The 57,671-nt window shown below is 41.9% G+C and carries 56 protein-coding genes and 1 other annotated feature (1 of these 57 only partly in view); of the genes, 15 read left to right on the top strand and 41 right to left on the bottom strand.

Annotation, left to right across the window (positions count from 1 at the left end):
• Nucleotides 1-37: 37 nt before the first annotated feature.
• Nucleotides 38-127: a putative holin-like toxin gene (locus tag ACOSV2_RS20415; protein WP_219927342.1), complete on the bottom strand. Its 90-nt coding sequence runs from the start codon at nt 125-127 to the stop codon at nt 38-40.
• A gap of 328 nt (nt 128-455) precedes the next feature.
• Between ACOSV2_RS20415 and ACOSV2_RS20410 the strand changes: the two genes are divergently transcribed.
• Both ACOSV2_RS20410 and ACOSV2_RS20405 read left to right on the top strand, forming a co-directional pair.
• The gene (locus ACOSV2_RS20410; RefSeq protein ID WP_324744991.1) at nt 456-608 is read left to right on the top strand and encodes a hypothetical protein; all 153 of its coding nucleotides are present in this window, start codon (nt 456-458) and stop codon (nt 606-608) included.
• Nucleotides 609-750: 142 nt separating this feature from the next.
• On the top strand, nt 751-993 hold the full coding sequence (locus ACOSV2_RS20405; protein WP_428976663.1) for a DMT family transporter: 243 nt from the start codon (nt 751-753) through the stop codon (nt 991-993).
• Nucleotides 994-1,017: 24 nt separating this feature from the next.
• Here ACOSV2_RS20405 and ACOSV2_RS20400 read toward each other — a convergent pair whose 3' ends face one another.
• The gene (locus ACOSV2_RS20400; RefSeq protein ID WP_148970901.1) at nt 1,018-1,494 is read right to left on the bottom strand and encodes an Lrp/AsnC family transcriptional regulator; all 477 of its coding nucleotides are present in this window, start codon (nt 1,492-1,494) and stop codon (nt 1,018-1,020) included.
• A gap of 211 nt (nt 1,495-1,705) precedes the next feature.
• On the opposite strand from ACOSV2_RS20400, the gene ACOSV2_RS20395 reads away from it, so the two are divergent.
• Nucleotides 1,706-2,647 (top strand): DMT family transporter, encoded by a 942-nt coding sequence (locus ACOSV2_RS20395; protein WP_428976662.1) that lies wholly within the window; start codon nt 1,706-1,708, stop codon nt 2,645-2,647.
• 202 nt (nt 2,648-2,849) lie between these two features.
• On the opposite strand, the gene ACOSV2_RS20390 is transcribed toward ACOSV2_RS20395, so the two are convergent.
• From ACOSV2_RS20390 to ACOSV2_RS20365, 6 genes are all read right to left on the bottom strand, one after another.
• Nucleotides 2,850-3,581, bottom strand: a complete 732-nt coding sequence (locus tag ACOSV2_RS20390) for a class I SAM-dependent methyltransferase (RefSeq protein ID WP_428976661.1) — start codon at nt 3,579-3,581, stop codon at nt 2,850-2,852.
• 206 nt (nt 3,582-3,787) lie between these two features.
• A complete protein-coding gene (locus tag ACOSV2_RS20385) occupies nt 3,788-4,042 on the bottom strand; it encodes a zinc ribbon domain-containing protein (protein WP_427600470.1) in 255 nt (84 codons plus the stop codon).
• Nucleotides 4,043-4,067: 25 nt separating this feature from the next.
• The gene (locus tag ACOSV2_RS20380; RefSeq protein WP_428976660.1) at nt 4,068-4,694 is read right to left on the bottom strand and encodes a hypothetical protein; all 627 of its coding nucleotides are present in this window, start codon (nt 4,692-4,694) and stop codon (nt 4,068-4,070) included.
• Between the two features lie 79 nt (nt 4,695-4,773).
• Nucleotides 4,774-5,013, bottom strand: a complete 240-nt coding sequence (locus ACOSV2_RS20375; RefSeq protein WP_445509856.1) for a helix-turn-helix transcriptional regulator — start codon at nt 5,011-5,013, stop codon at nt 4,774-4,776.
• Nucleotides 4,995-5,681, bottom strand: a complete 687-nt coding sequence (locus ACOSV2_RS20370; protein ID WP_445509855.1) for a helix-turn-helix transcriptional regulator — start codon at nt 5,679-5,681, stop codon at nt 4,995-4,997. The genes ACOSV2_RS20375 and ACOSV2_RS20370 overlap by 19 nt, the downstream gene beginning before the upstream one ends.
• A 71-nt stretch (nt 5,682-5,752) precedes the next feature.
• Complete coding sequence (locus ACOSV2_RS20365; protein ID WP_428976659.1) at nt 5,753-6,583, bottom strand: sugar nucleotide-binding protein; 831 nt, start codon at nt 6,581-6,583, stop codon at nt 5,753-5,755.
• A 242-nt stretch (nt 6,584-6,825) separates the two neighbouring features.
• Between ACOSV2_RS20365 and ACOSV2_RS20360 the strand changes: the two genes are divergently transcribed.
• A complete protein-coding gene (locus ACOSV2_RS20360) occupies nt 6,826-7,428 on the top strand; it encodes a hypothetical protein (protein ID WP_428976658.1) in 603 nt (200 codons plus the stop codon).
• Nucleotides 7,429-7,915: 487 nt separating this feature from the next.
• On the opposite strand, the gene ACOSV2_RS20355 is transcribed toward ACOSV2_RS20360, so the two are convergent.
• From ACOSV2_RS20355 to ACOSV2_RS20330, 6 genes are all read right to left on the bottom strand, one after another.
• On the bottom strand, nt 7,916-8,506 hold the full coding sequence (locus tag ACOSV2_RS20355; RefSeq protein WP_428976657.1) for a YdeI/OmpD-associated family protein: 591 nt from the start codon (nt 8,504-8,506) through the stop codon (nt 7,916-7,918).
• Nucleotides 8,507-8,544: 38 nt separating this feature from the next.
• The gene (locus tag ACOSV2_RS20350) at nt 8,545-8,916 is read right to left on the bottom strand and encodes an iron chaperone (protein WP_428976656.1); all 372 of its coding nucleotides are present in this window, start codon (nt 8,914-8,916) and stop codon (nt 8,545-8,547) included.
• Nucleotides 8,917-9,016: 100 nt separating this feature from the next.
• The gene (locus ACOSV2_RS20345; RefSeq protein ID WP_428976655.1) at nt 9,017-9,556 is read right to left on the bottom strand and encodes a GNAT family N-acetyltransferase; all 540 of its coding nucleotides are present in this window, start codon (nt 9,554-9,556) and stop codon (nt 9,017-9,019) included.
• A 95-nt stretch (nt 9,557-9,651) separates the two neighbouring features.
• Complete coding sequence (locus ACOSV2_RS20340; RefSeq protein WP_428976654.1) at nt 9,652-10,305, bottom strand: hypothetical protein; 654 nt, start codon at nt 10,303-10,305, stop codon at nt 9,652-9,654.
• Between the two features lie 162 nt (nt 10,306-10,467).
• Nucleotides 10,468-12,258 (bottom strand): YhgE/Pip domain-containing protein, encoded by a 1,791-nt coding sequence (locus tag ACOSV2_RS20335; protein WP_428976653.1) that lies wholly within the window; start codon nt 12,256-12,258, stop codon nt 10,468-10,470.
• Nucleotides 12,259-12,260: 2 nt separating this feature from the next.
• A complete protein-coding gene (locus ACOSV2_RS20330; RefSeq protein ID WP_428976652.1) occupies nt 12,261-14,318 on the bottom strand; it encodes an efflux RND transporter permease subunit in 2,058 nt (685 codons plus the stop codon).
• 159 nt (nt 14,319-14,477) lie between these two features.
• Between ACOSV2_RS20330 and ACOSV2_RS20325 the strand changes: the two genes are divergently transcribed.
• Nucleotides 14,478-15,044 (top strand): TetR/AcrR family transcriptional regulator, encoded by a 567-nt coding sequence (locus tag ACOSV2_RS20325; RefSeq protein WP_428976651.1) that lies wholly within the window; start codon nt 14,478-14,480, stop codon nt 15,042-15,044.
• Nucleotides 15,045-15,169: 125 nt separating this feature from the next.
• On the opposite strand, the gene ACOSV2_RS20320 is transcribed toward ACOSV2_RS20325, so the two are convergent.
• From ACOSV2_RS20320 to ACOSV2_RS20310, 3 genes are all read right to left on the bottom strand, one after another.
• The gene (locus ACOSV2_RS20320) at nt 15,170-15,823 is read right to left on the bottom strand and encodes a DUF4937 domain-containing protein (protein ID WP_428976650.1); all 654 of its coding nucleotides are present in this window, start codon (nt 15,821-15,823) and stop codon (nt 15,170-15,172) included.
• A 75-nt stretch (nt 15,824-15,898) separates the two neighbouring features.
• Entirely contained in the window at nt 15,899-16,864 is a 966-nt protein-coding gene (locus ACOSV2_RS20315; RefSeq protein WP_428976649.1) for a quinone oxidoreductase family protein, read from the bottom strand.
• A 272-nt stretch (nt 16,865-17,136) separates the two neighbouring features.
• On the bottom strand, nt 17,137-17,289 hold the full coding sequence (locus tag ACOSV2_RS20310; RefSeq protein WP_428976648.1) for a hypothetical protein: 153 nt from the start codon (nt 17,287-17,289) through the stop codon (nt 17,137-17,139).
• 109 nt (nt 17,290-17,398) lie between these two features.
• Here ACOSV2_RS20310 and ACOSV2_RS20305 point away from each other — a divergent pair, with 109 nt between their 5' ends.
• Nucleotides 17,399-17,851 carry a universal stress protein gene (locus ACOSV2_RS20305; RefSeq protein ID WP_428976647.1) on the top strand — a complete coding sequence of 151 codons (453 nt, stop codon included), beginning with the start codon at nt 17,399-17,401 and terminating at the stop codon, nt 17,849-17,851.
• Between the two features lie 368 nt (nt 17,852-18,219).
• Here ACOSV2_RS20305 and argH read toward each other — a convergent pair whose 3' ends face one another.
• A complete protein-coding gene (gene argH, locus ACOSV2_RS20300) occupies nt 18,220-19,608 on the bottom strand; it encodes an argininosuccinate lyase (RefSeq protein ID WP_428976646.1) in 1,389 nt (462 codons plus the stop codon).
• Nucleotides 19,605-20,816 (bottom strand): argininosuccinate synthase, encoded by a 1,212-nt coding sequence (locus ACOSV2_RS20295; RefSeq protein ID WP_428976645.1) that lies wholly within the window; start codon nt 20,814-20,816, stop codon nt 19,605-19,607. The genes argH and ACOSV2_RS20295 overlap by 4 nt, the downstream gene beginning before the upstream one ends.
• A 210-nt stretch (nt 20,817-21,026) precedes the next feature.
• On the opposite strand from ACOSV2_RS20295, the gene ACOSV2_RS20290 reads away from it, so the two are divergent.
• On the top strand, nt 21,027-21,344 hold the full coding sequence (locus tag ACOSV2_RS20290) for a hypothetical protein (protein ID WP_428976644.1): 318 nt from the start codon (nt 21,027-21,029) through the stop codon (nt 21,342-21,344).
• 19 nt (nt 21,345-21,363) lie between these two features.
• On the opposite strand, the gene ACOSV2_RS20285 is transcribed toward ACOSV2_RS20290, so the two are convergent.
• From ACOSV2_RS20285 to sppA, 8 genes are all read right to left on the bottom strand, one after another.
• Nucleotides 21,364-22,203 carry an EcsC family protein gene (locus tag ACOSV2_RS20285; protein ID WP_428976643.1) on the bottom strand — a complete coding sequence of 280 codons (840 nt, stop codon included), beginning with the start codon at nt 22,201-22,203 and terminating at the stop codon, nt 21,364-21,366.
• A 644-nt stretch (nt 22,204-22,847) separates the two neighbouring features.
• Complete coding sequence (locus tag ACOSV2_RS20280) at nt 22,848-24,041, bottom strand: acetate kinase (protein WP_428976642.1); 1,194 nt, start codon at nt 24,039-24,041, stop codon at nt 22,848-22,850.
• Between the two features lie 456 nt (nt 24,042-24,497).
• On the bottom strand, nt 24,498-25,484 hold the full coding sequence (locus tag ACOSV2_RS20275) for a class I SAM-dependent methyltransferase (protein ID WP_428976684.1): 987 nt from the start codon (nt 25,482-25,484) through the stop codon (nt 24,498-24,500).
• Between the two features lie 132 nt (nt 25,485-25,616).
• The gene (gene tpx, locus ACOSV2_RS20270; protein ID WP_113969752.1) at nt 25,617-26,117 is read right to left on the bottom strand and encodes a thiol peroxidase; all 501 of its coding nucleotides are present in this window, start codon (nt 26,115-26,117) and stop codon (nt 25,617-25,619) included.
• Nucleotides 26,118-26,247: 130 nt separating this feature from the next.
• Entirely contained in the window at nt 26,248-26,730 is a 483-nt protein-coding gene (gene ytfJ / locus ACOSV2_RS20265; protein ID WP_428976641.1) for a GerW family sporulation protein, read from the bottom strand.
• Nucleotides 26,731-26,745: 15 nt separating this feature from the next.
• A complete protein-coding gene (locus tag ACOSV2_RS20260; protein WP_428976640.1) occupies nt 26,746-27,456 on the bottom strand; it encodes a DUF2953 domain-containing protein in 711 nt (236 codons plus the stop codon).
• A gap of 377 nt (nt 27,457-27,833) precedes the next feature.
• On the bottom strand, nt 27,834-28,286 hold the full coding sequence (locus tag ACOSV2_RS20255) for an RDD family protein (RefSeq protein ID WP_428976683.1): 453 nt from the start codon (nt 28,284-28,286) through the stop codon (nt 27,834-27,836).
• A 104-nt stretch (nt 28,287-28,390) separates the two neighbouring features.
• Entirely contained in the window at nt 28,391-29,401 is a 1,011-nt protein-coding gene (gene sppA / locus ACOSV2_RS20250) for a signal peptide peptidase SppA (protein WP_428976639.1), read from the bottom strand.
• A gap of 159 nt (nt 29,402-29,560) precedes the next feature.
• On the opposite strand from sppA, the gene ACOSV2_RS20245 reads away from it, so the two are divergent.
• Entirely contained in the window at nt 29,561-30,361 is an 801-nt protein-coding gene (locus ACOSV2_RS20245) for an NAD kinase (RefSeq protein ID WP_428976638.1), read from the top strand.
• A 188-nt stretch (nt 30,362-30,549) separates the two neighbouring features.
• On the opposite strand, the gene rarD is transcribed toward ACOSV2_RS20245, so the two are convergent.
• The 6 genes from rarD to ACOSV2_RS20215 form a co-directional block, all read right to left on the bottom strand.
• Complete coding sequence (rarD, locus tag ACOSV2_RS20240; protein WP_428976637.1) at nt 30,550-31,464, bottom strand: EamA family transporter RarD; 915 nt, start codon at nt 31,462-31,464, stop codon at nt 30,550-30,552.
• Between the two features lie 78 nt (nt 31,465-31,542).
• The gene (locus ACOSV2_RS20235; RefSeq protein ID WP_428976636.1) at nt 31,543-33,141 is read right to left on the bottom strand and encodes an amidohydrolase; all 1,599 of its coding nucleotides are present in this window, start codon (nt 33,139-33,141) and stop codon (nt 31,543-31,545) included.
• Between the two features lie 120 nt (nt 33,142-33,261).
• Entirely contained in the window at nt 33,262-34,845 is a 1,584-nt protein-coding gene (gene mbcS, locus ACOSV2_RS20230) for an acyl-CoA synthetase MbcS (protein ID WP_428976635.1), read from the bottom strand.
• A 415-nt stretch (nt 34,846-35,260) separates the two neighbouring features.
• On the bottom strand, nt 35,261-35,464 hold the full coding sequence (locus ACOSV2_RS20225) for an alpha/beta-type small acid-soluble spore protein (protein ID WP_044339433.1): 204 nt from the start codon (nt 35,462-35,464) through the stop codon (nt 35,261-35,263).
• A gap of 85 nt (nt 35,465-35,549) precedes the next feature.
• Complete coding sequence (thiI, locus tag ACOSV2_RS20220) at nt 35,550-36,761, bottom strand: tRNA uracil 4-sulfurtransferase ThiI (RefSeq protein WP_428976634.1); 1,212 nt, start codon at nt 36,759-36,761, stop codon at nt 35,550-35,552.
• A complete protein-coding gene (locus tag ACOSV2_RS20215; RefSeq protein ID WP_428976633.1) occupies nt 36,758-37,909 on the bottom strand; it encodes a cysteine desulfurase family protein in 1,152 nt (383 codons plus the stop codon). The genes thiI and ACOSV2_RS20215 overlap by 4 nt, the downstream gene beginning before the upstream one ends.
• 342 nt (nt 37,910-38,251) lie before the next feature.
• On the opposite strand from ACOSV2_RS20215, the gene brnQ reads away from it, so the two are divergent.
• Nucleotides 38,252-39,592 (top strand): branched-chain amino acid transport system II carrier protein, encoded by a 1,341-nt coding sequence (gene brnQ / locus ACOSV2_RS20210; RefSeq protein ID WP_428976632.1) that lies wholly within the window; start codon nt 38,252-38,254, stop codon nt 39,590-39,592.
• 120 nt (nt 39,593-39,712) lie between these two features.
• On the opposite strand, the gene ezrA is transcribed toward brnQ, so the two are convergent.
• A complete protein-coding gene (gene ezrA / locus ACOSV2_RS20205; protein ID WP_428976631.1) occupies nt 39,713-41,407 on the bottom strand; it encodes a septation ring formation regulator EzrA in 1,695 nt (564 codons plus the stop codon).
• 356 nt (nt 41,408-41,763) lie between these two features.
• On the opposite strand from ezrA, the gene hisJ reads away from it, so the two are divergent.
• Nucleotides 41,764-42,555 (top strand): histidinol-phosphatase HisJ, encoded by a 792-nt coding sequence (gene hisJ / locus ACOSV2_RS20200; RefSeq protein ID WP_428976682.1) that lies wholly within the window; start codon nt 41,764-41,766, stop codon nt 42,553-42,555.
• Nucleotides 42,556-42,609: 54 nt separating this feature from the next.
• Here the strand turns inward: hisJ and refZ are convergent, their stop codons facing one another.
• Nucleotides 42,610-43,263 (bottom strand): forespore capture DNA-binding protein RefZ, encoded by a 654-nt coding sequence (refZ, locus tag ACOSV2_RS20195; protein WP_428976630.1) that lies wholly within the window; start codon nt 43,261-43,263, stop codon nt 42,610-42,612.
• A gap of 283 nt (nt 43,264-43,546) precedes the next feature.
• Here refZ and ACOSV2_RS20190 point away from each other — a divergent pair, with 283 nt between their 5' ends.
• Nucleotides 43,547-44,032 (top strand): GAF domain-containing protein, encoded by a 486-nt coding sequence (locus ACOSV2_RS20190; protein ID WP_428976629.1) that lies wholly within the window; start codon nt 43,547-43,549, stop codon nt 44,030-44,032.
• 243 nt (nt 44,033-44,275) lie between these two features.
• Nucleotides 44,276-44,917 carry a phosphatase PAP2 family protein gene (locus ACOSV2_RS20185; protein WP_428976628.1) on the top strand — a complete coding sequence of 214 codons (642 nt, stop codon included), beginning with the start codon at nt 44,276-44,278 and terminating at the stop codon, nt 44,915-44,917.
• A 57-nt stretch (nt 44,918-44,974) separates the two neighbouring features.
• On the opposite strand, the gene megL is transcribed toward ACOSV2_RS20185, so the two are convergent.
• The 3 genes from megL to ACOSV2_RS20170 all read right to left on the bottom strand — a co-directional run bounded on the left by megL (nt 44,975) and on the right by ACOSV2_RS20170 (nt 48,799).
• Nucleotides 44,975-46,156: a methionine gamma-lyase gene (megL, locus tag ACOSV2_RS20180; protein WP_428976627.1), complete on the bottom strand. Its 1,182-nt coding sequence runs from the start codon at nt 46,154-46,156 to the stop codon at nt 44,975-44,977.
• 160 nt (nt 46,157-46,316) lie between these two features.
• The gene (locus ACOSV2_RS20175) at nt 46,317-48,149 is read right to left on the bottom strand and encodes a sensor domain-containing diguanylate cyclase (RefSeq protein WP_428976626.1); all 1,833 of its coding nucleotides are present in this window, start codon (nt 48,147-48,149) and stop codon (nt 46,317-46,319) included.
• Between the two features lie 41 nt (nt 48,150-48,190).
• Nucleotides 48,191-48,799, bottom strand: coding sequence for a hypothetical protein (locus ACOSV2_RS20170; protein ID WP_428976625.1), 609 nt, complete (start codon nt 48,797-48,799; stop codon nt 48,191-48,193).
• 347 nt (nt 48,800-49,146) lie between these two features.
• Between ACOSV2_RS20170 and rpsD the strand changes: the two genes are divergently transcribed.
• Nucleotides 49,147-49,749 carry a 30S ribosomal protein S4 gene (gene rpsD / locus ACOSV2_RS20165; protein WP_113969771.1) on the top strand — a complete coding sequence of 201 codons (603 nt, stop codon included), beginning with the start codon at nt 49,147-49,149 and terminating at the stop codon, nt 49,747-49,749.
• Nucleotides 49,750-50,401: 652 nt separating this feature from the next.
• Here the strand turns inward: rpsD and tyrS are convergent.
• Nucleotides 50,402-51,664, bottom strand: a complete 1,263-nt coding sequence (tyrS, locus tag ACOSV2_RS20160; RefSeq protein ID WP_428976624.1) for a tyrosine--tRNA ligase — start codon at nt 51,662-51,664, stop codon at nt 50,402-50,404.
• 52 nt (nt 51,665-51,716) lie between these two features.
• Nucleotides 51,717-51,926: a binding site (T-box leader), on the bottom strand.
• Nucleotides 51,927-52,113: 187 nt separating this feature from the next.
• Between tyrS and ACOSV2_RS20155 the strand changes: the two genes are divergently transcribed.
• Nucleotides 52,114-55,062, top strand: a complete 2,949-nt coding sequence (locus ACOSV2_RS20155) for a transglycosylase domain-containing protein (RefSeq protein WP_428976623.1) — start codon at nt 52,114-52,116, stop codon at nt 55,060-55,062.
• 6 nt (nt 55,063-55,068) lie between these two features.
• Here ACOSV2_RS20155 and ACOSV2_RS20150 read toward each other — a convergent pair whose 3' ends face one another.
• Nucleotides 55,069-55,266: a hypothetical protein gene (locus tag ACOSV2_RS20150; RefSeq protein WP_428976622.1), complete on the bottom strand. Its 198-nt coding sequence runs from the start codon at nt 55,264-55,266 to the stop codon at nt 55,069-55,071.
• A 47-nt stretch (nt 55,267-55,313) separates the two neighbouring features.
• Nucleotides 55,314-57,032, bottom strand: a complete 1,719-nt coding sequence (gene acsA, locus ACOSV2_RS20145; RefSeq protein WP_428976621.1) for an acetate--CoA ligase — start codon at nt 57,030-57,032, stop codon at nt 55,314-55,316.
• Nucleotides 57,033-57,285: 253 nt separating this feature from the next.
• Here acsA and ACOSV2_RS20140 point away from each other — a divergent pair, with 253 nt between their 5' ends.
• On the top strand, nt 57,286-57,671 hold the 5' portion of the coding sequence (locus tag ACOSV2_RS20140) for a GNAT family N-acetyltransferase (RefSeq protein WP_113969775.1). 247 nt of this gene lie beyond the right edge of the window; 386 of the gene's 633 nt are visible here — the first part of the coding sequence; its start codon is at nt 57,286-57,288; its stop codon lies beyond the right edge, outside the window.

Below are 57,671 nucleotides of genomic sequence, written 5' to 3'. Positions count from 1 at the left end.
AATCATCAATGATCCTCATGAGCGGTGGGGACGATGGTTACTTCTTTTTTTGTGTAACCGCGACAATTGCTACAATCAATGTTCCAAAGGCAATCATGATTTGTAATACATCTCCTACAGCAATCATTAGCGTATCACCTCCCTTCACTCGGGAGTGTGAGCCGCTACCCCATCTTCCGTATTATGTTGTGTACTTCCATTATATCACAGGCAAACGTGCGTTTGCTCCCTTCCGAATGGACCAGTCCGGAAATTTGGAAGGGGGATGCGCTTCATACATTCTACATTCTTAGAAGAATAATTTTTGGTGAATTTCAGCGTACACCTGATGTTTCACTATGAAATTCAACCTGAATAGTCTCTCAGTGATTACAATGAAATATTTTTAGTTCTAAAGTAATGGTAAAATATACACTGTTCACTGAGAATGGAGCGTTCTCCTTCAAGGAGCTAAAATGAAATATAATCTCGGCGATATTGTAGAATTTGAAGATGAGTTGTTCACCATATTCTGGATTTACGATTCTGAATATGTGGAATTGAGTTCGGAAGACAAGAAATGTGTGTTAGCGAAAGCGGAAGATATCAGGTTGGTTAAAGCTAAGTGAACTTGAAGCTATTTGGATTTAAATAGTACTATTTACGGAGTTCATCCATCTCAGTGCAACATTTTTTAGCGTAGCCTGTCGCAACCGGGAGCCTATTTCTCATCAAGATCATCTATTCTTTGAAAAAGGTGATGTCCTTGCTTTGCTTGATGCGCCGAAATGGCAGTTGAGTGCCGTTCTTTTCGGATTTGGCTACCTGTTTCTCACGGTTCTTGCAGTACCGATCATCGGTGGGAATGCAGCCAACATTTCAACCGTAATCGGACAGCTCATTGCCGGTGTGGTCATTGATCACTTTGGCTGGTTCGTCGGTGTGGAAATCTCCTTGGACTGGAAGCGATGGTTGGCATTTGGGAGCATGATGCCTGCCCTCTATTTTGTCTAGAAAGGAAATAGGACAGAACGACCTTTACCCCTGTATCGGTAACACCGTAGAATCCTTGATCTCCCTCAACGCCAAGCTCGTTTGAATCTTGGTAATCCCCATTTCATTCAGCCTTCTGATGAAGAGCTCCAGTCCCTTGCGATCCTTGCAGGCCACCTTTAAGAGATAATCATATTCCCCGGTCAAACAATGACATTCCAGGACTTCTTCCATAGATTCCAATGTCTCTTCCACTGCTTCCAACTTTTCTGTTCGATGTTCATTTGTGCTCATAAAAACGAAGCATAATAAGTCAAACCCCAGTTTTTCATGGTTTAGAATGGCTACCTGCTTTTTGATATATCCTTCCATTTCCAGACGTTTGATTCTTGCGTGTACGGCTGGTGCTGATAAATTAACCCGCTTCGATAGTTCCAGATTACTGAGTTGCCCATCCTTTTGAAGCAAATCCAAAAGCTTGAGATCCATTTGGTCCAAAACTCTGCTTACAATCGTCTCCATGCTCCATCCTCCCTTTTCAATTGTTCCAAAAACCACTGATAAAACTATGTAGAAATAAATTTATACAATCTAAAACTCTATTATACTTTTAATTATTTTGATTATTTACCATTATACAAGATGTTCTTTTGTATTTTTAGTAAAATGTTAAAATTATTCTTATAGACAATGTCATTGTGCACAATGGCTCTTTGAAAAGGGGCTAAATGACGTGAAATATTATTATCTGTTGTTACTGACAAGTCTTCTCTGGGGAGGCAATTTCATAGTAGGGAAAACGCTAGTGGAACATGCATCCCCGGGAACGTTGACCATATTAAGATGGGCGATCGCCGTCGTCTGTCTGTTCCCGATTGTCTGGTGGAAAGAAAAAAAGCTGGTTCCACCCATTCAATCGATCCTGCCGTTATTTTTCATGGGTCTGACAGGGGTAGCCCTTTTTCAGGCACTTCAATTCATGGCTTTGGAAAAGACATCTGCCACCAATGTGGGCCTGATCTCCACGTTAAATATGTTCTCCATTGCCGGAATCTCTTTTATTTTTCTGAAGGAAAAGATGAACGCATTTCAACTGTCGTCCATGTTCATCTCGCTCTTTGGCGTGTTGCTCGTCCTGTCCAAAGGGAATGTGGAGATGGTCTATTCCCTGCAATTTAATGAAGGGGACCTCTATATGCTGGCTGCGGTTGTAATGTGGGGGATCTATTCCGTTTGCAGTAAGTGGGCAATGAAGACCGTCACTCCCATGATGTCCATTTTATACTCCGGACTATTTGGCCTTCTCATCCTTCTTCCTTTTAATCTTTCTACGTTCCGGGTGACCAATATTGACGCTTCATTCGTGCAGTCAATCTTATATACCGGTGTGATTTCCACCGTTGTATGCATGGTCTTATGGAATATCGGGGTGAATAACCTGGGGCCGAGTACTTCAGGATTGTTCTTGAACTTCAACCCCGTTTTCACCGCCTTATTGGCCTTCGCTTTTCTTGGGGAAAAGATGAATGGACTACAAGCTGTCGGCAGCATCATTGTCATAGCAGGATGTGTCTTGTTCTCTCTTTTCAAGTCCAAATCTGGCATTATTATCAAAGAAACCGGGATCAGAGTCCCTACAAAAATGGTATCAAGTGAATCTGTCAAGACTTCATAGAAAGAAGCGGTATGGGGGTCCTTTTTGAGGTGCTTAAGCCAACATTAAAGGCTATAATGATATGCTGACAGCAAAGAAGACTCGCCAATTGACGAGTCTTCTTTGCTTAAAGGGAAGAAAGCTTGCATACCGCCTTCCATTTGAAGATCCTTTAGGGGAAGGCGAAAATCGCCCCTACATTTCGTAGGAGCGATGAGACGCATTACTTTTCAGCTGAGATGATCAAGAACATAGGTCTGCGGAGTTCGTCTTTCATTTCAGGTGCACTTTCTACCATTTCGTCAGAGGGAATCGGTTCTTTCATTTTCCTTATGCTAAAGCCTGCATTTAGTAAGTCATTGACATAAGTAGAAAATGTACGGTGATATTTTACAACATTTTCGGTCAGGAACGTTGTTTCACGTTTGCCTTCTAATTGGTAATGATCAACGGGCCAATGTAAACGATTCCCTTTGTCATCACAATACCAATCTTGTTCCTGTCGGGAAGTGAACATTGGATGTTCAACCGAAAATATAAAAGAACCTCCCGGCTGTAAACTATCATAGATCTTTTTACAGATTTCTCCAAAGGACTCAATATAGTGAAAAGCCAATGAACTGATCACTACATCAAATTGGGAATTAGAAAAATCAATGTCTTCGATTGGCATCTTAATGTATGAAATGAAAGAATCATTCGTCATTTCACGGGCTTGTTGAAGCATGTTTTCAGATATATCTACTCCAATAACAGACCTTGCTTGCTGTTCACGAGCATAGCGACAATGCCAGCCAAAACCGCATCCCAAATCAAGGACACTCTTATTTCGGAGCTCGGGTAAAAGCTCCTTTAATACGTGCCATTCTCCCGCACTTTCAAGACCTTTAATGGAACGTTCCATATTTTTATATTCAGAAAAAAAATTCACATCATCATACTTATTTTGCTTCATACTCTTTCCAACTCCTACTTAATTAGTTAGCCTCCAAAATTTAATACAAATCAAATTGAGGAGGCAATCTATATTCTTCTAACCATCTCTTTCACCTCGTTTATTCGTACTTCACCTAAAATGACTTTAAACACATCAGAGAACACAGCGCAATTTAAATTAAGGACAAATGTAAACAACATCGTCTTTACATGAATGTATACTAGCTATTGCCACCTGTACAATTTATGAAGATTTTTCACATACATCCCTGCCATAAACTTCGGTAAACCCATTTCGATACATTTATTCTTTACAAATTGTTTCATTTCTTCTACTGTGATGTCTTTTTGGGTGAATTCCCCTTCTTGATAACAATGCTTACAGTACATCGAACTTCTTTCTGAATTCTTCTCAGTACCGCGGTCTTCCATTTTCTTCAAGGGCATGGCACAACTCTGACATTTTTTATATTCTTTCATTCTTCCACCTCACTATTTAACGTAATTACGCTTCCAAAGTTTTGTAGATTTTTTTTACTCTTTTTAGTTGAGGCGCCGTTAGATAGGGTTCTCTTTTTCGTAACACATTCAGAAACCCCTCGCTATTTTCATCTGTAACAGCTACCATTGTGCTTTCAGAGTGCTGAGGCACTTCTTTTGTTCTACAATTCTCAAGGTGCTGGAGTAAGAATGGAAAAATTGCGTCATTATTTTCCTTATTAACCGCGGCGAGCTTCGCAAGAGTTAGAACACCTTTATCAATCGTAATGACCGAACCAATTTTCATGGCACTCTTTATTGTGTGAAGATGAGCCATGATTGTTTCTGAAGATTCCTCAGTGATCGTTGATAATGCTGTCATTGCACCCCATACTAAACGATTATTACGGCTTTTCAGCAACTCTATAAAGGTCAGTGCATACTTACTTATCAGTTCTGGTTTAACCTCTCCGATTTCATACGCTACTTTGATACAGTCATGTTGAACCTTTTTATCTTTGCTAGACAGGCCATCAATAATCTCTTCTATACCTGCATGATTTTCTTCATTAGCTAACGTGTGTGCCAGCTCAATATTTGGCTCTTCGTCATTTCTATTAAGCTGGGAAGCTAATTGATTCACTACTGACATGTTGATCCCCCCTATTTATTAGAATTGATTCATATTGATACCGTATCACACTTAAGCCGACACCATTATGTCGTATTTCTTAATATTTATCATAAATTTTCTTTGCTCTCTCTTTCATAATCTCCCTAATATGTTCTGGCTCAAGAACTTCTATTTCGGAGCCAAGACTTAAGATCATACGATAGACCCATTCATCTTCAGGGAATGATTCAGTCAGATAAACCCATCCGTCATCACCGAATTCTACAGAATCTAAATCGAAATAATCCTCCAACTCATTTAAGGCATGTTGAGTGAACTTTAGTTTGATGGTAACCATTTCACGATTGTGCTGGTAAAAGCTTTCATGTTCTCTTCGTTCTCTTGCTCAATTGGTTTAGATGTACGTTTCATGTTTTGCATTCTGCCTAATTTAAACAACCGATATTCATTTCTTAGTTTACAAAAAGCATACACATACCATTTATTGATCTTTAGAATCAACGTAACAGGTTCAATTTCTCTTTCTGTATAGCTACCATTAATATCTATATATTGAAAAGCGATGACTTTATTGGATTCAATCGATTGTTTGATCATATTTATTTTTTCTTTCCTTTTTTCAGTCGGTCCCCAGCCACCGAAATCTAACCAAACGGGTGAAGTTTGCTGAACGTTCCCATTTGACTTTATGGATGTCAGCTTTTCAATAATTTGTTTTAATTGGTTATCATCATAGGTTTTATAGACACCATTTAATGCAGTGAGCAGCAATTCATATTCTACATCATTAAATAAGCCTGTACTGATCTTGTATTCCTCAAGAATTCCATAGCCGCCGTTCGAACCTTTATATGAAACAATCGGAATACCCGCCAGGTTAATTGATTCGATATCCCTTTGAATCGTCCGTACAGAGACCTCAAACTCTTCAGCAAGCTTTTTTGCCGTTATTCTATTGGTATTTAATAACTTGATGATCATCGCCAGTAATCGCTCTACCTTCATGTTTCATTGCTCCATTTATTTATGATTATATTTTATTCTCAGGTCACTACATTCTTATCCATTCTGATAATTCATAGTGGACCATATGGACTAACTATATCGTCTATCATTTCCCTATTCGTCTTCAACAAACTCTCCGGAAGATCGTTTCGAATGCTCTTCAATCCAAAATAATATGTATCCGGTGTATCCTGAAGCAAACGATAATGAAAGTTTATTTCTTTATCCGTAAGGCTGCTGACCAACTCCTTAATAAAAGTATCTTGCGTCATCATGTCAATAGCACCCAAGTGAAAGATCCCTGTCAGCTTATGGAGGATGATGTATTTCAGCTGTTTTGCAAGGAATTCATCCGTTAGATGATTACACTCCAGATTGCTGTATACATCGATCGAGTTACTCTCAATCCCACTTCTGATTTGATCCAATCTCGGAGACTTCTTCCCCCATATTTGCGGTATTCGTATCATAACCGCACGTTCCTTTAAAACATTCTGCAGCATATTTTCACACTCAATTTTGAACTGCCCATAAGGGGATGCAGCGTTAGGAGAGTCTTCTTCTGAATGATCCTTCGTGAAATCCCCATCAAACACATTTGCCGTTGAAAAATAATAGAGTACGCTTTCAGTGTTTTCGATTTCCAATGCCAGCTCCCTATGAAATTCAAGCTGTTGATCAAAATCACCTCTTAGACATGAAACGATGCTATCGGGTTTGATGGATTGGACGATTTCTTTCATCTTATCCATATCGCTGATGTCTAATTGAAATTGTTTTTCTTCAGGAAGATCCACTGGTCTAGTTGCATAGGTCCCATATACATCAAAGGAATCTTTGCACTCTTCCACCAACGCATTCCCCACTAATCCACTTGCGCCTAACACGAGCAGTCTCCTCATGTGACATCCCTCCATTCACAGAAATTGTATTCTCACTTTTCATATTCTACTAAACTCCTGTGAAAACCCTTTAAATGTCCATAAAAAAAACGCAATCTCCTTAATTGCGTTTTCCTTGAGGACCGTCACCTTTTAAAATATAGGAACATAATCAGGAAGATGATTAGGCCAATAAATAAAAGATAGCCCATCCCCATGCTATACACGAAGTAAACCTTAACGTGAAGGATGATCCGGATGATATGAAAGATAAGGATGCAAAAGAGCAATCCAATGACGATATTCACAATACTATCTCTATTTCGATACATAGAATCAGCCCCAATCCAGAGCTCAGTACAAAATGGAACTTGTACCAAAAGTCTTTCTATATACCTATTTTCTCTTCGTCCTTATTATTCATGGGATCTCTTTTTTCACTTGGTTTGTTCGTTAGCCTTCTCATTATTTCCTACAATCCAAGCCAATGCCAGAACGGCGCCTGTTATGATTATACTCAAGGAACATTTTCAAAAAAAGAAACTCATCCAGTTCTGGATAAATCCCATTCGTTTTTCCTGATTTTATACTATTGGTACATCAAATTAATTGTTAGAATTAAAGAGAAATCGTTTTATTCAGGGGAGAGCTTTATGTGGAATAAAAAAAGGATACTCACTCTATCCGTTATGTTGATAATCGTCGTCTTATTTATCTTAACTAAGGTGGTTGCTACAAGTTCAACAACCGCTATCGTTACAGTATTGGAAAAGAATTATGTAGAAGAGCAAGAAGAAGCTTTTATGATCGTAATTCCTCCTGGTGGGGATCAGTCCACCGAGTATTGGAAGAACGCAAAAATATAAAAGATCCTATGGTATGGAATTTAATTGAAGAAGATCAAACTTACCTGGTTCATTATGATAACAAACAGAGTGGGGGGAGTATCTTAACACACATTGAAAATATTGATGATAAACATCCGATACAACTGCAATAACGTTGTATTTTCTTAAATTGAAAGATTCGTAGTTTGTGGCAGGTGCCAAAATGCTGAACAAGGCAATAGCCAGAGATCGCCTGGCTACTGCCTTGTTCGTTCAATATCATAATATTTCATTTTCTACCTGATTTTAGCTTTCCTATATCTTCAAACCATAAAAAAATAAGGAAAATTGCAAACAAAACAATTAAAAAGATATTATTTAAATCATAAAAATAATGAATAGTAAAAACAACCAACAAATAAATCGTTGCAATTAATTTCCTTATTATTAAGACACCTCAGAAAATAAACAGTTTCTTATCCAAGAGTAGTAAGATACAGCTATATTAGACTTCAACCATCATATTCTAATCATTCAATCCCTTACCATCAAGAATATGCTCCATATATTTTTCAATCCTCGACTCGCGGGTTTTGGATTGTTTGGCTTTAGAGAAATAAAGAATGTAGGCTCGTTGCCTTCCCGGCGTCAATTCTTCAAATGCCGTCTTCAAGGCAGGGACTTCCTTGAATTTAGTTTGAAGTTCTTCAGGGATGGTGTATTCTTCCGTCTTTTTTAACTCCACTTGCAAACCGGCCTTTTCCACTTCAATGGCTTCCTGGATATACGCTTTCAAGATTGGCTTCATTTCGATGATTTCTTGAACATTCGTGAACCGGATCTGGCGCGCTGCCTGCACATTCTCCGTTTGTTGGATGAGAATCCCGTCGGGGTCCTTCAACAGAGCCCCTTTATGAAACAAAAGTGCACAATAATCTTTAAACCCGTGCATTAATACAATGTTTTTACCCTCTAGCGTGTAACAAGGATGCATCCACTTGATTTCTTCATCCAGCTCCTCAAAGCCAAGAAGGATGCTTCTCAACCTCTCAAATTCTTCCTTCCACGTCTTGGTTTTTTTTATAAATCCATCAACCTTACGATTCGGCTTTATCATCCTGGAACACTCCTTCTTATATGAACTCTAAGTGTTGGCTACTTCCGCCAAAAGGCCGTGTATTCTGCTTTATCCTGAATATTATATGTAATCATATCCTCAAGCAATGTGTAATCCACCGGGTCTTTCCATTTAATTCGAAACAAGCCCTTGGTGGCACTATAGCCGGCTTGTTCAATCCTATCGGCAAACTCCGTCATGGTTACCGCCTCTGGTGCAACGCTTACATGATGTTTCGCTGCGTCAATACCGATGATAAATGTGCCGTGATCGGTAAACATAGGGGTATTCCATTTCATCACTGGTTCCATTTGCGGGAATTTCTCCGCAACCCACGTCAGGATTTCTTCCAATCGATTGCGGTGATCGGGATTATCGATACCTGCTAAATATGGTGCAAAAACATCCATCTTATTCCCTCCTATCTTATAATGATGCCGTTCAAGATAAACCTTATCTGATTTCTACTATATATTTTCAAGCCTGGATAGTCAAAAACTCCCCCTAACCTCAGCGTTGACTTCGTAAAACCGTGATAAATCCGTCCAGGATATCATGAGAAATCGAGAACCCTTTCCGCTGGTAGAATTCCAATGCCTCTTGATTCCCATTCGATGTAAACACAAAATAATCCTCCACATCCTCGTAGGTTTTCAACCAATCCATAGACATGTTAAAGAGCTTGGACCCTACACCAAATTGCCGATACCCCTCTTTAATATAAAATTGAGATAGACAACCTACGTTCTCTTTCTTAACGGATGAAAGATCGAAAAATGTGGCAAAATCATTTGAATACGATTCTTTAGGTGAAATGTTGGTATACACATACGCGACAATTTCGTCATGTTTATGAGGATCCTTCACCACCACTATGTAATTATGTAAAGCACTTTGGATCGATGTCAGCATCCTGGTATCAAAATTCATGCTGTCGAACCGTTCAGGTGTAATGGATGCCTTTGACTGTTGAAAGGCCATCAATTCATTGCATAGATCACGACAGTATTCTGCCTGTTCTTCTGGAATCACTTCATATTGTAGATTCATCTTCAAATCCCCCCTTAAATCAACTCTAGTCCAGAAAAATTCATATGCTGTTCCATTTTATTTTAGCTTGAACTACGTTTGGAAGGAAAGAGGCATTACAAAATACGGGTAGACTCCCCGTCAATTAATTTAATATTAATATTCATCGATGATCCTCCGCCAATATGATTGGGAACATCAGATAAGTTCAATAATTCCTTCAGCTGAATGAACTTTTCACTATTTGCTTCTATTGTAATGGTATAGGGGGCATTCACATTCATGAGTGACGTCAATCGTGTATCCTTTTCCATGAAATATGAATCCAGGAATTCTATCTGGAATGACACAGTTTCACCACTGCGGTTATGTAAAAGGAGTTTACATTCACCATTCAATACATCATCACTCACTTGCTCAAAATCGCATGTACCCTCTCCATCATAGGAAATGGATGCAATACCATCAGCTAGCGTTTCCTGATAGATCGTAATGAGTAACAAAGGGAGTAATGTGTAAACGATTAAAGCGATTACCACCGTTCGAAAATAGTATTTATTTAGTCCCCTGACGAGTAAAATTATTGCGATGATGAATAAAAAGGATCCAATAATTCCAGGCAGATTATATCCGTTTTGATCGCTGATTGGAAATGACATGAAAGTAGTGCGTGCATGTATCATTTCATTATCAGGAAACGGGAAAAATAAAGACATACATATACATAGAATTGCAGCTGAGCCAATAAGTGCTCCTTTGTTTTTTACCATACTTTCACCTCCAACCACTTGAATTCCTTCGAAAATATGTTATTTTCCATACCAATTATTTCAAAATATTCAAATTTACACAATCTTTTATTCCACTAAAAAATGACACAAAGGTGATTCTAAAACCAATCACCTTTGTGTCATTCATCAAATACTTTAATGTTACTTGAACAAATCCATCAGCAGATCCCAAAATCCTTTTTCTTTCTTCGGCTCTGCTTTCTTCGTTTCTTGTTCTTCTTTTTCAATGCTTTCTGTCTTGATCACAAATTGCACGGAAGATACTTTTTCGTTTTTGGAGGAAACGAAGGATACCGGCTTGAAATCCGATTTATCGTATTCAGCCAACATCTTATTGATTTCCTCTTGCATTTTTCCAGGGAGGTTTTTCGTTTCCTGATGTAGTTCGCTCGTTCCATTATGAAGGTCTGCGACTCCACCTTCTAATTCGTTTGTTCCTCCAGCCAGTTCAGCAATGCCGGAATGGAGCTTCCCGTAAGAAGTGGATAACTGACCCACGCCTTCTGTATAGCGGACCAATCCGGAGTGGAACTCGCCGTAGTTGGCGGACAGTTCACCCATTCCTTTTTGCAGCTGGGCAAACCCGCTCATATCCGTTTCTTTTAATGATGCTGAAAGATTATTCGAGATGGAAGTCAGCTGTCCGCTCATCTCGTTGACGGAACCACTCACCTGATTCAAGGTCGGTTCCACAGCAGCGAAGGCTTCCTTGACGCTCGCATAGGTCCCCTTCACTTTTTGCGCAGCTTTATGGGACTCCAACAATTTATCCACTACCTGCCGGTCCGCTCCGCTTTCATATAATGCGGCAATCTCTTCTTCCGAAAGCTCGGAAGCAGGGATTTCCGCCATCGCAGCGTCCAATGCAGCGTAGGCTGAAGAATAGTTCTTCTGCAGGGTCGATAACCCATTCGCGGCTTCTGTCAGGCCATCTGCCAATTGCGTCAAACCAGCCGGCAGCTCATTCAATGCTGATAAATCCATTTCAGCAGGATTCGCAGCCAGTGACTGATTGATGGTTCGCAGTGCATCGCCGATAGAATTCGAGGCTCCGACAATTTGAGACGAAGAACCGTTCAATTCACTGATGCCATTTTTATATTGAGCCGAACCGTCACGCAGGCTCGATCCCCCATCGTTCAATTGGGACACACCATTTTCCAGGTCGGCCACCCCGGTATTTAACTTCCCGATGGCATCTGATAGTTCCGATATGTCATCCGTCATACCTTCTGTTCCCGTCGTATCAATTGGGAGTGTCGAAGGGACCGCCGCGATCTGAACACCCTCGAACTCAAAGTCCGCTACATCCGCTTCCACGCTTAGCTTTTTCTCTTTTCCAGGCATGACCGTAAAGGTGATTTGCTTATTCTTCCCAGCATTCGCCACCATTCCGTCTGCCGCTTCGATGTTTTCATACGTATTCGGCAGGTTCAGGGAAACCTGCAGTAAATAATTCTCATAAAATACAGTACCTGCATTCTTATTTTCAGCAGTGTCGATGTTGATTTCGAGGTGTCCGCTTTTACCTGCAAGTTGTGATGGATCGATTTTCTTCCCATCCAAGCTATACGATACCGTCACATTCCATGGTAACTTTGTATCTTCATTCATGTTTCCTTGATACGTGAACTTTCCTTTCGGGGCATCCATTTCAATCTTCTGCCCCTCCAGCTCAAGCTTCTTCAGATCCGTCAGATTCTTGACGCTGCTGAATTTCCCGTAATCGAGGATCTTTCCGGCACGAGCTACCTCGAAGGTATTCACGACATAGATAGAATCCAGGTCTCCAGCTGCGTCCAATGTCGCGTACACGACTTCATCCTTCGAAGTAACCTTTCCTTCGGTTGCCGCTTGGGCTGGTACACTAAGAAATGAAGGCAAGAATAGCATCAACGCGAGTGCAGAATAACGTAATTGTTTTTTTCTCATCATCATTTCTCCTCATAAAAATTTGCTTTATAGGTTGTTTTCTTAATGACTTTATCGAATACCAGGAGCATCGCCGGCAGGACAAAGAGGACCATGATAAAGGCTAGCAGCGCCCCCCTGCCCATCAGTAGACCGATGGATCCAACAATCGGATTGGAAGAGGTGATCCACAGAATAAAGCCGACACTCGAAAGGATCGCTGCCGAAATCGAAATCGAGAATGTCTTCTCATCCAAGGTTCTCACCATTGCTTCTTTAGCAGGCATTTCCTTGCGATAATGGGTATAGGCCTCTGTAAATAAAATCCCATAATCGACCGTCGCGGCAAGCTGTACCGTGCTGATGATCAAATATCCGACAAACACGAGGGGCGTATTTGTGAAGTACGGAATCGATAAATTGATCCATACGGCCGCTTCAATCGTAATGAGCAGTACCACCGGAATCGTAATCGATTTAAAGCTGAACAGAAGCACAAGAGCAATCGTCACGACCGTCAGCACATTCACGACCACATTATCCTTGTTGACGGTATTCTTGATGTCATATAGCGTCACGCTCTCCCCCAGCGCCAGAGCTTCATCCCCGTAATAATCCGCCGCCGCATCTTCCACCTTCTCTACGATGGCAAAAGGAACCTCTCCTTCCGTACCCTGATTCGTGTTAATGACAATCCGGCTGTAGTTTTCAGAGTAGAATTCATCCGTGATCGATTTATCCAGGTATTCAGGGGGGATCTCAGAGCCAACCTGATTCACATACGCCATGACTCCTGTCACATAATCAAGGGATTCGATGTCCTCCACGAGCTCCTTCTCTTTGGCCGTATCTCCTTTAGGAACTAAAAGAACGATGGGTGTCGTTTCACCAAATGCCTCCTCCACCTTCTTGAAGTCACTCCCGACACGGGTGTTTTCCGGCTGCTCACCTGACCCGTAAATGAATGAAGTATTCGTTTGCCCCAGGAAGGCAGGGACCAGAATCGCAAATACAAAGATCAGGCTCGGAACCTTCCATTTCAATACCTTGTTCCCGATACCCTTGAAGCTCGGCACAAAGCTCTTATGTTTCGTCTTATCCATCCATTTATAGAAAACAAGCGTCAGTGCAGGGAGGAACACCATTACACTAATAAAGCTCAGGACGATTCCCTTCACCAGGTTCACCCCGAGATCCGACCCGATCTGAAACTCCATGAATGTAAGAGCGATAAACCCGAAGAACGTCGTTGCCGCACTTGCCGTGATCGCAGGAAAACTCTTCTTCATCGCCAGCTTCATCGCTTCTTCCGGATCATCCGTCACTTTCCGGTAATCGGAAAAGCTATGAAGCAGGAACACCGCGTAATCCAGCGACACCGCCAGCTGCAGGATCGGCGCAACCGACTGGGTGACGAAGGAAACCTCCCCAAGGAAGATATTCGTTCCCAGGTTGATGAGAACCGACACCCCGATCGCCGTCAGGAAGAACAGCGGTTCGATCCACGAAGTCGTTGAGACGACGAGAATCAAAATTATGAGGGGTACCAGTAACATCCCTGCATACATCGATTCACTTCCGGCCATTTTCTGAGAACTTGCCGTATTAGCCGCTTCACCGGCAATCGCACCATCACTACCGATCAGCTCATAGATTTCATCGGTGATCCGGACCTCATCACCGGTAGCGACACTGATGGAAAACAGCGCATTCTGATCACTATAGTAATTCTCGACCGTCTCCTTGTCCGCCACTTCCAAAGGCGTCTTCAGGTCGACCATATCATCCAGCCACATCACTTCCGATACTCCGTCTATGGCTTCAAGCTTTTCTTTAAATCCGAGTGCCTCCTGTATCGTCACACCCGTCACCATGACCCGCGTATCGGGAACGTCCCCCGTGAACTCCTTTTCCATGATGTCCATGGCCTGTGTCGACTGGGCATCATCGGGCAAATAATCGACCATATTATAATTGACCTTCACAAAAAACTGCGCCGCCGTTGACAACACCGTCACCAGCATAAACGCAATCAGAACAGCTTTCTTATGCTTTATGATCCAAGATGCAATATTTATCATCTTTCATCCTCTCTTGTCTCTTTCACATTTTCACATTATCATTATAATAAACACCGTGTTGGATATTCAACGGACAGTTGCATAAGGAATGTTCAATACTCAACACATCACTCACGTGTGTTGGGTAACTCAGAAAAAGCAGGAAAGGAACGTTGATTTTTGAACTCAAAAATGGACCGACGAAAAAAATATACACGCATGGTTTTAAAAGACAGCCTCTTGAAACTATTGCAGGATAAATCAATCTCTAGCATCACCATCAAAGAAATCTGTGAAACGGCAGACATCAACCGATCCACCTATTATGCCCACTACTCAAACCAATACGAACTGCTCGAGGCAATCGAAGAAGAATTCATCGAGGACCTGACCGTCACACTGGGTAAGTATAACTTCTCAAAAGAAGAAGAAGCCCTGCAAATGACCGAAAAACTATTCGAATACATCGCCGACAAAAGCGATATCTGCGAGGCCCTTCTCAGCGAGAACACCGATATGTACTTTCTAAAGAAAGGCATGATCATCACCCACGAATTCATCTTCAAAAACTGGATCACCGACAGCCGGATCGATCAAGAAACCTATGAATACATCAATATGTTCATGGTGAGCGGAAGTATTCATGTCATCAAAAATTGGGTGGAAAACGGGATGGATAAAACGCCTGGGGAGATGGCAGGGATCTTGCACCGGTTTATTAATCGGGGGTTGTCGGGGGTGAGGTAGAGAAATTGCTCACAAAAAAAGCCTGCCCGAAGACGTAGACAACTCTTTTGGGTAGGCTCTTTATCTTTATATTATGTGGATGCGCATGTTCAATCCTATGTTCATAGAAACATGTACCCTTTCATTCAACTATCGTTATTACATGGAAGTACCCGCCACGCTTCTTCAAGCACAAGTTCTTCTCCCTTAATATCCTGCACATCGGTTTGCATCTTAGTTGCAGTAACTAAAACCGGAAAATGCTTTTCCACATATTTTTGATGGAATCTCTCATTTTCCCAACAGGTAAACACTAGAAAATCTCTCATTCTCTTTTTAGAAATAGCAAATGATCTCCCGAGAAACCCTTCAGCTAGGCTCATTCCCGGATTCCAAATCTCCTTTTGCATGTCAATAAAATGATCTGCATGTCCAGGTTTCACTAGTGCCCTGGCCACTCGAACATATTTAGCTTTCTCTAAAACATGAGTTATCTTCTTTTTCGAACCAGGGATCGTAAAACTCTCCTCATACAAAGATACAGCTATAGACTTATAGGTACTCGATTGATTTGAATGGAGAAGGATTTTGTCATGTGAGTTATCCATGAAATATTGATTGGCTTCTTGATTTTCCCAAAAAGCAAAAATACAGGCTATCAATGGTTCCTTATTACTCCACCCACCAACCTGGCCCAAAAATCCGTTCAGCGGACTCAGCGCTTCCCAAATCTTTTGTTCTTCAAAAAAATCTTCCTTACATTCTTCGCTCACTTTACACGTAATCACTTTAATAATCATAGTACTGCCCCCCTACTAAGAAATTTCAAGGGCAACGGTGTTCTTTTAATCTGAGAAATCGTTCTCAGAAAAGATTTATACCTTAATCAACACTTTCCCCTCATAATCACGACTCTCTATCAATTCATGCGCCTTTGCTGCATCTCTCAAATCAAAGATCTGTGCAACCGGCAGGCTGACTTTCTTGGAGGCAAATAACTTTATGACCGTATCAGCAACAGGAGCTAAAAGTTCCGGTCGATGTTTCCTGGTCGTTCCTAAGCTGAAACCTTTTACATTCCTGCAGGAACTATGAACATCACTTGTTTTAAAGGTACCGGCTTTTCCACTGCTGTTGCCGAATTGAACAAGGGTTCCATATAGACCCAAACACTCGAGACTCTTGGAAGTGACTTCACCTGCTACTGAGTCGAAAATAACATTTGCTCCTTGATCATACGTGTTCTTAAGCACTTCCTCTGTAAACGAGTCGTATGTATAAACGAGATCCGCCCCTAAGTTCTTCACATACCCTTCTTTCTGCATGCTTCCAACAGTTGCAATGACCTTTTCTATACCGGCCAGTTTTGCTAGTTGTACAAGCATTGAACCTACACCACCAGCCGCACTATGGATAACGATCGTATCTCCCTTTTTCACTTGACCTACTTCATGTAAGAGTAGATAAGACAGGATGGATACCGTTGGCATGGCAGCAGCCTGTTCAAGAGGAAGACTGTCTGGGATCTTGAATACCAATTGCTTATTTGCCTTTACATATTCAGCGTAAGAACCACCTATGGGAAAGGCGATGACACGGTCTCCGACGGAAAAAGGAGACGATTCCCCCGACTTCACAATGGTTCCCGAAACATCCAACCCAAGGGTAAAGGGGAAGTTCCCCTTCACTTTAGTACCTTTCCGTGACTTGATATCTGCATAATTCACACTGGTAAATGCGGTTTTTATCAACACTTCATCTTCAGTTATTTCCGGGCATTTCACATCCGAGAATACAAGTACATCTGAATTTCCGAACTCATTTTGAACAACTGCTTTCATTATTGTAGTACCCCCATAACAAAGTAGAATCTTCTGTATAACATATTTTCCCATCATTTACTCTTCATTCTACTGTAAAAAGGGGCATTCGAATAATATTAAAACTGAAAGGACAATCATAACATTCTCTTATTGATATAAGAAAAATCAGTCCATGACATCCAATAAAAAGCAAGCAGGAAAATATCCTGCTTGCTCTCGACTGCCTTTATTCAGCTTCGTATATATTACCCTAGGCATGGAAGCTTGTAGAAAATAGGTATCTTTACTGCCTACTTCTCATTCTCTTCATTCTCATACGTGTCATATTGACCATTCTCCGTATCAATGACTCCGCTCGTATACGAATCCATGATTTGCTGGCTCACCTGTTCATTTGCCTGTTCGTCATATGTTAACTGTTCTTTCGGATCTCTCTTCTTCATATCGATTCCCCCTTATCAAATAAGTAATCCATTCCCTTATATTGTTCGAAAATTGGCTACAGATATGAGTGGAAAAATATAGTATGATAAAGGTAAGGAGGGGATAACAATGAGTTTAAAATATCAGAACATATTAGTAGCTGTAGATGGATCCAAAGAAGCGGAATGGGCTTTCAAAAAAGGGATTGCCATTGCCAAACGGAATGATGCTATTCTTTCATTGATACACGTGATCGATACCCGTTCCTTCGCGGCAATCGAATCCTATGATCGGACGGTAGGAGAAAGAGCTATCAAATATGCTGAAGAATTGTTAGAAGAGTACAAAGCAGAAGCTTCAGAAGCTGGGTTAACAAAAGTGAAAACCTATGTCGAGTACGGCTCCCCGAAAGTGATCATCCCAAGAGAAGCAACAAAGAACGTTGGAGCAGACCTTGTCATATGCGGCGCAACCGGACTCAACGCCGTCGAACGATTCCTCATCGGAAGTGTATCAGAGCATATCACCCGTGCTGCCCATTGTGATGTTCTTGTTGTAAGAACAGAAGAAGTGGAAGAGTAATTATTATATTAACCAAAAGAGCCGTTGAATGGAGATAGACTCTACATTCAACGGCTCTTTGATATTGGCACTTCCCAAAGTTTGTGAAACCATAACTAATAAGTTGATTGGAGCGGAAGGTGCTCGACTCCTGCGGGAGAAGCGGGAAGTACGAAAAGCGGAGGCGGCTCGCCCAGCCCCGACAAGCATAAGATGAATGGGCCGGGAAGGCGTTTTTTGCCTTCTTGGACCATTTAGCTTATGACCTCGAGGGGCTAGCCGCCGGAGCTAGACAGTTGAGACCCCACAGGGCAAAGCCCGAGGAGGCTCAACTCACGCCCCGCGGAAAGCGAGCGCCTGTAGCGGAAATCAATCAGCACTCGCTTTTGCTATACCGTCACAAAGGATTTTATATGAGTTTTACCCTTCTCAATCTGTACCTTCACCTGCTCAAACCCGGTACCACCATACGACTTTCTTCTTTCAACAGCCGAATACGGAGTCAAAATCGAATAAATATCTTCTTCAATCAATGAAGAAAACTCACCGTACTCCTCCAAAGAAACATCCTTCAGGTAGCAGCCTTTTTCAATACAATAAAGCACCAGCTTTCCGACGATTTCATGGGCTTGTCTGAACGGAATCCCTTTCGTCGCCAAGTAATCGGCAAGTTCCGTCGCATTGGAGAAATCATTCCCTACCGCTTCCTCCATTTGTTTCGTGTTCACTTTCATCGTAGAAATCATTCCCGTGAAAATCTTCAGGGATCCCACCACCGTTTTAACGGTATCAAACATGCCTTCCTTGTCTTCTTGCATATCCTTGTTGTACGCAAGAGGCAAGCCTTTTAAAACGGTAAGTAGAGAAATGAGATTTCCATTCACTCTTCCTGTCTTCCCTCTGACAAGCTCCGCCATATCCGGGTTCTTCTTTTGCGGCATGATGCTGCTGCCTGTCGTGAAGCTGTCATCAAGCTCGATGAATCGAAACTCTTCCGTTGACCACAGAATCATTTCTTCCGCTAAACGGGATAGATGCGTCATCATAATTGAACTGTTGCTAAGGAATTCCAGGATGAAATCACGATCACTTACGGCATCGAGACTGTTTTCATAGCATGAACCGAAGCCGAGCAGCTCTGCTGAATATTCCCGGTCGATCGGGAATGTCGTACCAGCAAGTGCCCCTGCGCCCAATGGGGATATGTCGATTCGCTTTAGAGAGTCAACGAGACGCTCCTTATCCCGATTGATCATCCAGAAATAACACATCAGATGATGAGCGAAAGAAATTGGCTGGGCACGTTGAAGATGTGTATATCCAGGAATGATCGTTTCTACATTTTCTTCTGCCTGGAGGATGATCGCCTCCTGAAGGTCCTCAACGAGTTTCACGATCTCTTGCACTCGTCTCTTTAGAAACAGATGCATGTCAGTCGCAATCTGGTCATTTCGACTTCTGCCTGTATGAAGTTTACCGCCGACCTCACCGATTAAATCAATCAGCTGCTTCTCCAAATTCAAATGGATATCTTCATACTCGACAGAAAACTGAAGTTCATTCTTTTCGGCTTTTCCGTACAGCACATGAAGTCCGTCAAGGATTTGATCCGCTTCACTGACAGTCAAGATCCCGCATTTTTTTAACATTTTCACATGGGCGATGCTGCCTTCAATATCTTCTAGAACGAGCTCCTGATCGAAGGAGATGGATGCGTTGAATTCATCCACCCACTCTTCCGGCTTCTTGGTGAAACGTCCTCCCCAGAGCTTGCTCATAGAGTCACTTTCTCCTTCTTTTCAGCGTTGACCATTGCTGAAACCTTTGTCGGCAGACCCCATAATTGAATGAATCCAACGGCTGCATCATGATCGAATTCATCGGCTTTTGTATAGGTCGCAAGTTTTTCATCATATAAAGAATTCGGTGATTTTCTTCCTTCCACGATTGCATGACCCTTGAATAACTTCACGCGTACGACACCATTCACATACACCTGAGTTTGATCAAGGAACGCTTTCAGCGCTTTATTCAGTGGCGAAAACCATAATCCTTCATAAATCAATTCCGTCATTTTCTTCTCGATCACAGGTTTGTAATGAGCAAGCTCTTTCACAAGCGTGAGGTCTTCAAGCTCCTTATGTGCCTTTAATAGCGTGACGGCAGCTGGACACTCATACACTTCACGTGACTTAATCCCCACCAGGCGGTTCTCCACATGATCGATACGTCCGACCCCATGCTTACCAGCGATGACATTCAGTTTGGTAATGATCTCATGCAGCGGATATGCAACATTATTCAATTCAACAGGAACACCATTAGAGAATGTAATCTCTACCACATCAGCTTCGTTTGGTGACTCTTCAATACTGGACGTTAAATCATATGCATCCTCAGGTGGAGCAGCCCATGGATCTTCAAGAACACCACATTCATTGCTTCTTCCCCATAAGTTCTGATCGATGCTATAAGGAGAATCAAGATTGATCGGAATAGGAATACCCTTGTCCTTAGCATATTCAATCTCTTCTTCACGTGACCATTTCCATTCGCGAACCGGTGCAATAACTTCTAAATTAGGATTCAATGCCGCGATGGATACTTCAAATCTCACCTGGTCATTCCCTTTCCCTGTACATCCATGTGCGACCGCCGTAGCATTTTCCTGCTCAGCGATTTCCACAAGTTTTTGGGCAATCAAAGGTCTTGATAGAGCAGATACCAGTGGATATTTTCCTTCGTACAGGGCGTGACTTTGTAATGCAAGTAGGGCATATTCATTTGCAAATTCTTCCTTGGCATCAATCACAAAGCTTTTTGAAGCTCCTACTTTCAGCGCCTTTGCTTGAACAAAATCTAAATCTTTTCCTTCCCCGACATCCAGGCAACATGCAATCACTTCATATCCTTTTTCCTTTAACCATTGAACCGCGACTGACGTATCTAAACCACCTGAATAGGCTAATACCACTTTTTTATTCATCCGTATCTCCTCCTGTTGATTTTATATAAAATGAATATTTATTCTTTAAGATGAATTTATATTAGCAGTTAATGAGAGATACATCAATACTTATTCATAAATTTGTATAAATTTTTTATATGTAGATTGTGAGATTGCCTTTGTACTGGGCTTGTCGGTTCATTTATTGTAGGATGAAAGGAGAATGAAACGTAAGGAGCATCCATATAGATGAAGAACGAAATTTTTTCATATGACTCAAGACTCGGGATCCACCTTCCCCGGTTCTCGAAGGATTGGCCCTCTTACTCTTCTGAGGAACAGGAAATCATCCTTCTTGAATGGGAGCGCGTGCGGGGAATGATTCCTGACCGGATCCAGGAAATAGAAGTGGAGATCGACCGACTGCAAGGCGAATTGTCTCAAGAAGAGAACTTCGAGAGATCCTGCATGATCAATGGAGAGATTTCCGAGAGAGCCTCTGAGATCAATGATTTATGGATCTGGTATCGTACCACCCCGGCAAAAACACAAAGGGGAATGATGTAAAAACATCATTCCCCTTCGTTTATTGTTCATTTTTCTTTTCGCGTAAATAGCGGTATTGATAGTATTTTTCCGCAAAATCAGTGATTTTTCTGGAAAGCTGATAATTGGACCCCGCTCCGATGGCGATGCTGACAAGGGGCAGACCGGACCACTTCTTCCCTTTGAACATCGTGATGGCCATGGCTTTAAGTGCCTGCTTCATGGACCCTTCCAGCCACGTGTAGTCTGTCAGTTGCTCTGATCCATCATAGAAGTAGTTGGAATCCTTCTTATTTAAATCCTCCATCAAATCTTCCCAGGCAAGGGCGCGAAGTCTTGCCGGAAGGGTCGCTGCATGAAACACCTTCAGTGATGTCATCATTTCAAATGGGGTCTGAACATCAAATCCATAGGTGATGGCAATGAGCTGCACCGAACGCAGGTTGATGACGAGCATGGCCGGAAGATCTGAACCGATCGCCACCAGACCACCGGTACCCGTCACCCCTCCTTGTAATAAAGAGTAAATGCGATGGCGTCCCGCATGCTGTTCTGCTATGTAATGAAGCTGATCAATCGTTAAATAATGAAGATCCTCGACCGTCTGAATGTCTTGATTAAAGGCTCGTGCCGTCACAAGGATGCGCTCACGGGCGTCATTTTGCATCTGTGAACCTTGAATCAGAGAGTGCATGTGAAACAACCAGCCATCCAGGCGCTGGAAAAATTGGCCCTGAACATCTTCAGGGATTGATTCAAATGCGTAATCCAACCATTTCACATATGTATGCTCCAAATCATTCGCTTCGTATTCAAATAATTCTTCTCTCCACGCCTTGATCGACTGCCATACCTGATTATCTCGTTCTGACCAATTCACTTCTCCCACTCCTTTTACATTCCTTAAATTACGTATAGTATACCATATCTGTGGTGGACAATCCTTTTGTTACGGGTAAGTGTTTGGAATAGTCAGTAAAGTCCATCACTGAGTGAAAAGCTTGTGGGAAGGCGCATAGAAAATTCGACAATGTGGCACGATTATTTAGAATGTCGCTTGATAAATCAGAATGTCACATGAAAAACCGGTTACCCGCACGATAATCGCTAATCCGGCATGATTTTGCTAACATAGCTCGCATGATTTCTCGTTGAAGGTTATCCAATCAAAAAAATCCGCCACCTTGTTCGCCACAATCTCCCTATCAGAAAAAAAAAGAAATGAAATAAAGAAATTCTCGCTACAATTTGAGCTATAACGGTTTATCGAAGTCATTTGAAGCCTTCACACCTTCAACCAGCATGATCCAATCCATTATTGCCCCACTTTTTAAATATATGAACCGGTTTTGACAATTTTTGATCCGGAATTCTGATTTATGATCCGGTTTCGACAACTAATGTTCCGGTATTCCGATATATGAACCACTTTTCAATTTTATGATCCTTTTGTCGAAAAATATCACTACCTACTACTAAAGTAAAAAAAACAGGACCACCATCAATGGCGATCCCGTTCAATTATTAGATATTCCCTTTTTCCACTACATCACGTGCAATCATGACTTCTTCGTTTGTCGGAATGATCATGACTTTTACAGGGGAATGCGGGTAGTTAACGAATGCTTCTTTCCCACGGACCTGATTACGTGCCGGATCCCAGTATACGCCCATGAATTCCAAGCCTTGAAGGACTCTTTCACGGATAAGTGTACTGTTTTCACCGATACCTGCTGTGAAGACAATTGCGTCTACACCGTACATGCGGGATGCATAAGAACCGATGTATTTATGGATACGGTTGGCGAACACTTCAAGAGCCAGTTCCGCACGCTCGTTACCTTCTGAAGCCTGTTGCTCGATGTCACGAAGGTCACTTGAGAACCCGGATACACCCAGCATACCGGATTTCTTGTTCAGGATATTCAATACTTCATCAGCCGTTGATCCTGTTTTCTCCATGATGAACGGGATAAGGGCCGGGTCGATATTACCTGAACGAGTACCCATGGCAACCCCCGCTAAAGGAGTGAAGCCCATTGACGTATCGATTGATTTACCGCCTTCGATCGCTGCGATACTCGCACCATTCCCAAGGTGACAAGAAATCAAGCGGACTTGCTCTTTCGGTCGGCCAAGCATTTCTGCAGCACGTTCAGATACATACTTATGGGAAGTACCGTGGAAACCATACTTACGGATACCGTAATCTTCATAGTACTCATAAGGAAGGCTGTATAAGAATGAGCTTTCCGGCATGGATTGGTGGAACGCTGTATCAAAAACAGCAACCGCTGGCACATTAGGCAGTACATTATGGAATGCCTTGATACCCGTCAGGTTTGCCGGGTTATGAAGTGGAGCCAGATCAGAAAGTTCTTCGATCTTAGACACTACTTCGTCCGTAATCAGAACAGATTCATTAAAGACCTCGCCACCATGTACGACACGATGTCCGACCCCATCGATTTCATCAAGTGAATCGATGATGCCAAAGCCTGTCAGCTTTTCAAGCAACATCTTGACCGCTACTTCATGGTTCGGAATATCTGTTACTTCTTCACGTTTCTCATCGTTCACCGTTATATTAAATACCGCATCATTCAGTCCGATACGTTCAATAAGACCTTTAGTAATAACCGTTTCTTCAGGCATATCAAAAAGCTGAAACTTTAAAGAAGAGCTTCCAGCATTAATTGCAATCACTTTTTTTGCCACGTTGTATCGCTCCTTTTGTTTTCGATCTCTTGACTCTTATTTATTCTGTTCATTGAATCATTTTTTATCTCTCAATTCCCCATTAAATCACTGACTCCCCTCCATTTCAAGAAAAAGCTTGAAATGACATCGTTTTCATGTTAAATTAAATATTTTCGCAAAAATTAGAATTCGTGGTGATATTGAGATAGTAGCGTGGAAGTTGGAGCTTGGAGGTCGACGAGGATTTTGTCGGATCGTGCAGAACGGTCGATATGTTGAAAATACGGTTGATAAAATGAAAATACGGTTGATATATTTTTCAAACGGTCTATATATTTGGTTAAGGGTCGATAAATCCGAAATCCAAATAACAATCGATACCAAAAAATCGAATGCCTCGTTTCCTTCATACCCCTAAAAGAAGGGCATTAAAACACAAAAAAACAAGACCGCCATTGGCAGTCCTGTAAATGATTATTGTTTATTCTGTACAAGCCACTGATCGATCTTAGACATGATGTCCTGCAGGGCTCGTTGATTCGATAGGCTTGGCAGCTGGGCAAGCAATACTTCTTTAGGTGGCTTGAGGCCATCTTTTTTCTTTTGAAGGATCAGGATGCTTTTCGCTGAATTTTTGTTTTTGAACAGGGAAAGAGGCAGTTGTAAGAAGCCTTGGATGTCTGCCTTCTCTTTCAAATACGTTTGCAGCTGTGCGCTGTATGGAGATTCGAAAAGTCCATTTGGCACGATGAAGAAAAGGTATCCTCCGTCTTTCGTGTGCTTCAGGCTTTGTTCTATAAACAGATGATGGGCATATGAATGGCCTTCTTCTGCTTTCAACTCATAATCCTGCGCTCTCAGATCGTTCGGGTAATAGCCGATTGGCAGATCACACAATACAAGGTCTACGGGATCAATGAACAGGGGTTCGATTGAATCCTGATTGAAGAGCTGTAATGGATGCTTTTGAAGGTCTGCTCCCACGTATGCGAGCTTGATTAATACTTCATCAATTTCGACCCCGATGGATTGTGTTTCTTTTCCTGGCATTTGATTTAATACCGTCGTCAGGAGGTTTCCTGTTCCGATCGCCGGGTCCAGGATGGTTAGTTTGTCCGAGCCCCGAGTGAATTTATTGACTAAGTAGCTGATAAATAAACCAAGAGAGTCCGGTGTCATTTGATGGTTGGGCTGTACGTTTTCTTTCATCCCTTTTAGTATAGCGAATTGAAAGGCTTTACGAATATTTTCATTCTCCAGCTGAGACAGACTTACTTCATCGTACTTTTTGTTCAGGCGTTTCTTGGTCAGTTCACTTATTTCCTCTTGCAGGACGTCACCCTGAAAAAGGTTTTCCCCTGTTTCGGCAACGGCTTCTAAATAACTGCACTCTAATTCCTCTTGCAGCAGCGTAGCCGTTTCATCGATTATTCCAAATAATGATTCGACTGGCGAATTAATCATCGGCACTCATTCCTTTATCACAATTTCATTCATCTATTTTACCTCTGTCTACAACTTTTGTAAAAAAAACAATGCTGACCTTGGGTAAATCAGGTCAGCATGTCTAAGCATTGTTCAGTTGGGACGGAATTATTTAGCGTTCTTCACTGCTTCAACGGCAGCGTCATAATCCGGGTGGTTCGTTGCTTCGCTCACATATTCCACATAGGTCACTTCATCGTTGCTGTTTAACACGAACACAGCACGTGCAAGCAGACGGAGCTCTTGAATGTGTACGCCGAATGCTTCACCGAAGGAAAGGTCGCGGTGGTCGGATAGAGTTTGAACATTCTCGATTCCGTTTGCCCCGCACCAGCGCTTTTGAGCGAATGGAAGATCCACGGAAATCGTCAATACTTCTACATTATCAAACTTTGTTGCTTCTTCATTGAATTTTCTTGTTTGTGCATCACAAACACCTGTATCGATGGAAGGAACGACACTGATCAAACGCACCTTGCCTTTGGAATCATTCAGTGTGACTTCCGATAAATCATTAGCTAATACTGTGAAGTTAGGAGCTTTGTCCCCTACTTTTACCTCATTACCTAATAGAGTGACAGGGTTATTCTTAAACGTAATGTTTGCCATTATTTGTTCCTCCTCCATAATGATATGTACATGTTAATAGTACAGAAAAACGATACGGTAAAGCAAATCATAGGGGTTCTTTTCAAAAAAAAAGATGAGCCCACTCTTATTAGAGTAAGCCCTCTATCTTTTACAGATCAAGTTTTTGATTGTGATTACCCTGACTGTTATTGTCCTGCTTGTTCTCATTCTTTTTCATCATACCCTGGATTTTGTCGATGGCACCTGGAGCTAAGTCCAGCAGGCGATCGATCAGATGAGTGCTTTCATCCAAGTGAAGCATCTTGATTCCTTTTGAACTCACGATCAGGAAAGCGATCGGCGTGATAGAGACACCGCCCCCGCTACCACCACCGAATGGCTGCTGTTTAGGGGATGACTTGTCACTTCCTCCGTCTCCGCCTTTTCCGCCACCGTCATCTTTGCCTTTGCCGCCATCAATGATGAACTCACTTCCGCCTGCAGCAAATCCAAAGCCAACCTTAGATACTGTCAGGATGACACTTCCATCGGGTGTTTCAACGGGATCACCGATAATCGTATTCACATCGATCATTTCTTTTAAATTTTCCATTGCCGTGGTCATTAGACCTTCAATAGGATGTTCTGACATGTAAAGACCTCCTTATTAAACTGAATGTTTTTCTCCAGAAAGTGTGGAAAGGGGTTTTGTCTTGAACTTAGCCATACCGCCTCTCCAGTACCGAAGTATCTTGAAACCTACTAGGATAGCATTCCCTATGCGAAACTGGATAATACATGAAAATTGAGTTTGGATCACAGCGTGCTGGAAAGTCGGTGTCACCTCTATGACGGGCATGGATTGAAGGCGCATATATCCACTCAGAATGCCGATGATACTTCCTTTCATTCCCCAGATTGTTCCTGTGAGGGTACCTGTTGAAGCTGCATCACCAGTGCCGAATAACGTTTTCCATTGCACATGATCCAATTTGACCTTCTTGAGAAACGACCTGATGATTCTGTGAAGTGATTGGACATGTATGATGATCTCCTTCGTATCATTCAAACTATTTATAAAATCATTTGGAGTGATTTTCTTTTTAGAAACTTTTTTATTTGAAGGATTGCTTTCATTACCTTTTTTCTTCTCTTCCTCAAACACCACATTCGGACCATCGTCATCGAGTTTGACTAACGGAATATCGATTGTATACTTGATCAAGCCAAACCATGCCCTCAGCTTCACCTTGAAATGGTCATTATCATTTCCGTGGTAAAGCGAGAGAGTAACGGTCAGCTTCGTGATAATAAGAAGAAATAAGATCAACAAGATAAGTGCCATAATGATTAGTAACGCCCAAATCCACCAGCTCATATTTTCACACCCTTCAACCTCTTATTATGGCCTTTGCCTGGGAAAATAAACTAAGGAGGAGAGATTTTGTATGGGGTCGGGCATGTTTTATGGAAAAAAAGAGTATTATTTGAAGAAATCACTTGCGATCTTGTATTTTTTCCAGTGACGGGATGATTCTAGGTTAACGCGAGGGCCATCCAGACGTCACCTTTATAATAATTGCGTCGTTCTCCTTTGGAATTGCGTCTTTTTTTCATTTATTGCGTCGTTTCTAACCTTAATTGCGTCGTTTTTCGATTAATTGCGTCGTTTTTAAAATATATGCGTCTTTTTACATTTAATGGAAAGTATAACCTAAAAAAAACCAAACCCATATAAACAGGTTTGGTTTCTATTCATAGTGCCGGATTAAACTCCAACTTCTTCTTTTCCTGAACCACCGTCGTATCAGCAAACAAATCATGTATCCCTTGTTTTTTATTCGTGAAAGCTACCACCACGTAGAGAATAAAGATCGTAGTAGAGATAAATCGGCCGATCAGCTCTCGAAATATAATCGTTCCCCACGAAGGCTTTCTTCCTTTTAAATCAATGACCTTAATGCCGAACACCATTTTACCGATCGTTTGGCTGAAGTATTTGGTCATCAAGATGAAGTAGCTATAGAAGACGATACTTGTTAATATCGAAATCGGTGCAAACATGGAGCCTTCTGAAAGGGAAATATCCAATAGTTTAAAGACTGGATTCACGACTAACCGGGTAATACTGCCAATCACGATAAGGTCCAGTAAGTACGCCCAGAACCTTATCCAAAATCCTGCTAAGTAATATCCATCGTGATTCATGAGCCTTGATGGATCAGGAGATGGGGAGTCGATTTCAATCCGCTCCCGCTCTTCATCATGTAGTACAGAACGATCTTGTGTGTCACTCACTTCCTTCACCTTCCTTATTCAGAGTATAGATACATTAATCGCGGAGAATTTGGCTTAGAGAGCAGCTTCATTAATGCCGCTGCTTCCATGTCCTGCCCTATCATTTTCTTTGCACCCATACTGAAGAATTCGGAGAAAGGATCGCCTGCCGTATATTCAAATACTTGAGCACCTTTTAACTTATAATCTTTTTTCATGGCTTCGATGGTATCCTCTACATAGCCGAATTCGTCAATCAGATTGACTTCTTTGGCCTGGATTCCGTCATATACTCTTCCGTCTGCAATTTTCTTAACCTCTGCTTCTGACATTTCACGGCCACTTGCAATGACATCGACGAAGCCTTCATAGGAATTATCGATCATGGATTGAAGAATCTTTCTCTCTTCTTCCGTCATTTCACGTGTCGGGCTCATGATGTCTTTATACGGTCCGCTCTTGATGGTCACGAAATCAACTCCATATTTCTCTGCAAGCTCCGAGTAGTTGATGCTTTGCATGATGACACCGAGTGAACCGGTCAGTGTTTCCTTGCTTGCGAATATTTTCGTAGCCGGTGCAGATATGTAGTAACCTCCGGAAGCTGCCGTGCCCCCCATTGATACATAAATCGGCTTCTTCGCTTTATCCATGATTTCGACAAGCTTCGAATGAATCTGAGCACTCTCCACGACGCCTCCGCCAGGGGAGTTCACTTTTAAAATAATCCCTTTGACAGATTTATCTTTTTGAACTGCATCCAGCTTATCCATAAAGAGTTCGTGGTTGTATCCCGGGCTTTCAAATAGAGAATTAGCGCCTCCCGTATCCTGAATGACACCCTCTACTTCTAAAACAGCGATCCGTTTTTGAGCATTCCCCTCATCAATCACTTCTTCTGAAAAAGGGTTGTCTGTTGCGCCAAGCATGTCTTCAAAGGCTTTATTAAAATCACCGGTCGCAGCAGATGTAGCGAAATTGACTACGACTGAAACAAAGAATAACACTACAGCAATCCCTAATGCCGTCCATCTTTTTGCATTCATCTTGTATATTCCTCCCTTGTTTACCCTATCTTATGTAAGGATATGAATATCATTCTCATATGAAAACATGATAGAATATTCACTAAGTTAGATTCTAGCAAAATTTTAAGTAAATGGGAAAAATTATCTTATTTTTTTATTTCAGGGAGGGTACATACGATGAATAACCGTCGAAATATTTATTTCTATGCCTTAAATGAAGAAGGGATGCAGGCAAAGCTGGACCGATTATACGAGCTTGCCACCCGTTATGATTTCAATATTGTCGATTCTCCAAAGGCAGCGAATATCATTGTCAGTATCGGAGGGGATGGAACGTTTCTTCAAGCCGTCCGCCAAACCGGGTTCAGACAGGATTGCTTGTATGCAGGTGTTTCTACAGGTGGCACTCTGAGTATGTATTGTGACTTCCATATTGATGACACATCCAAAATGATCGAAGCGATGACAACCGAGCAAATCGAGGTACGCAAATATCCGACCATTGAAATCACCGTCGATAACCAAACCTCCTTCCATTGCCTGAATGAATTCAGCATCCGCTCCGGCATCATCAAAACCTTCGTCATGGACGTATTCATTGATGATAACCATTTTGAAACGTTCCGTGGAGATGGAATGATCATTGCCACGCCGACGGGAAGTACCGCTTATAATAAATCGGTCAGCGGCGCAGTGGTGGATCCAATGCTGCCTTGTATTCAAGTAAGTGAAATGGCGTCCTTGAATAATAACCGCTACCGTACGCTCGGGTCTTCCTTCATTCTTAGTGATAAGCGACGCTTGGTTCTTAAGATTGTTCAGGACGGAAATGACTACCCTGCAATGGGGATGGACAATGAGGCTCTTAGTATTCAACACGTGGAAAAAGTCGAAGCGAAGTTAAGCGATAAAATCATTAAAACGGTCAAATTAAAGGATAATTCGTTCTGGGAGAAAGTGAAGCGTTCGTTTTTATAAAATAATGTGGTTCTGATCGGGTATCAGAACCACATTTTCCTCTCTGTTGCGGAAAAACCAGGCTAACTTGTGCCACTTACGGGTAAACTCGTGCCACTTCCTCCGTCTGTTGTGCCAAATGGTGAACAAAACCAAGGTCCGTCCCTATACAAAACGCTCCAGCATGTGCTGGAGCGTTTTGTATTACATCAAGCGGACAATCTCGCTTCCCGTCTTCGCTTTCGGGCGTATTGCACTCTTGAAGCTGTGAAGATCGTTAAGGCGAGCCATATGAACGTAAACGAAATGAGATGGGTGAATGAGAATGTTTCGTTATAGACCCATATGCCGAGTATCAATGTGAGGGTCGGTGCAATGTATTGCAGGAATCCGACCATATAAAGCGGAATTAGTTGAGCACCCTTAGAAAAGAACAATAAAGGGATGGCGGTTACCGCCCCGGCACCGATCAGTAAGAGGTCCGTCCCTGACGATACATGGAAAAGGGACAGGGATCCCTGATTGTACATGTAGCCAAGGTAGAGTAGTGATAGCGGTGCGATGGTCAGGGTTTCCAGGGTCAGGCCGATGGAGGATTCGACCTGGATGAGTTTTTTGGCTAATCCGTATAGTCCGAAAGAGAATGCAAGACCGACCGCGATCCATGGAAAGTCCCCGTAGGATATCGTTAAAATCAGAACCCCGATCGCCGCCAATCCAAATGAGACCATTTGTGCCTTTGACAAGCTTTCCTTCAGGATGAATACCCCTAACAATACGCTCACAAGGGGATTAATATAATAACCCAGACTTGCTTCGACCATTTGATTTGTATTCACGGCCCATATATAAATGAACCAGTTCGTACTGATCAATAATGAAGCAAGGAGTAAGGCAAACAGCTGCTTCTTTTTCTTAAGAGATGTTTTTAAATATACGGTAAAGTCCTTCCACCGTTTACTTAGGAATAAAAATAACAGCATAAACCAAAAGGACCAAAAAATGCGGTTAGCGAGGATCTCATAGGCGGAAACATGATTTAACCATTTCCAATAGATCGGGAGAATTCCCCATAAAAAATATGAAAAAGCTGTGTAGATGATTCCAGCTTGATCTTGCCTCATAAAAACACCCCCAAAAACTATTTCTGTTTCCGAAATATCTCCATTATATCGGTGAAAAGTTTTGGGGGCAATGTTTATTTATTTTTTTTTATAAACGATGGTCTCGTCTACAATCGTCATATCTACTATTTTATTTAACAATTGGTCGGCATCCACTTTGAACGGATCGATGTCTAAAACGGTAAAGTCCGCCGTATATCCTTCACGAATCTGCCCTCTGTCACTTTCATGGTGACAAGCATAGGCACTTCCTTTAGTAAACAGTGAGAGTGCTTCATACATCGAAAGTTTTTCTTCAGGACGATACTCTGTTTTGTCGGGATCCAATGGATTCGTTCTCGTAACCGCCGCATGAATCCCCCAAAGAGGATTGATCGGTTCGATTGGTGCATCAGATCCACCCGCACATGGAATGCCTTCATCAAGAAGTGTTTTCCATGCATAGTTATACTGCATGTTTTCCTCTCCAAGTCTCTCAACCACCCAAGGGAAATCCGACGCCACGAACCTTGGTTGAATATCAAGAATTAACGGGAGATCCTTAATCTTTTCAATCAGCTCTTTACGCAGGATCTGGGCATGAATGAGTCGATCACGTCTTCCGAAGTGAGATGGCTCTTTCATGATGCTATTCAGTACATTTTCAAAAGCCTGATCACCAATCGTATGAACGGCTATCGGAAGATCATACTTCCTGGCCTTCTTCACAAGTTCAAGAAGTTTTTCGTTTGTATGGATGCTGACTCCTGTCGTACTTGAATCATCGGCATATGGATAGCTTAATAGGGCAGTCCTGCCACCTAAAGCCCCGTCAGCAAAGATCTTCATGGCACCGAATTCAATAAATTGAGTGCCGCCCAGGAAGTGATGGCCGTCTTCCTTCCAATCTTCGATCACTTCATGATGAACCAATAGATGGGCCCTGAATTTTTTCTGGCCTTCGGTGATGGTTTGTACAAATGCATCATACGTTTTCTTAAAGTTTCCATAGTAGCTTAAATCTTCTGTATGACCACCTACCAGTCCGTGCTCCCAGCAGCTTTCGATTCCTTTTGTCAATGCACCCACAAGATAATCGGAGGAGATGGCCGGTAAGGCATCGATCATGAGATCCTGAGCCTTATCCTTTAACAAACCGTTTAATGCCCCATCCTCATCCCTCTCAATCAAACCTCCGGAAGGATCAGGAGTCCCTTCATCGATGCCTGCATTTTTTAAAGCGAGTGAATTCACTACCATGGCATGACGGCAAATGCGTTTCAGGAGTACTGGATGATGGGGTACGACTTCATCAATTTCCCGCTTGGTTAAAACCGCAGCATCACTCCAGAGGTTTTCGTTCCAGCCTTCGCCAATGACCCATTCTCCTTTTTCTAGGCCTTTTGCTTTTTCTTTTATTGCCTCTAATACTTCCTGCTTGCTATTCATACTCGAAAGGTCCAGCCTCATTAACGTTTCGCCATGACCGATCAGATGCATGTGACTATCGACAAACCCGGGAAACATCACTTTTTGCCCAAGATCCACTTCGGACTCAATCGTGAATTGTTCATTCTTTAGCAGGTCATCGGATGAGCCCAGGCCTTTGATGACCCCATCTTCCGTGTAGACCGCTTCAACATGATGTCCTTCCTCTTGCATTGTGTAAATGATTCCGTTTTTCCATAAAGTGCCCATGATGTATACCCCTTCTTTATAAAAAAATTCTGTTTTTCAAATGTACCATATTATAGGAAGAATCTGAAAGAGAAAGGTTTTTCATAAAAACAGAGAGCCCTATAGGCTCCCTATCCCTGATTAGTTTTTAATTGAACTCATCTCTTTTTGTCTCAGCTCAATTCTTCTAATCTTGCCTGAAGTTGTTTTCGGCAATTCTTTCACAAATTCAATTTTACGCGGGTATTTGTACGGTGCGGTTAAGTCTTTAACATGCTGCTGAAGGGCAGGTATCAATTCGGGATCCTCTTGGTTCACATCATTTCGCAATACGACAAAGGCTTTCACGATCAGTCCTCTTACTTCATCCGGACTTCCTACAACGGCACATTCCTGAACCGAGGGGTGCTTGACTAAGGCATCTTCCACTTCGAATGGTCCAATCGTATATCCGGAGCTGATGATGATATCGTCTCCTCTTCCTTCGAACCAGAAGTATCCATCTTCATCTTTTTTCGCTTTATCACCTGTAATGTAGTAATCCCCTCTGAATTGCATCGCCGTCCGTTCGGGATCTTTATAATAATTTTTGAATAGAGCCGGTGTTTCTACATGAACCGCGATATCACCAACTTCTCCTACTTCACATGGATACCCTTCCTCGTTGATGATTTCGACTCTGTTTCCGGGAGTTGGTTTCCCCATTGAGCCCGGTTTCAGCTCCATGCCTTTCATGATGCCGACGAGGAGCGTGTTTTCGGTTTGGCCATAGCCATCACGGACTTCTATATTAAAATGTCTCTTAAAGGCGTCGATGACTTCCCTGTTTAATGGCTCTCCCGCCGATACTGCACTATGTAATTGATTTAGTTTATAGGATCCGAGATCATCCACTTTGGCCATCAGGCGATACTCTGTTGGTGTACAGCACAGAACATTGACTTCATTGTCCTGAAGCAATTGAAGATATTTGTTAGGATCGAATTTCCCTTGATACACAAGTCCAGTGGCCCCGGACCCCAGTACAGACAGGAACGGACTCCAAATCCATTTCTGCCACCCCGGACCTGCAGTAGCCCAAACCGTGTCTCCCTCATCAATGGATAGCCATTCACGAGCTGCCGTCTTCAAGTGAGCGTATGCCCACCCATGAGTATGGACAACCCCTTTAGGGTTTCCAGTCGTACCTGACGTATAAGATAGGAACGCCATATCATCACGCTTTGTATCAGCGAAGGATAATTCTTCAGAAGCTGTTTTCATTTCATCCTCTAACGCAATCCATCCTTCTTGTTTGTCTCCCACAACGAACTTTTGGAGATTTTCCATTCCTCTTACGTTTTCAAACTGCTCAACAAATGGAGAGTAAGCTACAATTCCTTTTACGTCACCGTGGTCGATTCTGTATTCAAGATCCTTCGTCCTAAGCATTTCTGAACTTGGGATCACCACGAGCCCGGATTTCAGAGCAGCAAGGTACACAGCGTAAGCCTCAATTAAACGGGGAACCATCACAAGAATGACATCGCCTTTTTCCAGGTTCGAATCCGAGAAAACGTTTCCAATTTTATTTACATTCTTCAATAATTCCTGGTAGGTGATTTCGGCTTTCGTTCCCTCTTCGTCTTCCCATTTAATTGCAAGCTTCTGTTGATCACTTGCGTACTTCTCTACTTCCTCTACTAAATTGTACTTTTCTGGTGCAATAAGTTCTTCCCTCTTCATTCTGACTCCCCCTTGTTTGTCGATTCTTCTCTATTATACAAAATAATTCAAATTTTTTAAATTATTCGTTTATATTTTTCCTATATACAAATTATGAGGATTTTCGACAAAGGATCATAATTTTGAATTCTGGATCATATTTTCGAATTTCGGATCATATTTTCGAATTCTGGATTATATCTCCCCATTCTGGATCATATATCCGAATTCCGGATCAAAAGTAATCAAAACCTGCTCATAAAATGGATCGAGTGCTCTTTTTACAATGGAAAAGCAGACTAACGCCCACTTTTTATCACAACATATTACCTTTAAAGCTTTTATTTTCATCATCAGGTCCAAGGATATCTTAATTCGCTCAAGACAAAATAAAAAGGAGCGAGAGAATCTCGCTCCTTGTAGCCATTGTATTTAATTATTTTGCGTATCCGCCACCGATTTGTTGTTCAGCCATTTGAACTAAACGTTTAGTGATTTCACCACCTACAGAACCGTTAGCGCGTGCTGTTGCATCTGGACCAAGTTGAACTCCGAATTCTGAAGCGATTTCGTATTTCATTTGGTCGATTGCTTGTTGAGCTCCTGGAGCTACTAATTGATTTGAACTTCTGTTTGCCATGTGTTTTCACCTCCTTGTGAGTATAGATTGTGTAAAAACACATGGCTTCATACAAGGAAAATTGTTGGTAAATAATCCTAAATTTTTAGAGTAGTTCGTCAAAGGTTTTTTCTACATTTGAACCTGTCGATCCATTGATCGTAATGGTTTCTGTTCCATCGACGGCTTCTTTAATAAGAGTATCAAAATCAACAAAGCTTTCATAATACGTCACTTTATCTTTTTTAGGTCTTGTTTTTGGTGCAGGCGGCGTGAAAATGGTACAGCAGTCTTCATATGGAAGAATCGAGATATCATGCGTATCGATCTTTTGAGCGATATCAATGATTTCAAGCTTGTCCATGGCGATGAGCGGTCGCAGTACCGGTGTATTCGTCACATCGTTTATGGCCTGCATGCTTTCTAACGTCTGACTCGCTACCTGTCCAAGACTTTCCCCGGTCACCAGGGCCAAACCTTCATTCTTTTCACGAATCTCATCTGCAATCCGGAGCATCATTCGTCTCGTTGAAGTCATCGTGTAATTTTCAGGAACCTGATCATGAATGGTTTGCTGAACTTTCGTGAACGGTACTATATGCAATTTCACCTTTCCACTGAATGCAGACAGTTTCTTGGTAAGATCGATCACCTTTTGCTTTGCCCGCTCACTTGTAAAAGGTGGGCTGTGGAAATGAACTGCCTCTACCTCGACGCCTCTTTTCATCGTTAAATAACCGGCTACCGGGCTATCGATTCCTCCTGATAGCATGAGCATGGCTTTTCCGCTTGCACCAACCGGCATACCCGTTGATCCCTGATAGATTTCGGAGGAGAGATAGACACCCTCCTTTCTTACTTCTACATTCAGGTTAATATCGGGCTTTTTCACATCCACTTTTAAACCGTCCATGTTTCGGAGGATGTAGGATCCCACTTCGTAATTCAATTCGTTTGTATCCATGGAGAACTTTTTATCCGCTCTGCGGGCAGACACCTTAAAGGTTTTCCCCGGTGCGAAACTCTTTTGCACAAGAGCCAACCCTGCTCTGTTTATTTCTTCGATATCCTGAGCCACTTTTACAACTGGACTGAAGGATTGGATCCCAAAGATTTTCTCCAATCTTGGAATGATCTCTTCCCCGTTCTCGTCTCCTAACTGGATATGAAGTCGATCCCGGCTTGCTGAAACTGAAATCGTCGGGAAATCCTTCAATGCCTGCAAAATATTTTCCCGCAGCTTTGCCGTGAACATCTTTCGATTTCTACCTTTTGTTGAAATTTCACCGTATCTTACTAGTATGCGATTATAATTCATCGTGATCTCCTCATTGTCTTTTGTAATAGTTCTATTTCTTTCTTAAGTAACTGTATGAACTGCCGGCACTCTTCCATCGTATTGTGAAAAGATAGACTGACCCGGATGGAGCTGTTCGCCTGGCTTTTTGATACACCCATCGATAGAAGCGTTTGACTTGGCTTACTTTGCTTTGATGAACATGCACTGGTTGTGGACACAAACACCTCATGCAGGTCTAATGCATGAACGACGACCTCACCTTTGAAACCTTCTATAGAAAAATTAAGGATGTGAGGAGCATGATTCTCTACTGGTGTATGAACAGTCACACCTTCCATTTCTCCCAGTTCTCTTCTTACATATCGTTGGTTTTCCTCCATGATAGGAAGCTGTTGTTTACTTTCTGCCAGGTGCATCCTTAATGCCTTTGCAAAGGACACGATTCCACCTGTATTTTCCGTACCGCTTCTGAGATTCCCTTCCTGCTCTCCCCCTGAAATGATCGGAGAAAGCTCAAGTCCGTCCCTCACGAATAGCATTCCCGTTCCTTTAATGCCATGAATTTTATGTGCGGAAATGGTGCATAAATCAATAAGCTTTTCGTGGAGAATAAGGGGGACCTTCCCGCACGCCTGAACAGCATCAACGTGAAAAAGGATCTTTGGATAGTCCGAAAGCAGCATCCCAATTTCCCGGATGGGCTGGACACTCCCGATTTCGTTGTTCACCTGCATGACCGATACGAGGATGGTGTCTTCCTGAATGGCGGCTTTTACTTGTTCAGGTTTTATCCTTCCTTGTGCATCGACATCAAGATAGGTCACTGAATACCCAAACACCTCTAATTGTTTAACGGCATTGAGAACGGAAGGGTGTTCAATATTCGTCGTAATAATATGCTTCCCTCTGTGCCCGTATTGTAGAGCCGTCCCCTTTATTGCCAGGTTATTCGATTCTGTTCCACCAGAGGTGAAGAATACCTCTTTATGCTTTATATCTAATAATGAAGCCACTTGTTCCCTGGACTGTTGAATTAATTTCTCAATCCGCCCTCCAAAGGAATGAATCGATGAAGGATTAGCATAGAAGTGTTCATTCACTTTAATAAATGTATCCAATACTTCCTTATATGGCTTGGTTGTTGCACTATTATCTAAATAAATCAAGATTTCACCTTCTTTTACTTGTGGTGACCTGCAGATTTCACAGTAATATATTCAATCATTAATCTTACCATAAATCATCCCGAACCCAAATCTTATTCAACATGCAGGGCAAGATATTATTGTAGCAATACTAATTTTCTAAGATTTTTCGATTATTTTTAGCAATTTCCAAAAATAATCATTGAAAAATGACAGAATTTTTGCGAGAATCATAAAGGAAATAATCGCAAAAGTTATTTAAATATACTAAATTGTAAGACTATTTAGTTTTTCGACATTTTTCTACAATCTTATGATAAGATAATTTTGCTTATGATAACGATTACAAACGGAGGGGTATATATGAGAGAGAAAGCGCTGTCATTCAGCCAGATCTTTACGATAGGATTAATGCTCTTCGCTCTTTTCCTCGGAGCAGGTAATATGATTTTTCCGCCATTCTTAGGCCAGCAGGCCGGGGAACATGTTTGGACCGGTATTATCGGTTTTCTCATTACTGGAGTAGGACTTCCTTTATTGGGCGTGATCGCCATCGCCAAATCTGGAGGGGATCTTCAGACACTTGCAAACCGTGTTCATCCTTTATATGGACTCATCTTCACGATTGTGATGTACTTGGCCATTGGACCATTTTTCGGGATTCCAAGAACCGGCACGGTTGCTTATGAAATCGGAGTGATCCCATTTTTACCTGAAGATGTTGCAAAATACGGAACACCTTTATTCATTTATACGATCATCTTTTTTGGATTAACCGCATGGCTTGCGATGAATCCTTCAAAGCTCGTAGACAGAATCGGAAAGATATTAACACCTTCCCTTATCGTGATTCTGACGATTCTAGTGGTTAAGAGTATTGTAACTCCAATGGGAGATTTCGGAGCACCGAACCCCGCTTATCAGGATGGAGCGCTATTCAAGGGATTCATCGAGGGGTATTTAACGATGGATACCATCGCCGCTTTAGTATTCGGGATTGTGGTCATTAATTCCATTAAAGACCGTGGTGTAACGAGTAAAGCAAACCTGACGCGCATCACGATCATTGCAGGGGTCATCGCGGCCATCGGTTTAGCACTTGTGTATTTATCCTTAAGTTACATTGGAGCTACAAGTACAGATTCCATCGGTACACAAGCTAATGGTGGTGCCATACTATCTGCGTCAGCGAGTCATTTATTCGGCTCATCAGGAACCATTATCCTGGGACTGGCGATTACGTTTGCATGTATCACTACGTCAGTCGGACTCGTTTCTGCATGTTCACAATATTTCGCAAAGATTATTCCTGTATCTTATCCGAAGTTAGTGATCATCATGTCTCTATTTAGTATGATTATTGCCAATATTGGGTTGACTCAGCTGATTGCTGTATCATTACCGGTACTCATCTTCATCTATCCATTGGCCATCGTATTGATCTTACTGTCATTCATGCATAACGGATTTAACGGCTATTCTCTCGTATACGTGGGAGCTTTAATTCCAACAGGCTTGATCAGTTTAATTGATGGGATTAAAACTGCCGGAATCGACGTGACAGCCATCAGTCAATCACTTGAATTCCTTCCTTTCTATACACAAGGGATCGGTTGGTTAGTGCCGGCCATGATCGGTGCAATCATTGGATTCGTTATTGCCGCACTTGCGGGTCAGACAAAGCGGACGATTGAAGCCAGTTAAGACCATAAACTTCAATGGGAATTGGCATGTCGCCTCTGGCCCATCGAACTTGGCAGCATATGAAAAAGGACTGATTTAGAATAAATCTTCTAAATCAGTCCTTTTTATTTATGATGAATATTATTTTTCCTCAAGATCCATCATTTTCTCGATTTTCTTAAGAGCACCCGGCTCTACTTTTTCAATCGTTGTTGCGGCTTCTTCCAATGCTTTGCGGTAATCATAGTGACGGAAGGATTCTTCAGCAGACTGAAGACCTTCCCTGACAGAACTATACTTACTGCGATAGCGATTTCCGTACTGGATGATTTTCTCGGATAGAAGGACGTTTTCGATCAGGTCTCCCGTCTTCGAGTAAAAATGATCGACGGTGTCTTCCGCTCCCAGTAGCGTTTCTTGAACAAACTTCATGTTTAAAGGCTTCTCGGTTAAGCTGGCATTCACCTGCTCGATCTTCCGATGGACCTCATCGAGAAGATCTTTGTAATCAGCCGGTAAGCCCGGTACATTACTCTTTGAAATCATGCGGCTCGCTTCAGCCACTTTTTTCTTAAGCTCCTGGATTTTTTCCCGGGTTGCCAGTTCATCCTTACGCAAGTTTTGTAAGTAGATGGAGAACTCACTCTGGTCCCGATTCAGTTCTTCCAGGCCGTTTCTGATTTCTTTCAGTTCATCACTTAGTGAGGAGTACGCAGTTTCATTCAATTCTTCTTTATTCATCAACATTTCGTGACGCTTTGAAAGCTGAATGATCTTCGTCTCAATTTCATACGGAGTATCAAGGTCCGCATCTTGAAGATGGTAGCCTTGTTTCACAAGTGTTACTTCAGATTGAATATCTTCATTATCTTCCTTGGCCTTGATCAATCCTTCAGTCGTTTGATCTTTATACTGCTGGACAAAATGTTTGGCATGTACTTCTTTTTCCAGCAAATCATAAAGGTTCTCGACCTTTACTTTAATTTCCTGAATTCCTTCTTCTACCTCTTCTACCTTCAGCTCTTCAAGGTTTTTATTAAAGTGGAGCAGGGTTTCCTTTAGGGATGCAACCTCTTTCTCTACTTCAATATGATCAAGCATGTATCCTTGACCTTTCATCTCCACGTAACCCGCTTCAAGCTCGGACAACTGTACAGGCAAAAGATTTTCGCAATCGGTGATTAGTTTCGGAACCGTCTCCATTTTGTAGGAAACATCCTTCATTTCCTGTGCCAGACTAAGGACGATTTCTCTTGCATCCAGATAATTCCCCTGCTCTGTTAAGTCATTGAATTGAACCATTTGTTCAGAGAGCTTATCCAGAATGTTTTCTATGTACTTAGCGGTTTGACCATATGTATGACGATACGCAAGTAACTGCTTTTTACTGTTCCGATATTCTTCTTGAAGAGATTGAATTTCTTCACGGTTCTTCTCTTCACTGCCGATCAGTTCATTTAACTCTGTCAGAATTTGCTCGATCTTCTGTTCTGTTTCAGTCAGAACATTGTCGATTCGGGACAGGGTCTCTTTTGTTTTCGTAAAACGAAATTTATCGGTGTACTCTTCTGCATCAAACAGTAGTTCTTCCACATCAGGAAGCTGCACAGCAACAATCTCATCCCATCCTTGTCTCCAACCGTCAAACAATTCTTCTGTTTGCCCCGTCATATTCAGTTGCTTCACTTTGGAGAGTTCGTCTGAAACCGGCTTGTTCATAATATCTATTTTCCAAGCTTCATAGCGATCAATTTCAGCGTAATATTTTTTTCTAGAGATAAATCCGATAAGGAATACGATTAAGATAAGTATTATTCCAGCGATGACGTATTGCATCTTAAGCCCCCTGTTCAACTATTCAGTAGACATCTATATCAATATGAATGTTCATTGTTTCATTAATAAATTCTCATTGTTATAATGATACCATGTTAACGACAATTTTTGACTATTAATTTCTAATTTTTCAGTGATAAAAAGTCAATTTCAGCAATTTCAAGGGAAAATTGACTTTTTTATATGTATTTTTAATATTAGTTTTAATTATAATGGCTATTTTCGTAAAGATTGTTGTTGTTTATTCTGAAGCGAGTAGTAGTTGATTTCTGCTACATGGTGCTCCAATCAACTTCAGCCCTTTTATTAACAGAACTTTTTCATACTAAAAAAAAACAAGGAAGTGAAGTCTTTTGGTGAAGGTGGACGGACATATTCATACCCCTTTTTGTCCCCATGGAAGTGACGATACATTTGAGATGTATATCGAGAGAGCACTCTCCCTAAATTATTCTGGTATAACATTTACGGAGCATGCTCCACTTCCCCAGGGCTTTGAAGATACAACTCCGGACAAGGATAGCGGAATGGATCCATCGCATCTTTTGGAATATTTTCAAACTCTGGATTTCCTCAAGGAGAAGTACAAAGATAGAATCACGATTCGGTCAGGATTAGAGGTCGATTACATTGCAGGCTTTGAAAAAGAAACAGCCGAATTTTTAAATGTTTACGGACCTCGATTGGATGATAGCATTCTTTCCGTCCATTTTTTACAACACGAGGGAAAATGGGATTGCCTGGACTTCAGTCCCGATGTATTCCAATCTATGATTGATTATTACGGATCCGTCGATGCGATTTACGAACGCTATTATGATACGGTAGTAAAGTCGATCAGGGCTGATTTGGGTCCCTTTAAGCCAAAGCGTATCGGTCATATGACCCTCGTGAAGAAATTCCAGCAGCTCTATCCTGCCTCTCATGCTTTTTCTGATAAAACCTCTTTGATTTTAAGAGAGATGGCAGCTAGGAATTTGGAGTTGGACCATAATGGAGCCGGCCTGGTGAAGCCATACTGTGGTGAACCCTATCCGCCAACTGATATCATTCAACAAGCCCTTTCCTTAGGAATCAAAACCGTGTATGGGTCCGATGCCCATACAGCCGCAGGTGTCGGTCAAGGCAGAGCAGAGATGCAAGGATAAAAACAAAGAACTCTTCTATTAACTTCGAAGAGTTCTTTTGTGGCTTTTCCCTGCTTAGATAATAAGTTCTTTCTTCATGATTTCCTTCGCTTCGGAAACGAGGAGTAAATCAATCCACTGATCAATATTTTTATAGTATTGATCGATAAAATAATACTCCTGTGGGAACATTTGCCACACTTCCCTTAGTTGCTGACTATTGAGAAACGGCATTGTCAGCATGGATTTAAGCTGAATCACCAAAAAGCTTACAGGCTGTTTCTTCAGAGCATGATCTTTCATCCCCTGTTCAAATAATCGCTTCATATAATGTCTTTCTTTCATTAAGTAGGAAGAAATGATTTCACGCACAACCTGCGAATCAATCGAAACTTCCCTCCAGATGAACCTGGATAATTGGTGATGTTCACTTTGGAATTTCAAGATTTTATACACTGCCCGCTTCAAGCATAAATCTGCACTAACATAGTTCAAGGCTTCCACTTCTTCCTGAAGAAAGCGCAGATACTGTTCAAAGAAATGAGTGAAGCACGCTTCCAGCACACCCTGCTTCCCTTTAAAATAATAGGAAATGGTAGCGGGGTTAACCTTCGCTCTTTTTGCTATATCCCGGACAGAGGTCCCATCAAAGCCATGATCATAAAACAAATACACGGCTGCTTGAAAAATGGCTTCTTTCGTCGTAATGGAAGTATCTAGTTTTTTCATATTTCCCCTTCTTTCAAATATGATAGGCGTATGAAAAAAACAGTGACGAGGATTCACTCTATTAAAAATCTTTTGATAAAAAATCTTAATCATTGAAGGTTTGGATGAATTATGCTAAAAATGGTTCAATAGATGTTTCTATTATAGTTTGTTTACTCAAAGAATTCGTGTTTTCATGTGGATTTCCTTTAAGTATTTCTCGACAGTATTTGTTGTTTAGATGGCTCGGGGGAACAACTGGACGTGAAATAACGCACATTTTGTAGAATTGGGGGAGTTGTTGGTGTTTAAAGCAGAAAAATATCAAGGTACAAAGGAACAGGGCTATGGTCTTGTAACGAAACAACTAAAAGCTCTATTAGAAGGCGAACCAAATCAAATCGCAAATTTAAGCAATGCTTCCGCCCTTTTAAATCAATTTATGGACCGTATTAACTGGGTAGGCTTTTATTTATATGAAGAAGAAAGCAATCAATTGGTGTTAGGACCATTCCAGGGACTGCCTGCATGCGTAAGGATCCCATTGGGAAGAGGCGTTTGCGGTACATCGGCAAGTGAACAAAAAACACTTTTGATCGATGATGTTCATCAATTCCCCGGGCACATCGCATGTGATGCAGCCTCTCAATCAGAGATTGTCATCCCTCTAGTGAAAGAAGGAAAACTGATCGGAGTCCTGGATATTGATAGTCCGGAAAAAGCGAGATTTGATGGAGAAGATCAGAAGTATTTGGAACTCTTTGTGGAAGAGCTTTTAAAGCATCTCTAATACGGGATCATTAAGATAGCACCCTGCTGGAAATATGATTTTTCATATCCGGCAGGGTCTTTTTTTTGTTCAGAATGAAAGTTTGGAGTTGTCAAAACCTGCCACGAATAAAAGTTTGCGTTTCTCTACCGTGTAAAAAGGGAAGAGAGTAACGTAAAAGAGAGCTTTAAACTGGAACAGGCAATTTCCACTCTATATTCCATACAATATCCAGAAGGAATTCCAGGTAAGAAGGGGTGTAATATGAGCGATAAGAAAAAAGACTTACCCTATTTATTATATTTTCTAGTGATGCCGGCATTAGGGTTGTTATATAAACTTTTAAATACGGATACCCGTGAAGCGGTCATCCTTTCTACAGATATTGATGCATTGATCCCATTCGTGCCGGTGTTTATTGTGCCATATATAATCTGGTACGCATTTATTTTAGGATATCTTTTTTACTTTTGGTATAAAGACATCCCTATCTTTATAAAAACACTGAGCGTCATTGTCATTGGTGAGTTGGTTTGTTTCGTTATTTATTTTTATTTTCAGACAACAGTACCCCGTCCCGATCTTGCGGGAGACGGCGTGTTTATCAATCTTGTTCGTATGATCTATAGTCATGATCAGCCGTATAATGCTTTTCCAAGCATCCATGTTTTAACGACATTTTCAATCATTCTCGCCAATATCAACATTAAGAATAAACATTCGTTTCACTCTGCCTTTGTGCCGATAATGGGCTCATTGATTATCGTTTCAACCCTTTTTGTTAAACAACATTATATTCTCGACATGGTTGGCTCGATTTTTTTAACGGTGTTCATTTACAGCATTATTTTTGAGCTTTATGGAGAAAGTGCAAAGAAGTCAAATCAAGCCTACTTGAAAGAATAAAACACCCTCCCCTGCAAAACAGGAAGGACCGCTAATCAGGTTCCTTCCTGTTTTTCCTTATGCCTTATTCAACGCCTGTGATAAATCATTCCATATATCCTCCGGTGCTTCCAATCCTACGGAAAGCCTTAGGAGCGTGTCACTGATTCCCATGTTTTTTCTCGACTCTTCTGGTACGACTGCATGAGTCATGGTTGCCGGATGCTGGATTAATGTTTCTGCATCCCCCAGACTTACGGCAATCTTGATCATCTCCAGATCATCCATAAGCTTCTGGGCCTCTTCTTTCGAACCTTTTATCGTAAAGGAAATCATTCCTCCGGCTTTTTTCATTTGTTTCTTCATGACCTTATGCTGCGGGTGATTGGAATGCCCCGGGTAGATGACGGTTTCTACTGCCGGATGCTCGGCTAATAGACCTGCAATCTTCTCAGCACTTTCACAGTGACGATCCATTCGGACGGCCAATGTTTTTAACCCTCGCAATAATAGCCATGCATCAAAGGGAGAAATGATTCCTCCAATATCCTTCTGAGTCGTCATGCGAATTTCAGCCATCTTCTCCTCTGATCCCACAACGAGCCCCGCGACCACATCTCCATGACCTCCAATGTACTTCGTCGCGCTATGGATGACAATATCGCATCCCAGTTCCAATGGTCTCTGTAGGTATGGAGAGCAGAATGTATTATCGACCACTACAGGAATCCCTTTTTCACGGGCGACCTTCACGACTAGCTCAAGATCAATTAACTGCATAGTCGGATTGATGGGTGTTTCTACATAAATACAGCTCGTTTGTTCTGTGATTTTCTCCCGGATTTCCTCTTCTGTACTCATGGGAGAAAAGTCATGCTGAATGGCAAATTTCTCTTGAAGCAGCTGAAGTAAGCCGAACGTACAGCCATAGACCCCTTGAGAGCATAGGATATGATCTCCTGATTTGGTTAAGGAGAATAACACGGCGGATACAGCGGCCATACCGGAACCAAAGGCAAGGGCAGACCCGCCTCCCTCTAACGATGCCATTCTGTCTTCCAGAATCGATACTGTCGGATTTCCCAATCTTGAATATATATATCCTTCCTCTTCACCGGCAAATCGATTTTCCCCTTGTTTCGCATTTGCAAAGGTATAAGTAGAAGTTTGATATAAAGGCGGCGCTAAACTATCAAAATGCTGAGATGATGCATACCCCTCATGAATCACCCTTGTTTCAAAACGCTTCTCTTCTTTCATACAGTATTCCTCCCAGTATTCCCTTTAAGTCTAAGTAACTACTATTCTAGAATATGATAACCACGACAAAAAAGAAAGCGGTTACACTAAAGTGGTAAAGGGAAATGGCCAAAAAAAAGAACCCGGATGAGTCATATCGGCTCCGGGTTCCTGAACACTATCATTCCATGATGATCCCATCACAATCTTTCACAACCTGATTCTTACCATTATCTTTCGCATGATAGAGTGCTTCATCTGCTTTCTTCACTAATTCCTTTACAGACTTAGGGCACTGGTCGTCCCTTACCCTCCAAGTGGATAAGCCACAGGACAGCGTCACTGAAGGATCTGTATTTACTGGAATCTCCTCGATAATGCGTTGAGCAATTTCAGAACCAGCCTCATGATCAAGAGAGGGCAGATAGACCGCTAATTCTTCCCCTCCCCATCTGGCAACAAATCCATGATGACTGACGATTCCTTTAATCAGGTCCGCCACCCCGATAATAACTTCATCACCAATTTGATGACCGTAATTATCATTAATCGCCTTGAAATCATCTATATCGATCAACAGCAAGGTTCCCATTGAGTCCTTATTCATCGAAGATTCCATTTCTTCATCAAGATAATTCCGTGCGAATAATTTGGTCATATGATCGGTAATGACCATATGCTCGAGTTTCTCACGAAGGGTTGCATTGGTTATCGCCAGGGTCGAATGATGGATAAACGACTGAAGCAACTTGTACATATCAAATGAAAACATGTACGGTTCTTTATGTAACACTATGCAAAACCCTAACAGGGCTTCATTTTGAATCATTGGCACAGCCATGACGGAAGGAAAGACCACTCCCATATCGAATCGATCGCTTACATCACCTAAAAAGATGGCATCCCGTTCCTTCTCGATTCTCGCCTTTACATAAGAGATATACTTTTCACCTTCTTGTTCAAAAAAAACAGAAGAGCTTTCTTCCAGGATTCTGTATTCCCCTTTTTGAACCAGAACAAATCCGATGGCTGATGCTTGAAAGGATCGTTGAATCTGTTTCTTTAAAAACAGGACCGTATCCGTTAATCGTAAATTCAAATTTAACTGATGGGACGTTTCATTAATAAGTTGCAAATCGGTAATGAGTCTTTTGGATTGTTCATAAAGTTTGGCATTTTCAAGGGCATTCCCTGCCGTATAGGCAAGTAAGCGAATGAATTCGATCTTCTGTTCCGTAAAGGTGAAATGGGCCTTTGACTTCACCTCAAGAACACCATAGATCCCCTGTTTTCCTTTTAAAGGGGCATACAGGACATCCTTTTCCTTCACTTCGATACTCCCATTGACAAATGCCTGCATGGCAGACTCATTGGCACGATCAAAATCAAAGTTTTTAATGGGGAGTGTCCCGAATTCATACCGGTCGTTAGACAATAACAAGTGGAATTCATCGATTGGAAACACCTGCTTCAACGTTTCAATGATCTGCACGAGAAGCGTATGAACATCCCTGGTCGAGTGAAAGATCTCCGTTACTTTAAATAATTCCCTGTACCGTTTTTCATCATCGAGTACGGTCTGGATTCCATCTGTATGCTGTAAAAATTGATTGCTGGCTTCCCAAAAGGACTGGAGCCAGCTATCGTCTGCCTCTTCTTTGCGATCATCCCTCTTTACCAACAGAATCGCCAGAGGACTTCCATCTTTATTCGTAAAGTGAAAACGGATGGTAAAATCATCCTTTTCCTCAACCATAACAGGACGAACCATGTATTTCTCCTTAGTTTCAGCAAGCGTAAGGGGAACATCCTCATTGTCACTGGGGTGATATAAGAAATAGGCAGACTCGCTATAAAAATATAAAAATGCCCGATCAATATCAAGGCAGTCTTTAATCATGGTCAGCCACTTTTGCAAATGAGCAGAATAACCCAATTCAACTGACATTTCTTCATAGATTAAATCAAACAGCTTTGACTTATATTCAAGCAAAGAATTATGAACAACGTACATTTTTCTCACCCACACCTGAAAGGTTTGTGAAACTATTAACATCATTGACCCTGAGCCAGCACCAGATCTTCTTGTAATACCACGAGCCATAAGGACTTATCTGCCGATAAAGAATGGACTTCCACAGGATCAGCTTTTTGACCTGACCAATCCAGTGAAATCGGGTCTTTGTTCTCTTTAAAGGAAACCTCTATCAAATGCTTATGCTCCTCATATTTAAAAAGTTGTTTACTGGAAATCACCGAAGAAGGAGCATCCTTCTTCTCCTGTAAAACCTCTAAAGAGTTCGAAAATAACACCCATTGTTTCTTATCTAATTGGACCCAAATTCCAGCTTTATCTTTGGTGAGCCCTATCTTTTTCACTTTTTTCTGTAACGACACACTATGTAATACCTTAAAATAATACTGATTGCTTCTATCAAGTTCATATATAATAAGGACAGGCTGATCTTGAGCCATCTTTGCTACAGCGATGACGGGGTTCTGCTCTCTATTTCCTGCAGTTAGGACCTCCGCATGGATCGATTGCCCGGACTCATCCACTCTTTCCGGAGAATCGGAAGAATAAACAAACCCTCCGAAAACAACCAGGACGCACAGACCGATCAATACAAATCGAAGGGTCTTTTCTCTTTTTGATTCTTTCAACGACATTCACCTATTCAACATATTTTCCAACTTTTATTATATCACAAGAAATGACTTTTGGACTATTTTGTTTAGAGAACAACATTCGCAAGAATCTATGAAATCCGTTCATCTTACAATCCTTCCTTGACTTCTAGTCTCTCCCGTCATATAATATTCTTTGTGTAAAATAATGCAGCTTCAGTGAAGTCCTTTATGTTCGTATTTTGTTCCTCTACATATTGAGGTGTATCTTGTAACCCTCTGCTGCTAGGGCGAAGGTACATGAAAACAAAATGCACATAATTGTTTATTCACAGGTGTTTTTATTTTACAACAAAATAAAAACAATAAAGGAGGAGTCATTCATGGCTCGATATACTGGCCCAAGCTGGAAATTATCTCGTCGTCTTGGAATCTCTCTAAGCGGAACGGGTAAAGAATTAGAAAAGCGTCCTTACGCTCCTGGACAACATGGTCCTAACCAACGTAAAAAAATCTCTGAGTACGGTTTACAACTTCAAGAGAAGCAAAAACTTCGTCACATGTACGGAGTAACTGAGCGTCAATTCCGTAACCTATTTGACCAAGCTGGTAAATTACAAGGTAAACACGGTGAAAACTTCATGGCGCTACTTGAGTGCCGCCTGGATAACGTTGTTTATCGTTTAGGTCTTGCTCGTACTCGTCGTCAAGCACGTCAACTTGTTAACCACGGTCACGTTACAGTGAACGGATCTCGCGTAGACATCCCTTCATTCCGCGTACTTCCTGGTCAAACAATCTCAGTTCGTGAAAAATCACGTAACTTTGACATCATCAAAGAAGCGATGGAAGTGAACAGCTTTGTTCCTGAATTCCTAACTTTCGATGCTGACAAATTAGAAGGTACTTTCACACGCGTTCCTGAACGTTCTGAATTACCTGCTGAAATCAATGAAGCTCTTATCGTTGAGTTCTACTCTCGTTAATCTTTGTAAGAAAAACACTGTCCATTTTATGGGCAGTGTTTTTTTGTTTATAGTTTTTTCTTTTTTAATCGAATTGCAGGAATGTTTTCCCGTATACCCTGAAAAATTCTAAATCTATGTCCATGCCTGCACCTGAAAAATTTATGTTTTTTGGTGAAATAGATTCAATTCTACGATTTTAAGGTTGGGAAAGGATCTGGATGTTGTGATTGGATGGCATATGTAATTATGATTTTATACTCTCGTGCCCGTTTTTATCCATAACGATCTAATATTTAGGGTTATGTGTGAGGTTTATCTCTTTTTGAATGCCCGTAATTTGATTTATGAACGGATTTCAGCTCTTTAGGATTGAGCATCCCGATTTATGAACCGGTTTCTGCCATTTATTATCCGGAATCCCGTTTTATCCACCGGTTTCGTCTATTTATGAACCGGAATTCTGATATATGAGCCGTTTTACTCTATTTTTGACCCGAAATCCACATTTATGAACCTTTTGTCGAATAAACACGACTGATCCCTACTCACTCCCTCCTGTACATTCTTCCATACAGCGCACCTCCTAAGGAGCACTACTTAAAGATAAAAAAGCACGGTACCCGCTCCAATAAGAGAAACGGATACCGCACTGTCAGATTGAATACTAGTATTATACGTACTGAATTCTAAAATATTTCTTCTTTCCGCGGCGAATGATGGTAAATTGTCCTTCGATCATATCTTTTTCATCCATCACATGTTGAAGGTCTGTTACACGTTCACCGTTAAGGTAAACTGCACCATTTCCGACATCTTCACGAGCCTGTCGCTTGGATGGTGAGATTTTTGCATTTACAAGAAGGTCGATTAATCCGATCTCTTCTCCTTTAGGCTGTTCGAATGATGGAACATCTTTGAATCCTTCTAGAATTTCAGAAGCCGATAAAGATTTGATCTCACCACTGAATAATGCTTGTGTGATGCGGATGGCTTGATCCAGCGCTTCTTCACCATGAATCAGTTTTGTCATTTCTTCAGCCAATGCCTTTTGCGCCTTGCGAAGATGAGGTTCCGTTTCAACAGACTGTGCCAGAGCATCGATCTCTTCGTGTGAAAGGAATGTAAAGTATTTCAAGTATTTCACGACATCTGCATCAGCCGCATTGATCCAGAACTGGTAGAACTCGTAAGGAGATGTTTTATTCGCATCCAACCAAATTGCTCCACTTTCGGTTTTACCGAATTTACTTCCATCTGCTTTCGTTACAAGTGGAATCGTGAAACCGAACGCCTTCGTTTCTTCTTCATGGGTACGTCTGATCAGCTCAAGACCAGTCGTGATATTCCCCCACTGATCACTGCCTCCGATTTGAAGCTTACAATTGTAGTTGTCGTATAGATGATTGAAGTCCAGGGCTTGCAGAATGGTGTACGTAAATTCAGTGAACGAAATACCTGATTCCAGGCGTGACGCGATTGTATCTTTTGCCAGCATGTAATTCACACCCACATGCTTACCGAAATCACGAAGGAAAGTAACGACATCCATCGCTCCGATCCAGTCATAGTTATTCACCATCACTGCACCATTTTCCCCTTCAAAATCAAAGATGCTTTCCAACTGCACTTTAATGCTCGCCACATTCCCCTGAATCGCTTCAATTGTCTGCAGTTTACGTTCTTCATTTTTACCGCTCGGATCACCGATCAATCCGGTTGCCCCTCCTACTAGTACAAGTGGACGATGCCCTTGATTCTGGAAGCGTCTCAATGTTAAAAATGGAAGGAGATGCCCGATATGCATACTGTCTGCTGTCGGATCAATCCCGCAGTAAATGGAGATACTCTCTTTATTCAACAGGTCCTTCAACCCTTCAGCGTCCGTTTGTTGATACGTGATTCCACGCCATTCCAAGTCCTTTATCAAATCCATGTTATTTCCTCCTTTTTTGTAAAACAAGACAACAAAAAAGTCCCTGCATAAATGCAGGGACGCTGTCGCGCGGTACCACCCAAATTAAGGAATTACATCCTTCACTCATTAAAGATAACGGCTTTAACCGTTTGCTGCTACTAAAGGTTCACAGCAAAAGCTCCAGGATGTAATTCATCGGCCATTTGTGTCAGTTCACAGCAACCACTGACTCTCTTTATAACAGGGAAGGCAGACTACTTATTCCTCTCATTGCGATCACACGTTCATTTTTTTGTAAGTAAATCCGACTGTGTGCCGGATCGTCATTCATTTCGCTATATAAGGTTTTTACCATATTCTAAAATATTAGTCAACTAAACGCATGATAAAAGACCATTTTCTTTGACTTTTTACGACAGCCTTCCTGTAATTATGCTATAATGGGAATGTTCTGGGGGGAATGATATATGAAGGAAAAATGGAACAAATTACTCGAAAAACTAGACCCTGCAATCAGGTTCTTTTCAAATACTGGAGTTCAGAAACGAGCAAGAATTACATACGGAGTATTTTGGAACCTGTCCTTAATCCTTGTCGTACTATTTGTATTAGGTTTTGTATTTGCAGGAGGAGTTGGAGCGGGATATTTCGCTTCTCTCGTGAAGGAAGAACCGATACGTCCTTATGACCAAATGAAAAAGGACATTTACAACTACGAAGAAACGTCGAAGCTTTACTTCGCCAATGATGTCTATTTGGGGAAATTCCGAACAGACTTAGAGCGCGAAGAAGTGAAGCTTGAAGATGTTTCAGAAGATCTGCGAAATGCTGTTATTGCCACGGAAGATGAATACTTCAAAGAACATAACGGTGTCGTACCGAAAGCGATCATGCGTGCCGTACTTCAGGAATTCACCAATTCCTCCACTCAATCAGGTGGAAGTACACTTACACAACAGCTAATCAAAAACCAAATATTGACGAATGAAGTATCATTTGAAAGAAAAGCAAAGGAAATACTCCTCGCCCTTCGCTTGGAGCGTTTCTTTGAAAAGGACGAAATCCTGGAAGCGTACTTGAATGTAGCAACACTTGGACGTAATTCTTCCGGTCGCAATATCGCCGGAGTCCAATCTGCTGCCCAAGGGATATTTGGAGTGGACGCCAAGGACTTAACCTTGCCTCAATCTGCGTTCATTGCAGGACTTCCACAAGCTCCATTCTCTTACACTCCCTTTACGAATAGTGGAGAAATGAAAGAGAACCTGGAAGCCGGAATGAGCCGTAAAGACACTGTACTCTACAGAATGCACCGAGAAGGATATATTACAAAGAAAGAGTACGATGAAGCCGTTGCTTATGACCTATCGAAAGATTTCATCAAGCCTAAACCATCACCGAGTGAACAGTATCCATGGCTGACTGCCGAACTTGAAAGCAGGGCAGTGGATATCATGACGAATGTACTTGCCGAAAAAGACGGCTATTCAAAACAGGATCTTGAAAATAATGATGAACTGGAAGAAAAGTACCGAACGCTCGCGGACCGCAATGTCCGTCAAAGCGGCTATCAGATTCACTCAACCATCAATAAAAAAATCTATGATCAAATGCAAAAGACTAAAGATGCTTACGAAATGTATGGACCTCCGAAATATGTATCGGCAACTGACCCTGAAACAGGAGAAGAAGTGGAAGTACAGGAACCGGTTCAGGTCGGAGCGATCATGATTGAAAATAAAACGGGACGCATCATCAGTTTCATCGGTGGACGTAACTTTAAAACAGAACAAATCAACCACGCCACCCAGTCACTGAGATCGAACGGGTCTACCATGAAGCCATTACTTGCTTATGCACCGGCACTGGAATACGGATACATTTCACCTGGATCCCCTATTCCTGACGTTGGTGTAAACATCAATGGCTGGACGCCTGAAAACTACTCGCTTAATGAGCGTGGACTTTTCCCTGCAAGACATGCACTGGCAGAATCATTGAACTTACCTGCTGTAAGAACATATGCCAATATCTATAACCGAAATCCATTTAAAGAATTCCTTCTGAAAATGGGCTTTTCATCACTTACCAGCCGATATGATAATAACCTGTCACTTGCACTCGGAGCCACTACAAGTGGTGTAACAGTCGAAGAAAATGTAAATGCCTATACTACTTTTGCAAATGGCGGGAAATTCATAGATGCCTACATGATCGATAAAATTGTCGATCAAGATGGCAATGTGGTATTCGAACATAAAGTAGAACCGGTGGATGTATTCAGTCCGCAGACTGCTTACCTTGCCATCGATATGATGAGAGATACCCTGGATCATTCACTGGGTACGGGACGTTATGCGAAGAAATTCCTGAACTTTGGTTCTGACTGGGCCGGGAAATCCGGAACGAGTCAGGAATACAAGGATCACTGGTTTGTGGCATCCAATCCGAGCATTACATTCGGAACATGGTTCGGATATGACACACCTTCTTCCTTAAATACACCGGGATCCCGGGCACAGTATGGACATTATGGATTACGTAATATCCGTTTATGGTCATACTTATTGAATGACACGAGGGACTTGGCTCCTGAACTGATTGATCCCGATGCACAATTCCAGCAGCCGGAAGGTGTTGTAAGAAGATCCTTCTGCTCGATTTCGGGATTGCTGCCATCAGAAGCATGCAGTCAGGCCGGGTTAGTAAAAAGTGACTTATTCAACGCTAAATATGTACCGACCAAAACCGATGACAGCTTACTCATGAGCCGCTATGTCATGGTAAACGGAAAGAAATATTTAGCTCTGCCTAATACGCCGGAAGAGTTTTCACAGCCGGGAGTGATCTTGAATCCTGACTTTGTGAAGAATGTATTTGGTTCTGTACCTGGCGATCCAAACAAACTCATTCCGGAAGGTGACAATCGATTCAAAAATGTTCTGATTGCCGAAAACAAAATTTCAGACGATGGAGCAGCTCCAGGAACCGTAAGAGCAAGTGCTAATGGTAATACCATCACTTGGACCCCTTCTGCAAGCGGGGATGTCGTTGGATACCGTGTATATAGTAAATCCGGCGGCAAAGTCGGCAGTGTCAAGTCTGGCGGGAGTTATTCAGTTTCCGTTGGAAATGGTGATTTCTATGTGGTTGCCGTTGATGTAGCTGGAAAACAATCTGCATCTTCCAACACTGTACAAATCGGTAAACCAGAGCCAAAACCGGAACCGAAGCCTGAGAAGCCGGCAACGGATCCGAAACCGCCTGGTGATAAACCGGCCGATCCTCCCCCTAAACCAGACAAGCCTGAGCCGCCACCGCCACCACCAGCTGATGATGGCGGTGGCGACGGCGGCGGTGACGATGGAGGAACCGAGCCACCGACTGAACCTGAACCACCTGCTGAGCAGAATTAGATCGCACTATAAAAAACGAGCAAAAGTATTTACTTTTTGCTCGTTTTTTTGTTGAATGATGGGTGCAGGAATGGACTGTGACTTCTGGTATGATGTTTTGGACTCCCTTTGCTCTTTCATGCCATTTTGGAAATTTATCTGCCATATATTGATTTTATCTGCCACTTCTAATAAATCGACAAATTCCGCCCTTCTCTCCCCCACACCAAAAAAGAACCCCTACTCATCAAGTAGAGGTTCTTTAAAATCTATTAATCTTCCATTGTACTTAAATCACCGGTAGGAAGGTCTAGTTCCCATGCCTTCAACACGCGACGCATGATTTTTCCGCTTCGTGTTTTGGGCAGCTTGTCTCTGAATTCGATTTCTCTTGGAGCCGCATGGGCAGCCAATCCTTTTTTCACGAATTGACGAATCTCTTCTTTCAGCTCATCTGTCACTTCGTAGCCATCGCGAAGAGCGATAAACGCTTTGATGATTTCGCCGCGAACCGGATCTGGTTTTCCAATGACACCTGCTTCGGCGACTGCCGGATGTTCTACAAGCTTGCTTTCTACCTCAAACGGACCTACTCGTTCCCCGGACGTCATGATGACATCATCAATCCGGCCCTGGAACCAGAAATAACCGTCTTCATCCATATAAGCTGAATCTCCTGAAACATACCAGTCGCCAGGCATGAAGTATGAGTCATACTTCTGTGGATTATTCCAGATCTGGTTCATCATGGATGGCCAGCCTTTTTTGATCGCCAAGTTCCCCATGCGGTAAGGAGGCACTTCATTTCCTTGATCATCCACAATCGCCGCTTTCACTCCCGGGAATGGTTTCCCCATGGATCCAGGCTTGATTTCCAAGCTCGGATAGTTACAGATCAATTGACCGCCTGTTTCAGTCATCCACCAAGTATCATGGATGCGCAGGTTGAATACTTTCATTCCCCAGCGGACAACCTCAGGGTTTAAAGGCTCTCCTACGCTCAGGATATGACGAAGGGAGCTTAAGTCGAATTGCTTCACCACTTCATCACCGGCACCCATCAACATCCTGAAGGCCGTTGGAGCACTGTACCAGACCGTCACTCCATAATCTTCAATCGTTTGATACCAGTTCTCCGGCTTGAAGCGTCCCCCTACAATGACGTTCGAGGCACCTGTCAGCCACGGACCGAAGATTCCATACGAAGTCCCTGTGACCCAGCCCGGATCCGCTGTACACCAATACACATCCTCTTCCTGAAGGTCGAGCACCCACTTGGAAGTTTGATAATGTTGGATCATAGCGTTATGGACATGAAGGACCCCTTTTGGTTTTCCGGTGGACCCTGATGTATAGTGAAGGATCAACCCATCGTTCCGGTCTACCCATTCTACTTGCAGTTTATTGCTCGCTTCAGCAAATTTACTCATAAAGTCTACATGGACATCGTCCTCCTGTACATCTTCCCCAATTAAGAAAACATGCTTTAGGTTCGGAAGTTCACTTACGGGAACCCTCTTCAATAGCTCGGGAGTTGTAATCAGTACCTTTGCTTCACTATCCTCTAAACGATCACGAACGGCTCCCTCCATGAATGCTTCAAACAGCGGACCGACGATGGCACCCAGTTTGATTGCACCTAATACGGAGAAATACAATTCCGGTGATCTTGGCATGAAGATGAAGACACGGTCACCTTTTTCAACATCCCCAAAACGCTTCAATACATTTCCTGCTTTGTTCGACATCTTCTTCATATCAGAGTACGTATATTTTTCATCACGTTCTGCATCTCGGTAATAAAGAGCGACTTTATTCTTCCTGAAAGATACTGCATGTCGGTCGATCGCTTCATGAGCCAGATTGACTCGACCTGTTTCCGCCCATGAAAATTCTTTTTCGACATCTTTCCAATCAAATGATTCATACGTATTTTCATAGCTTTCAAGATTATAGTTTCCCTTCGTTACTGGTAACGCTTCCACTTTCATATACCGCATCCCCCTTATGTAAGAAATTACAATCTTATTATAGTATAAATTTTATATTTTCTCAATTTTTTAAAAAATCCGCCTAAAAGTACTCTTTGGTGTGTTTCTTATAAAAACTCTTCAAACCCTTGTTCCAGATAGGTATTGCAGAATAATTTCCTTGCTTCAAACGTCTGAAAATTTCGTGAAAGCGCTATACATTTATCAATTTCATGTATAATGGACTTGAGGAATATCTTTAGGTGGTGTCCAGATGAAATTGAAAAAAACCTATAATGCAACAGAATTGAAAACAACAAAGGGAAATATCATTATTGAAGGCCCTATATCCGCTGAAGAATTAGCCAGGCTTGACTTTCACGAGGACTTGGTCGCTTTCAGACCTCCTGCCCAACAGCATAAAGCCCTTGTAGAGATTGCGAGTTTACCAGAAGGCCGAATCCTGATTGCGAGAGATAATCATACGATTGTTGGATATGTTACATATTTATATCCAGATCCCCTTGAACGCTGGTCTCAAGGAAAAATGGATAATCTGATTGAGCTTGGAGCAATCGAAGTCATCCCCAAATTCCGCGGGGCTTCCGTCGGAAAGAATCTATTAAAGGTTTCCATGATGGATGATTATATGAATGACTA

The organism is Rossellomorea sp. DUT-2 (assembly GCF_052665285.1).
This window is presented reverse-complemented; position numbering and strand designations above follow the sequence as displayed.

Excerpts from the sequence above, each read along its gene's own strand:
- ACOSV2_RS20415 (WP_219927342.1), bottom strand. The coding sequence starts at position 127 with ATGATTGCTGTAGGAGATGTATTACAAATCATGATTGCCTTTGGAACA.
- ACOSV2_RS20410 (WP_324744991.1), top strand. The coding sequence starts at position 456 with ATGAAATATAATCTCGGCGATATTGTAGAATTTGAAGATGAGTTGTTC.
- ACOSV2_RS20400 (WP_148970901.1), bottom strand. The coding sequence starts at position 1,494 with ATGGAGACGATTGTAAGCAGAGTTTTGGACCAAATGGATCTCAAGCTT.
- ACOSV2_RS20390 (WP_428976661.1), bottom strand. The coding sequence starts at position 3,581 with ATGAAGCAAAATAAGTATGATGATGTGAATTTTTTTTCTGAATATAAA.
- ACOSV2_RS20385 (WP_427600470.1), bottom strand. The coding sequence starts at position 4,042 with ATGAAAGAATATAAAAAATGTCAGAGTTGTGCCATGCCCTTGAAGAAA.
- ACOSV2_RS20380 (WP_428976660.1), bottom strand. The coding sequence starts at position 4,694 with ATGTCAGTAGTGAATCAATTAGCTTCCCAGCTTAATAGAAATGACGAA.
- ACOSV2_RS20375 (WP_445509856.1), bottom strand. The coding sequence starts at position 5,013 with ATGGTTACCATCAAACTAAAGTTCACTCAACATGCCTTAAATGAGTTG.
- ACOSV2_RS20370 (WP_445509855.1), bottom strand. The coding sequence starts at position 5,681 with ATGAAGGTAGAGCGATTACTGGCGATGATCATCAAGTTATTAAATACC.
- ACOSV2_RS20365 (WP_428976659.1), bottom strand. The coding sequence starts at position 6,583 with ATGAGGAGACTGCTCGTGTTAGGCGCAAGTGGATTAGTGGGGAATGCG.
- ACOSV2_RS20360 (WP_428976658.1), top strand. The coding sequence starts at position 6,826 with ATGAAAGATAAGGATGCAAAAGAGCAATCCAATGACGATATTCACAAT.
- ACOSV2_RS20355 (WP_428976657.1), bottom strand. The coding sequence starts at position 8,506 with ATGATAAAGCCGAATCGTAAGGTTGATGGATTTATAAAAAAAACCAAG.
- ACOSV2_RS20350 (WP_428976656.1), bottom strand. The coding sequence starts at position 8,916 with ATGGATGTTTTTGCACCATATTTAGCAGGTATCGATAATCCCGATCAC.
- ACOSV2_RS20345 (WP_428976655.1), bottom strand. The coding sequence starts at position 9,556 with ATGAATCTACAATATGAAGTGATTCCAGAAGAACAGGCAGAATACTGT.
- ACOSV2_RS20340 (WP_428976654.1), bottom strand. The coding sequence starts at position 10,305 with ATGGTAAAAAACAAAGGAGCACTTATTGGCTCAGCTGCAATTCTATGT.
- ACOSV2_RS20335 (WP_428976653.1), bottom strand. The coding sequence starts at position 12,258 with ATGAGAAAAAAACAATTACGTTATTCTGCACTCGCGTTGATGCTATTC.
- ACOSV2_RS20330 (WP_428976652.1), bottom strand. The coding sequence starts at position 14,318 with ATGATAAATATTGCATCTTGGATCATAAAGCATAAGAAAGCTGTTCTG.
- ACOSV2_RS20320 (WP_428976650.1), bottom strand. The coding sequence starts at position 15,823 with ATGATTATTAAAGTGATTACGTGTAAAGTGAGCGAAGAATGTAAGGAA.
- ACOSV2_RS20315 (WP_428976649.1), bottom strand. The coding sequence starts at position 16,864 with ATGAAAGCAGTTGTTCAAAATGAGTTCGGAAATTCAGATGTACTTGTA.
- ACOSV2_RS20310 (WP_428976648.1), bottom strand. The coding sequence starts at position 17,289 with ATGAAGAAGAGAGATCCGAAAGAACAGTTAACATATGACGAACAGGCA.
- ACOSV2_RS20305 (WP_428976647.1), top strand. The coding sequence starts at position 17,399 with ATGAGTTTAAAATATCAGAACATATTAGTAGCTGTAGATGGATCCAAA.
- argH (WP_428976646.1), bottom strand. The coding sequence starts at position 19,608 with ATGAGCAAGCTCTGGGGAGGACGTTTCACCAAGAAGCCGGAAGAGTGG.
- ACOSV2_RS20295 (WP_428976645.1), bottom strand. The coding sequence starts at position 20,816 with ATGAATAAAAAAGTGGTATTAGCCTATTCAGGTGGTTTAGATACGTCA.
- ACOSV2_RS20290 (WP_428976644.1), top strand. The coding sequence starts at position 21,027 with ATGAAGAACGAAATTTTTTCATATGACTCAAGACTCGGGATCCACCTT.
- tpx (WP_113969752.1), bottom strand. The coding sequence starts at position 26,117 with ATGGCAAACATTACGTTTAAGAATAACCCTGTCACTCTATTAGGTAAT.
- ytfJ (WP_428976641.1), bottom strand. The coding sequence starts at position 26,730 with ATGTCAGAACATCCTATTGAAGGTCTAATGACCACGGCAATGGAAAAT.
- ACOSV2_RS20260 (WP_428976640.1), bottom strand. The coding sequence starts at position 27,456 with ATGAGCTGGTGGATTTGGGCGTTACTAATCATTATGGCACTTATCTTG.
- ACOSV2_RS20255 (WP_428976683.1), bottom strand. The coding sequence starts at position 28,286 with ATGAATCACGATGGATATTACTTAGCAGGATTTTGGATAAGGTTCTGG.
- sppA (WP_428976639.1), bottom strand. The coding sequence starts at position 29,401 with ATGAATGCAAAAAGATGGACGGCATTAGGGATTGCTGTAGTGTTATTC.
- ACOSV2_RS20245 (WP_428976638.1), top strand. The coding sequence starts at position 29,561 with ATGAATAACCGTCGAAATATTTATTTCTATGCCTTAAATGAAGAAGGG.
- rarD (WP_428976637.1), bottom strand. The coding sequence starts at position 31,464 with ATGAGGCAAGATCAAGCTGGAATCATCTACACAGCTTTTTCATATTTT.
- ACOSV2_RS20235 (WP_428976636.1), bottom strand. The coding sequence starts at position 33,141 with ATGGGCACTTTATGGAAAAACGGAATCATTTACACAATGCAAGAGGAA.
- mbcS (WP_428976635.1), bottom strand. The coding sequence starts at position 34,845 with ATGAAGAGGGAAGAACTTATTGCACCAGAAAAGTACAATTTAGTAGAG.
- ACOSV2_RS20225 (WP_044339433.1), bottom strand. The coding sequence starts at position 35,464 with ATGGCAAACAGAAGTTCAAATCAATTAGTAGCTCCAGGAGCTCAACAA.
- thiI (WP_428976634.1), bottom strand. The coding sequence starts at position 36,761 with ATGAATTATAATCGCATACTAGTAAGATACGGTGAAATTTCAACAAAA.
- brnQ (WP_428976632.1), top strand. The coding sequence starts at position 38,252 with ATGAGAGAGAAAGCGCTGTCATTCAGCCAGATCTTTACGATAGGATTA.
- ezrA (WP_428976631.1), bottom strand. The coding sequence starts at position 41,407 with ATGCAATACGTCATCGCTGGAATAATACTTATCTTAATCGTATTCCTT.
- refZ (WP_428976630.1), bottom strand. The coding sequence starts at position 43,263 with ATGAAAAAACTAGATACTTCCATTACGACGAAAGAAGCCATTTTTCAA.
- ACOSV2_RS20185 (WP_428976628.1), top strand. The coding sequence starts at position 44,276 with ATGAGCGATAAGAAAAAAGACTTACCCTATTTATTATATTTTCTAGTG.
- megL (WP_428976627.1), bottom strand. The coding sequence starts at position 46,156 with ATGAAAGAAGAGAAGCGTTTTGAAACAAGGGTGATTCATGAGGGGTAT.
- ACOSV2_RS20175 (WP_428976626.1), bottom strand. The coding sequence starts at position 48,149 with ATGTACGTTGTTCATAATTCTTTGCTTGAATATAAGTCAAAGCTGTTT.
- rpsD (WP_113969771.1), top strand. The coding sequence starts at position 49,147 with ATGGCTCGATATACTGGCCCAAGCTGGAAATTATCTCGTCGTCTTGGA.
- tyrS (WP_428976624.1), bottom strand. The coding sequence starts at position 51,664 with ATGGATTTGATAAAGGACTTGGAATGGCGTGGAATCACGTATCAACAA.
- ACOSV2_RS20155 (WP_428976623.1), top strand. The coding sequence starts at position 52,114 with ATGAAGGAAAAATGGAACAAATTACTCGAAAAACTAGACCCTGCAATC.
- acsA (WP_428976621.1), bottom strand. The coding sequence starts at position 57,032 with ATGAAAGTGGAAGCGTTACCAGTAACGAAGGGAAACTATAATCTTGAA.